This is a genomic window from Desulfobotulus sp. (assembly GCF_034006065.1).
GTDB lineage: Bacteria > Desulfobacterota > Desulfobacteria > Desulfobacterales > ASO4-4 > Desulfobotulus.
The window spans coordinates 56,928-102,168 of the sequence record NZ_JAVETM010000007.1 but is presented as its reverse complement, the minus strand read 5'-3'; the positions used below and the strand labels follow the sequence as shown (position 1 = coordinate 102,168).

35 protein-coding genes and 1 CRISPR repeat array (1 of these 36 running past the window's edge) are annotated in these 45,241 nt (G+C 55.5%); of the genes, 15 read left to right on the top strand and 20 right to left on the bottom strand.

Going from position 1 to position 45,241, the window contains the following annotated elements; all coding sequences use genetic code 11:
• Window positions 1-145: 145 nt before the first annotated feature.
• The 13 genes from RBR60_RS04955 to RBR60_RS04895 all read left to right on the top strand — a co-directional run bounded on the left by RBR60_RS04955 (window position 146) and on the right by RBR60_RS04895 (window position 12,146).
• Window positions 146-748, top strand: a complete 603-nt coding sequence (locus RBR60_RS04955; RefSeq protein WP_320354774.1) for a 5' nucleotidase, NT5C type — start codon at window positions 146-148, stop codon at window positions 746-748.
• A 2-nt stretch (window positions 749-750) separates the two neighbouring features.
• Window positions 751-1,686 (top strand): tyrosine recombinase XerC, encoded by a 936-nt coding sequence (locus RBR60_RS04950; protein ID WP_320354773.1) that lies wholly within the window; start codon window positions 751-753, stop codon window positions 1,684-1,686.
• A gap of 2 nt (window positions 1,687-1,688) precedes the next feature.
• Window positions 1,689-2,228 carry an ATP-dependent protease subunit HslV gene (gene hslV / locus RBR60_RS04945; protein ID WP_320354772.1) on the top strand — a complete coding sequence of 180 codons (540 nt, stop codon included), beginning with the start codon at window positions 1,689-1,691 and terminating at the stop codon, window positions 2,226-2,228.
• The gene (gene hslU, locus RBR60_RS04940; protein ID WP_320354771.1) at window positions 2,225-3,619 is read left to right on the top strand and encodes an ATP-dependent protease ATPase subunit HslU; all 1,395 of its coding nucleotides are present in this window, start codon (window positions 2,225-2,227) and stop codon (window positions 3,617-3,619) included. The genes hslV and hslU overlap by 4 nt, the downstream gene beginning before the upstream one ends.
• 80 nt (window positions 3,620-3,699) lie before the next feature.
• Complete coding sequence (gene argB / locus RBR60_RS04935; RefSeq protein WP_320354770.1) at window positions 3,700-4,578, top strand: acetylglutamate kinase; 879 nt, start codon at window positions 3,700-3,702, stop codon at window positions 4,576-4,578.
• The gene (locus tag RBR60_RS04930; protein ID WP_320354769.1) at window positions 4,575-5,765 is read left to right on the top strand and encodes an acetylornithine transaminase; all 1,191 of its coding nucleotides are present in this window, start codon (window positions 4,575-4,577) and stop codon (window positions 5,763-5,765) included. Before argB ends, RBR60_RS04930 begins: the two co-directional genes overlap by 4 nt.
• A 31-nt stretch (window positions 5,766-5,796) precedes the next feature.
• Window positions 5,797-6,726, top strand: a complete 930-nt coding sequence (gene argF / locus RBR60_RS04925) for an ornithine carbamoyltransferase (RefSeq protein ID WP_320354768.1) — start codon at window positions 5,797-5,799, stop codon at window positions 6,724-6,726.
• A gap of 184 nt (window positions 6,727-6,910) precedes the next feature.
• On the top strand, window positions 6,911-8,110 hold the full coding sequence (locus RBR60_RS04920; RefSeq protein ID WP_320354767.1) for an argininosuccinate synthase: 1,200 nt from the start codon (window positions 6,911-6,913) through the stop codon (window positions 8,108-8,110).
• Window positions 8,111-8,209: 99 nt separating this feature from the next.
• Window positions 8,210-9,583, top strand: a complete 1,374-nt coding sequence (gene argH, locus RBR60_RS04915) for an argininosuccinate lyase (protein WP_320354766.1) — start codon at window positions 8,210-8,212, stop codon at window positions 9,581-9,583.
• A gap of 86 nt (window positions 9,584-9,669) precedes the next feature.
• On the top strand, window positions 9,670-10,926 hold the full coding sequence (locus RBR60_RS04910; protein ID WP_320354765.1) for an OFA family MFS transporter: 1,257 nt from the start codon (window positions 9,670-9,672) through the stop codon (window positions 10,924-10,926).
• A 16-nt stretch (window positions 10,927-10,942) separates the two neighbouring features.
• Window positions 10,943-11,410: a hypothetical protein gene (locus RBR60_RS04905; protein ID WP_320354764.1), complete on the top strand. Its 468-nt coding sequence runs from the start codon at window positions 10,943-10,945 to the stop codon at window positions 11,408-11,410.
• A complete protein-coding gene (gene folK, locus RBR60_RS04900; RefSeq protein ID WP_320354763.1) occupies window positions 11,407-11,919 on the top strand; it encodes a 2-amino-4-hydroxy-6-hydroxymethyldihydropteridine diphosphokinase in 513 nt (170 codons plus the stop codon). The genes RBR60_RS04905 and folK overlap by 4 nt, the downstream gene beginning before the upstream one ends.
• On the top strand, window positions 11,895-12,146 hold the full coding sequence (locus RBR60_RS04895; protein WP_320354762.1) for a YHS domain-containing protein: 252 nt from the start codon (window positions 11,895-11,897) through the stop codon (window positions 12,144-12,146). The genes folK and RBR60_RS04895 overlap by 25 nt, the downstream gene beginning before the upstream one ends.
• Window positions 12,147-12,332: 186 nt before the next feature.
• Window positions 12,333-16,371: a CRISPR direct-repeat array (repeat unit 32 nt; unit sequence GTTTCAATCCACGCCCCTGTGTGAGGGGCGGC).
• 226 nt (window positions 16,372-16,597) lie between these two features.
• On the opposite strand, the gene cas2 is transcribed toward RBR60_RS04895, so the two are convergent.
• The 20 genes from cas2 to RBR60_RS04795 all read right to left on the bottom strand — a co-directional run bounded on the left by cas2 (window position 16,598) and on the right by RBR60_RS04795 (window position 41,543).
• Window positions 16,598-16,888: a CRISPR-associated endonuclease Cas2 gene (cas2, locus tag RBR60_RS04890; protein WP_320354761.1), complete on the bottom strand. Its 291-nt coding sequence runs from the start codon at window positions 16,886-16,888 to the stop codon at window positions 16,598-16,600.
• A 4-nt stretch (window positions 16,889-16,892) separates the two neighbouring features.
• The gene (gene cas1c, locus RBR60_RS04885) at window positions 16,893-17,918 is read right to left on the bottom strand and encodes a type I-C CRISPR-associated endonuclease Cas1c (RefSeq protein ID WP_320354760.1); all 1,026 of its coding nucleotides are present in this window, start codon (window positions 17,916-17,918) and stop codon (window positions 16,893-16,895) included.
• Window positions 17,915-18,541, bottom strand: coding sequence for a CRISPR-associated protein Cas4 (gene cas4, locus RBR60_RS04880; RefSeq protein WP_320354759.1), 627 nt, complete (start codon window positions 18,539-18,541; stop codon window positions 17,915-17,917). Before cas4 ends, cas1c begins: the two co-directional genes overlap by 4 nt.
• A 1-nt stretch (window position 18,542) precedes the next feature.
• Entirely contained in the window at window positions 18,543-19,433 is an 891-nt protein-coding gene (gene cas7c / locus RBR60_RS04875) for a type I-C CRISPR-associated protein Cas7/Csd2 (RefSeq protein WP_320354758.1), read from the bottom strand.
• A gap of 1 nt (window position 19,434) precedes the next feature.
• A complete protein-coding gene (gene cas8c / locus RBR60_RS04870; RefSeq protein ID WP_320354757.1) occupies window positions 19,435-21,186 on the bottom strand; it encodes a type I-C CRISPR-associated protein Cas8c/Csd1 in 1,752 nt (583 codons plus the stop codon).
• Complete coding sequence (gene cas5c, locus RBR60_RS04865) at window positions 21,183-21,836, bottom strand: type I-C CRISPR-associated protein Cas5c (RefSeq protein ID WP_320354756.1); 654 nt, start codon at window positions 21,834-21,836, stop codon at window positions 21,183-21,185. The genes cas8c and cas5c overlap by 4 nt, the downstream gene beginning before the upstream one ends.
• 268 nt (window positions 21,837-22,104) lie before the next feature.
• The gene (locus RBR60_RS04860; protein WP_320354755.1) at window positions 22,105-22,275 is read right to left on the bottom strand and encodes a hypothetical protein; all 171 of its coding nucleotides are present in this window, start codon (window positions 22,273-22,275) and stop codon (window positions 22,105-22,107) included.
• Between the two features lie 214 nt (window positions 22,276-22,489).
• Window positions 22,490-24,637: a CRISPR-associated helicase Cas3' gene (cas3, locus tag RBR60_RS04855; RefSeq protein ID WP_320354754.1), complete on the bottom strand. Its 2,148-nt coding sequence runs from the start codon at window positions 24,635-24,637 to the stop codon at window positions 22,490-22,492.
• Between the two features lie 279 nt (window positions 24,638-24,916).
• Window positions 24,917-25,909 (bottom strand): helix-turn-helix transcriptional regulator, encoded by a 993-nt coding sequence (locus RBR60_RS04850; RefSeq protein WP_320354753.1) that lies wholly within the window; start codon window positions 25,907-25,909, stop codon window positions 24,917-24,919.
• Between the two features lie 286 nt (window positions 25,910-26,195).
• Window positions 26,196-29,354, bottom strand: a complete 3,159-nt coding sequence (locus tag RBR60_RS04845; protein WP_320354752.1) for a hypothetical protein — start codon at window positions 29,352-29,354, stop codon at window positions 26,196-26,198.
• Between the two features lie 171 nt (window positions 29,355-29,525).
• Complete coding sequence (locus RBR60_RS04840; protein WP_320354751.1) at window positions 29,526-30,581, bottom strand: radical SAM protein; 1,056 nt, start codon at window positions 30,579-30,581, stop codon at window positions 29,526-29,528.
• Window positions 30,582-30,658: 77 nt separating this feature from the next.
• Entirely contained in the window at window positions 30,659-31,399 is a 741-nt protein-coding gene (locus RBR60_RS04835; protein ID WP_320354750.1) for a histone deacetylase family protein, read from the bottom strand.
• A 197-nt stretch (window positions 31,400-31,596) separates the two neighbouring features.
• Entirely contained in the window at window positions 31,597-33,906 is a 2,310-nt protein-coding gene (gene topA, locus RBR60_RS04830; protein ID WP_320354749.1) for a type I DNA topoisomerase, read from the bottom strand.
• 10 nt (window positions 33,907-33,916) lie between these two features.
• Window positions 33,917-35,032, bottom strand: a complete 1,116-nt coding sequence (dprA, locus tag RBR60_RS04825) for a DNA-processing protein DprA (RefSeq protein WP_320354748.1) — start codon at window positions 35,030-35,032, stop codon at window positions 33,917-33,919.
• Window positions 35,032-35,721 (bottom strand): tol-pal system protein YbgF, encoded by a 690-nt coding sequence (ybgF, locus tag RBR60_RS04820; RefSeq protein ID WP_320354747.1) that lies wholly within the window; start codon window positions 35,719-35,721, stop codon window positions 35,032-35,034. The genes dprA and ybgF overlap by 1 nt, the downstream gene beginning before the upstream one ends.
• 63 nt (window positions 35,722-35,784) lie before the next feature.
• On the bottom strand, window positions 35,785-36,843 hold the full coding sequence (gene secF / locus RBR60_RS04815) for a protein translocase subunit SecF (protein ID WP_320354746.1): 1,059 nt from the start codon (window positions 36,841-36,843) through the stop codon (window positions 35,785-35,787).
• A gap of 17 nt (window positions 36,844-36,860) precedes the next feature.
• Window positions 36,861-38,438 carry a protein translocase subunit SecD gene (gene secD, locus RBR60_RS04810; RefSeq protein ID WP_320354745.1) on the bottom strand — a complete coding sequence of 526 codons (1,578 nt, stop codon included), beginning with the start codon at window positions 38,436-38,438 and terminating at the stop codon, window positions 36,861-36,863.
• A 116-nt stretch (window positions 38,439-38,554) separates the two neighbouring features.
• Window positions 38,555-38,881 (bottom strand): preprotein translocase subunit YajC, encoded by a 327-nt coding sequence (yajC, locus tag RBR60_RS04805; RefSeq protein WP_320354744.1) that lies wholly within the window; start codon window positions 38,879-38,881, stop codon window positions 38,555-38,557.
• A gap of 206 nt (window positions 38,882-39,087) precedes the next feature.
• Window positions 39,088-39,843: a hypothetical protein gene (locus tag RBR60_RS04800; RefSeq protein ID WP_320354743.1), complete on the bottom strand. Its 756-nt coding sequence runs from the start codon at window positions 39,841-39,843 to the stop codon at window positions 39,088-39,090.
• Between the two features lie 236 nt (window positions 39,844-40,079).
• Window positions 40,080-41,543, bottom strand: a complete 1,464-nt coding sequence (locus RBR60_RS04795; RefSeq protein WP_320354742.1) for an Rne/Rng family ribonuclease — start codon at window positions 41,541-41,543, stop codon at window positions 40,080-40,082.
• Window positions 41,544-42,171: 628 nt separating this feature from the next.
• Between RBR60_RS04795 and leuS the strand changes: the two genes are divergently transcribed.
• Complete coding sequence (gene leuS, locus RBR60_RS04790) at window positions 42,172-44,760, top strand: leucine--tRNA ligase (protein ID WP_320354775.1); 2,589 nt, start codon at window positions 42,172-42,174, stop codon at window positions 44,758-44,760.
• A 132-nt stretch (window positions 44,761-44,892) separates the two neighbouring features.
• On the top strand, window positions 44,893-45,241 hold the 5' portion of the coding sequence (gene lptE, locus RBR60_RS04785; protein ID WP_320354741.1) for an LPS assembly lipoprotein LptE. The gene runs 188 nt beyond the window's last position; 349 of the gene's 537 nt are visible here — the first part of the coding sequence; it begins with the start codon at window positions 44,893-44,895; its stop codon lies beyond the right edge, outside the window.

The window sequence follows — 45,241 nt, the reverse complement described above, 5'->3', positions numbered from 1 at the left end:
TAGAGAAATGGGATCTCTGATTTCCCGATTCGGTCAGCATTCTGTTTTAAAATGATGTATCTGCGTCCTCTTTATTGACAGTCTTTCTTCCTCTGGGCTAGATTGACGGCTTGATTTTTTTAAAGGGCCTTAAAAGAGGAAAGCCATGATGGAGAAGGGCGCAAAAACGGGGAAAAATTTTCTGGAAAACGGGGCCTTTGCCTTTGATTTTGACGGCGTGGTGGCGGACACCATGAGCCTTTTTTCGGCCATTGGCAGGGAAGAATTCGGTCTTCATGACCTGTATCCGGAAAAGATCACAGACTATGATTTCTCCCGCTGCCTGGATGTGGATCTCGATACCCTGCTCCAGATTATCACCAAGGTGGTGGGGCCGGACTACAATCACCGTCTGGAACCCCTTCCCGGCGCGGATAGCGTCCTGCCAAGACTTCTCGAAACCGCAGGCTCCCTTCTCTTTGTGACCGCAAGACCGGATGCGGCTCCGGTGCAGGATTGGCTGGAAAAGCGTCTTGGTCTTGGCAGAGACTGCTTTGAGGTGGTGGCCACGGGCAGTTTTGATAACAAGGCTGAGGTGCTGGAAAGCCGGGGGAAAACCCTTTTTGTGGAAGACCGTCTGGAAACCTGCTTCTATCTAAAGGATGCGGGCATAGAGCCTCTCCTTTTCACCCAGCCCTGGAACCGCAGGCCCCATCCTTTCCATGAGGTGCGCTCCTGGGCGGACATCGCCGGGTATTTCGGGATCTGACCATGGAGGAAAAATCCTTACGGGAGCTTCTCTCCCTTTTTCTCGAAAGCCTGGGTGCGGAGCGGAATGCAAGCGCTCACACCCTGGCCGCCTATGGCCGGGATATTGCGGATTTTCTCGATGTGGTGGAAAAAAAAAGAAAAACGGTTCTTGGTGCTTCCGATGTGACCCCAGACATGGTACGGCTCTGGCTTGCGGATCTTTTCCGCAGAAAAATGGCCCGAAGCACCATCGGCCGCAGGCTTTCGGCCTTACGGAGTTTTTCGGCCTGGCTGATGCGTCAGGAACTGCGGGGAAGCGACCCTACCCTGGGCGTGCGTACGCCAAAAAAGGAAAAGCATCTGCCCCGCTGGCTCACCGTGGATGAGGCCTTTCGCCTTCTGGATGCGGTACCCGCCTCAGACTGGCAGGATCTGCGTAACCGGGCTCTCCTTGAAACCCTGTACAGCACGGGGCTTCGGGTGTCGGAGCTGGCGGGTCTGGATGTTCAGGATATTGATGCAGAGCGGGAGCTGGTGCGGGTGCGGGCGGGTAAGGGCGAAAAGGACAGGCTGGTCCCCATCGGGCTTCCGGCCTTACAGGCCATTGCCGCCTACCGGGAGGCCCTTTCCGGCCTTACGGCCTTTCGTCTTCTGGAGGGAAGGGGAGAGGATGCCCTTTTCCGGAACACCCGCATGGCAAGGCTCGGGGTGCGCAGCATCCGGACGATTCTGGATACCGAGGCCAGGAGGGCGGGCCTTCCCACGCGGGTATCGCCCCATGACCTGCGTCACAGTTTTGCCACCCACCTTCTGGACGGAGGCGCGGATCTGCGGTCTGTGCAGGAGCTTTTGGGTCATGAGAGCCTTTCCACCACCCAGCGCTACACCCACATGACCCTGGACAGGATGATGGCCGTGTATGACAAGGCCCATCCCCGAAGCAAGACAGAGGAATAAGAATGGAAAACTTTCACGGCACCACCATTGTGGCGGTTCGCAGAAACGGGCAGACCGTTGTGGCGGGGGACGGACAGGTTACCCTGGGCAGCGCGGTGGTCAAGCACGGGGCGCGCAAGGTGAGGCGTATTTATAAAGATCGCATTGTGGTGGGCTTTGCCGGTGCCACGGCGGATGCCCTGACCCTTTCCGAAAAGCTTGAGGCCAAACTGGAGGCCTTTGGCGGCAACCTCACCCGGGCGGCTGTGGAGCTGGCCCGGGACTGGCGTACGGATCGCATGCTCCGCCGCCTGGAAGCCATGATGATCGCCGCCTCTTCGGAAAGTATCTATCTTCTTTCCGGCACAGGAGACATCATTGAGCCGGACAGCGGGGTCATTGCCATTGGCTCCGGTTCCGTGGCCGCCCAGGCCGCAGCGGAAGCCCTTTTCCGTCACACGGAAAAGACGGCAAGGGAGATTGCGGAAAATGCCATGGAAATTGCCGCCGGGCTTTGCGTCTATACCAACGCCCAGTTCACCATAGAGGAGATTTCCGGATGAATGAGATTGCCCGGATTGAGGAAAAAAGCCCAGGCGGCGATCACCTGACCCCCGCCCGCATTGTGGAAGCCCTGGATGCCTACATCATCGGCCAGCGCGCAGCCAAGCGTTCCGTGGCCATTGCCCTGAGAAACCGCTGGCGGCGGCAGCAGGTGCCCGAGCATCTTCGGGATGAGATTGCGCCCAAGAACATCATCCTCATCGGCCCGACCGGTGTGGGCAAGACGGAGATTTCAAGGCGGCTTGCCAAACTGGCGGAAGCGCCCTTCATCAAGGTCGAGGCCTCGAAGTTCACGGAAGTGGGCTATGTGGGACGGGACGTGGAATCCATGATCCGGGATCTCACGGAGATCGGTGTGGCCATGGTGAAGGAAAAGGAGCAGGCTGCTGTGGCGGAAAAGGCCTTGAACCTTGCCGAAGAGAGGATTCTCGATGCCCTGCTGCCGCCGGGCCGCAGCTCAAGTCCTGTGCTGGATGGCAGCATTGATCTTGTGGGTACGGGGGATGCGGGCAGCACCCGGGAAAAGCTTCGCACCCTTCTGCGCAAGGGCAAGCTCGATGGCCGGGACGTGGAGATCGAAATCACGGAAAAGCCCAAGGGCATGGTCATGGACATGTTCTCTGGCACGGGCATGGAAGAGGTGGGCAACAATTTTAAGGAAATGATGGCCGCCTTCATTCCCAGACAGACCCGCCGCAGAAAGATGACGGTCAAGGAAGCCCTGGAAACCATGGCTACGGAAGAGGGCCAGCGTCTGGTGGACATGGACAAGGTGGGTCGGGAAGCCGTGGCCCTGGTGGAAAATTCCGGCATTGTCTTTCTCGATGAGATCGACAAGGTGGCGGCCCGCAGCGGCGGCAAGGGGCCGGATGTGTCCAGGGAAGGGGTACAGCGGGATCTTCTGCCCATTGTGGAAGGCAGCACGGTGAACACGAAATACGGGCCTGTGAAAACGGATCATATCCTTTTCATCGCCGCAGGCGCTTTCCATATCTGTCGGCCCTCGGATCTCATTCCGGAGCTTCAGGGTCGTTTTCCCATCCGTGTCACTCTGGACAGCCTTGAAAAGGCGGATTTTGTCCGTATCCTCACCGAGCCCCAGAACCGTCTTCCCCTGCAGTATGCGGCCCTTCTGGAGACGGAGGGCATCCGCCTGGAATTTACGGAAGACGCCATTGCCGAGCTGGCGGCCATAGCCGAGGAGGTGAACCGCCGTACGGAAAACATCGGCGCCCGCAGGCTGCACACCCTGATGGAAAAGCTTCTGGAAGATCCCCTTTTTGACGGGCCTTCCATGGCGGAAAAAAACCTTTGCGTGGACGCGGTCTATGTGCGGGAAAAGCTTTCCGAGCTGAAGGCAGACGAGGATCTGAGCCGTTTTATTCTCTGAGGCACATTGAAAAAATCACCGGTATTCCTGCAGGAACAGGGAGCCGGTTTTGCCAGGGCACTCTTTTTGGAAAAACGCGGATGAAACCACAGAACGTAGCAGACATTCTCATTGAAGCCCTGCCCTATATCCGGCAGTTTGCGGGCAGCACCATTGTGGTAAAATACGGCGGTCACGCCATGGTGGATGAACAGCTCAAGATGGATTTTGCAAGGGACATCACCCTGTTGAAATACATCGGCATCCATCCTGTGGTGGTGCATGGCGGCGGCCCCCAGATCAACGAGGTCATGGACCGCATGGGCATCAAGCCCCAGTTTGTGCGCGGCATGCGCCTTACGGACGCTGAAACCATGGACGTGGTGGAAATGGTGCTGGGCGGCAAGGTCAATAAATCCATTGTGGCCCAGATTGCCCAGGCGGGCGGCAGGGCCGTGGGCATCACGGGCAAGGATGCCGGGCTGGTGCAGGCCCGGAAGATGACCATTGTGAAGGAAGGGGTGGGAGATGCCCCCCCTGAAATCATCGACCCCGGCCTTGTGGGCGAGGTCACCCGCGTGAACCCCGAGATTCTCCGCACCCTCACGGACAAGGGTTTCATTCCCGTGGTGGCTCCCGTAGGGGTGGGCGAAAACGGGGAGACCTACAACATCAACGCCGATGTGGTGGCCTGCCGCATTGCTGCGGCCCTCAACGCCTTCCGCCTCATCCTGCTGACGGACGTGGATGGCGTGCTGGATCGGGACAAAAAGCTGATCCACTCCATCGACACAAAGGAAGTCCGCCGCATGATCAGTGATGAAAGCATTGTGGGCGGCATGATCCCCAAGCTGGAATACGCCCTTTCCGCCCTGTCCGGCGGTGTGGGCAAATGCCATATCATCAATGGGACGCGGCGGCATTCGCTGCTGCTGGAACTTTTCACGGATCAGGGAATCGGAACGGAAGTCCTTTTATGAGCGAAAATCTGCAGACACGGGCCGACGCGGTGATGGCCCACACCTATGCACGCTACCCCTTAACCCTTGTGAAGGGGGAAGGCGTCCGGCTCTGGGACGAAGCGGGCCGGGAATATACGGATTTTGTCAGCGGCATTGCCGTGTGCAGTCTGGGCCACAGCCATCCGGCCCTGACCGAGGCCCTCAGCCGTCAGGCGGCCCTTTTGGTGCATGTCTCCAACCTTTTTTACACCGAACCCCAGGTGAAGCTTGCCGAATGGCTGGTGAGAAAAAGCTTTGCGGATAAGGTCTTTTTCTGCAATTCCGGCGCGGAAGCCAATGAGGCGGCCATCAAGCTGGCCCGGAAATACGGGCATGGGCATAAGGGCCCGGACTGTCATCACATCGTTGCCATGGAAAAATCCTTCCATGGCCGCACCATGGCCACCCTCACGGCCACGGGTCAGGAGAAGATCCGGGAAGGCTTTTCGCCCGTGCTTGAAGGTTTTTCCCATGTACCCTACGGCGACCTTGCCGCCCTGGAGCAGGCCGTAACGGAAAACACCTGTGCGGTGATGCTGGAGCCCGTTCAGGGTGAAGGCGGTATCCGGGTGCCGGAAGCGGGGTATCTGGAAGGGGTGCGCCGTCTTTGTGATGAAAAGGGCATTCTCCTGATCTTTGATGAGATCCAGACGGGGATCGGACGCACAGGAAAACTTTTCGCCTATGAGCATTCCGGTGTGGCACCGGACATCATGACCCTGGCCAAGGCCCTTGGCAACGGACTTCCCATTGGTGCCATGCTGGCAAAGGATGGGGTGATGGCGAGTTTTACCCCCGGCTCCCATGCCAGCACCTTTGGCGGCACGCCCCTTGCCACCGCAGGGGCCCTTGCCGTGATGGAAACCCTGGAAAAGGAAGGGCTGGTGGAGCGCTGTGCCGCGCTGGGCCAGTATTTTAAAGAGAAACTGGAAGGGCTTCTCTGCCATCCGGTGGCAAAGGAAGTGCGGGGACTGGGGCTTCTCATCGGCATTGAGCTTGCCTGCGACGGCGTGCCCCTGGTGAAGGCCATGATGGAAAAGGGCTTTATCATCAACTGCGTGCAGGGCAATACCCTGCGCTTTGTCCCGCCCTTTATCATTGAAAAAGAAGATATTGATGCCATGATTGCGGCCCTGGACGGGCTTCTTTCGGAAATTCATATTTAGCCGTGTTTTTTGGAAGGGAGGAAGAGAGCTGGTGAAAAAGGATCTGCTGCACCTCGGAGAGCTGAGCCGGGAGGATTTTCGTCTGCTGATGGACCGGGCTTTGGAAATGAAGGCCCGGCGGCGTCAGGGCATTGTGGACCGACCCTTTGCGGGCAAGGTCATGGGCATGGTGTTTGACAAGGCCTCCACCCGCACCCGTGTGTCCTTTGAGTCGGCCTGGGCGCGTCTGGGCGGGCACCCCATGTTCCTGTCCACCGGCGCTACCCAGATGAGCCGCTCCGAACCGGTTCGGGATACGGCACGGGTGCTTTCCCGCTATCTCGACGTGCTGGTCATCCGCACCTATGCCCAGGAGCTCATCGAGGAATTTGCCGCATGGTCTTCCATTCCCGTGATCAACGCCCTGAGCGACCGCTTCCATCCCTGCCAGATTTTAAGCGACCTGCTCACCGTGGTGGAGATGCGGGGCGGCTTTGACAATCTTGCCAGCCTGAAGTTCGCCTGGGTGGGGGACGGCAACAACGTGGCCCACTCCTGGATCAACGCTGCGGGCGTTCTCGGTTTTCCCCTGGTGCTGGCCTGCCCCGAAGGCTATGACCCGGATGCGGATATCCTGGCCCTTGCGGAATCCCGGTCTCCGGGCAGGGTGAAGGTGGTGCGCAGTCCGGAAGAAGCCATGGAAAAGGCCGATGTGGTTTATACGGATGTCTGGGCCAGCATGGGCCAGGAAGAAGAGCAGAAAAAGCGGGAAAAGGATTTTGCGGGCTTCTGTGTGGATGAAAAACGCATGGGTCTTGCCGCAAAGGATGCGCTGGTGCTGCACTGCCTGCCCGCCCACAGGGGGGAAGAAATTACGGACGGGGTGATGGAGTCCCATCCTGAACTCTGGGATCAGGCGGAAAACAAGATGCACATGCATGCGGCCCTTCTCGACTGCCTTGTGAACAGAAAAACGTCTTAAAAAAGGGGCTTCACGCAGGGATACCGGGTGTGAAGCCTTTTTTTGATTGAAAAATCAGCGGATGCAGTCATAAAAAGATTTCATGCTCCGTTTTTATTGATTGTATGACCTGATTGTATGACCTGCATGATTCCGGAAGCCGCATTCCGGACCTTATTCCTGTGATGGGGGGAGAAAATCTTACATGAGTGATGTGAAAAAAGTGGTGCTTGCCTATTCCGGCGGGCTGGATACCTCCGTGATCCTGAAATGGCTCATTGAAGTCTATGGCTGTGAGGTCATCAGTTTTTCCGCGGATATCGGTCAGGAGGAAGAGCTGGATTTCATCCGGCCCAAGGCCCTGAAAACCGGGGCTTCCAAGGTGTATATCGACGATCTCCGGGAAGAGTTTGTCCGGGACTATGTTTTCCCCGCCTTCCGGGCCAACGCCATTTATGAGGGCCAGTACCTTCTGGGCACCTCCCTCGCCCGGCCCCTCATTGCCAAGCGTCAGATGGAAATTGCCAAGATTGAGGGCGCGGATGCCGTCAGCCACGGGGCCACGGGCAAGGGCAACGATCAGGTGCGCTTTGAGCTGAGCTATTTTTCCATTGATCCCCACATCCGCATCATTGCTCCCTGGCGGGAATGGGATCTCACCTCCCGCACGGCCCTCATGGCCTTTGCGGAAAAGCACGGCATCGAGGTGCCCACTTCCCCCAAAAAGCCCTACAGCACGGACCGTAACCTTCTGCACATCAGCTACGAGGGCGGAGTGCTGGAAGATCCCTGGGCCGAAGCCACGGACGACATGTACACCATGAGCATTGCTCCGGAAAAGGCTCCGGATCTTCCGGAGATCGTTGAAATCACCTTCCGCGCCGGGAACCCCGTGGCCGTGAACGGTGAGGAGATGAGCCCGGCCCTGATGCTGAAGACCCTGAACACCCTGGGCGGACGCAATGGTATCGGTCGCATCGACCTTGTGGAAAACCGCTTTGTGGGCATGAAGTCCAGAGGGGTGTACGAGACCCCCGGCGGCACGGTGCTGCGTCAGGCCCACATGGCCATGGAATCCATCACGCTCGACCGGGAAGTGGCCCACCTGCGGGACAGCCTCATCCCCAAATACGCGGAACTGGTGTACAACGGCTTCTGGTTTTCGCCTGAAATGCGGCTTCTCCAGCACATGATTGATGAAACCCAGACCGTGGTGAACGGTGTCGTTCGGATGAAGCTCTACAAGGGCCAGTGCTATGTGCTGGGCAGAAAGTCCGATAACTCCATCTACTCTGAAGCCTTTGCCACCTTTGAGGATGACAAGGTCTATCGCCAGCGGGATGCCGAAGGCTTCATCCGGCTCAATGCCCTGCGGCTCCGTATCCAGAGGCTGATGAAGTCCTGATGGGACGGGTACCAGAAAAAAAATGAATTTTTCACGAAGGGCGGTCTGACTCAGGCCGCCCTTACCGTCATCAGAGGAAAAAGATAAGAGGAAAAGACCATGGCAGAAAAACCCTGGGACGGACGTTTCGCCATTCCCACAGACAAAAGTGTGGAGCGCTTCACCTCCTCCATCGCCATCGACTCCCGCATGTTCCGGGAGGACATTCAGGGCTCCATCGCCCATTCCCGTATGCTGGCCTCCGTGGGCATCCTCAGCGATGCGGAGGCGGATGCCATTGAAAAGGGTTTGAGGGAGATTGAAACAGAGATCGAGGCGGGCCGTTTTGCCTATGACGACAGCCTCGAAGACATCCACATGCACATCGAGACCGCCCTTACGGAAAAGATCGGGGATGCGGCAAGAAAACTGCACACAGCCCGCAGCCGCAACGATCAGGTGGCGCTGGACATCCGTCTCTGGCTGAGGCGGGAAACCCTGGAGATCCTTGATGGCCTGCGTCGCCTGCGCAGCGTTCTGGTGGATCTGGCCGAGGCCCACCTCCATGTGCCCATGCCCGGTTACACCCATACCCAGCGCGCCCAGCCCGTACTCTTTTCCCATCACATGATGGCCTATTATGAGATGTTCACCCGGGATGCCAGACGTTTCGAGGATGCCCTGACCCGCATCAATGTCATGCCCCTCGGGGCTGCGGCTCTGGCGGGAACCCCCCACCCCATCGACCGGGAGCTTGTCCGCAGGCTTCTCGATTTTCCGGAAATGGCGGCGAACAGCATGGATGCGGTGGCAGACCGGGATTTCATCGCAGAATTTCTTTCCGCAGCCTCCATCTCTATGGTGCATTTCTCACGAATTTCCGAAGAGCTGATTCTCTGGTCCACCTCGGAGTTTGCCTTTATCCAGCTTTCCGATGCCTTCACCACGGGTTCTTCCATCATGCCCCAGAAGAAAAACCCGGACATTCCTGAGCTGGTGCGGGGCAAGACGGGCCGGGTGCTGGGCCATCTTGTGAACATCCTCACCCTCATGAAATCCCTGCCCATGACCTACAACCGGGACATGCAGGAGGACAAGTTTCCGCTCTTTGACGGTGTGGACACCTTAAAGGATGTGCTGGACATTTATATCCGCATGCTGCCCACCATGAAGGTGCAGGAAGAGCGTCTGAAAAAGGCCTGCGAAACGGGCTTTCTCAACGCAACGGACATGGCGGACTATCTCGTGGAAAGGGGGCTTCCCTTCCGCAAGGCCCACAGCGTGGTGGGAAAGGCCGTGGCCTATGCCCTTTCCCGCGGCAAGGAGCTGCAGGATCTTTCCCTCAAAGAGTTGCAGGAGTTTTCCGGGCTGGTGGAAGGGGATATTTTTGAGGCCCTTTCCGTGGAAAGCATGATCAACCGCAGGCGTTCCGCAGGAGGCACGGCCACGGAGAACGTGAAAGCGGCCATCCGGAATGCGCGGACAGTTTTATAGAACCGTTTTTTGTCTGTAAGAATTTTTCTCTCAGGAGCTGGGGGGATCCTGCCTGAAGGGGAAAAATATATGCCAAAGGGGGCATTGTGGTCGTATCGCCTGAAGAAGCACAACTTCCCAACCGCTGGCTGGTGGTGGCGGGATCTCTGCTCATGCAGCTCAGCCTGGGAGCCATTTATACCTGGAGCCTTTTTAATCAGCCTCTGGTGGAGGCCTTTGGATGGACACCCGGTGACACGGTGTTCACCTTTTCCCTCACCCTGGCTTTCTTTTCCCTGGCCGTGATTGTGGCGGGCAGGGTGCAGGACAAGGTGGGGCCCCGTAAGGTGGCCATTGCCGGTGGCATTCTTACGGGTCTGGGGGTAAGTCTTGCCAGTTTTGCCACCAACATTTATTTTCTTTACGCAAGTTATGGGGTGATTGCGGGTATTGGCATTGGTGCGGCCTATGTTACGCCGCTGGCCACCTGCTCCAAATGGTTTCCGGAAAAAAGGGGGCTGATCACAGGGCTGATTCTTGCGGCCCTTGGTCTCGGAGGAATGCTGTTCAAACCCGTGATTCTTTTTTTCATCGGGGAATTCGGGGTCTCCCGCTCCTTTTTGTACCTGGGGCTGATTTACGGCGTGCTGCTTGTGGCAGGCGCTATGGTCCTGGTGGCGCCGCCACCGGGATACAGGCCTAAGGGCTGGAATCCTTCCCCCGCATCCTGGGGCGGTGGTGCTTCCCTTTCCTCGAAAGATTTTACCCCCCTTGAAGCCATGCGCACCCCGCAGTTTTACATGCTGGTGATCTGGATGTTTTTCGGGGTTTCCGCAGGTCTCATGATCATCAGTGTGGCGGCCAATATCGGAACGACTCTGGTGGGGTTGAGCCCTGGCGCTGCGGGCAATGCGGTGGTTACGATCTCGCTTTTCAATGCCTTTGGCCGTCTGGGCTGGGGATGGATTTCGGATCAGTTTGGCAGGAAGATTTCCATGCTGGGCATTTTTGTCCTGCTCAGTCTTGCCATGTTCTACATGGCCCTCATGCCCATGGGCTATGTGGGCTTTCTTGTGGCCACCTGTGCCGTGGGTTTCAGCTTCGGAGGCCTTGCCGCCATGCTGCCCACCCTGACGGCGGAGTGGTTCGGGCTTGTGCATGTGGGCAACAACTACGGGGCCATTTTTATCTTTTACGGCCTTGCCGCCCTGACAGCCCCAAGGCTTGCCATTGCCATTGGTTTTGAAAAAGCCCTGCTGGTGGCGGGATCCGCCTGCGTGGCAGGGGCGTTGGTGGCAATTTTTGCCAGAGCGCCCAGGGGCAATGTGGGGATTCCCATGCACAAAAGAAGATCGGTGTCATGAGGCCGGGGAGGATGGAATGGGGCATGCGGAAAATGCGGGGGACACCATGATCCGGAAAGGAAGGGGATCTCTGGGCTTTTGGGGGAAAGGGGGAGTCCGGTTCAGCCTTCTGCTCTGCCTTTTCTGGGTGGCGGCCTGTGGTCTCAAGGCCCCTCCCATACCTCCGGGAAAAAGTCTGCCTGCCATGCCCCATGCCCTTGCCGTGCGGCCCACGGCCTCAGGCTTTCTTCTTTCATGGGAAGTTGAGGGGGATGCGCCCGCAGGTTTTCGGGTGTTTCGTGCGCCCCTTTCAGGTGCGGACTGTGACCATTGCCCCCCGGCTTATACCCTGCGTGCGGTGCTGGGGCCTGAGGCAAGAAGCTTTGAGGACAGAGCCGACCCGGAGCGGGCTTTTCTCTATGAGGTGCGGGGTTTTCTTGCGGGCGGCGCAGAAGGGCCGGGAGCCCGTGTGAACACCGGAACGGTTGAAGGAAAGGGACTGTGAACCGGGCCTGGATTTCCCTTGGAGCCAATCTCGGTGATCCCGAAGCCAGTCTGATCCGCGCGCTTGACGGTCTTTCCCGCTGTCCGGGTGTGGTTGTGGATGCGGTTTCTTCTTTTTACAGAACAGCCCCTACGGATTACGCGGATCAGCCGGATTTTGTGAATGCCGCAGCAAGGATTCTCACCTCCCATGATCCCGAAACCCTTTTTGGCCATCTTCTGCGTCTCCAGAAGGAGGCGGGACAGGGGCCGAAGACCCGTCGTTTTGGTCCAAGGCTTCTGGATCTCGATCTTCTTTTGTATGAGAATCTTGTTTTCACCTCTCTCCGTCTGATTCTCCCCCATCCCCGGATGCATCTGCGGCGTTTTGTCCTTATTCCCCTTTGTGATATGAATCCTGAATTGCGGCATCCTCTGCTGCACGAAACCATGGCGGATCTTTTGACAAGACTTCCGGAAAACTCCCAGAGGGTGGAAAGGATACCATGCCCGGCATCATTGCAACCCTGATTCTTATTTATATTCTCTGGCGCTTGATTGTGGGTTCTTCTGAGGAAAAATCCGACAGGGAAATCCACGAAGAGTTGGTGCAGGACCCTGTCTGTGGTCTGTATCTGCCGGAGAGCGAGGCGGTGAAGGCAAAGGTGGATGGGCAGGAGATCTGTTTTTGCAGTGAAGCATGCAGAAAAACATTCATTGAGGCCGAGAAGGAAAAAAAAGGCGCGGATCCAGAATAAGGGGAAGAATCTGGAATGGATATTCGCATCTCCGGGCCGGGGAGATGCGGGGGAATCACGTTTTGTTCCCATCCATGAAATTTATGCATAGTTGGTACGTCCATCTCCCATCCCTTCCAAGGCAGCGCCAAGTGCTTGCCTCCCTTCAATACGCCATGGTGACCGTGACGGCGGTAATCAAATATTTTTTCAATCCACGCCCCTGTGTGAGGGGCGGCGAATATACATCCGTCACTCATAATCCGCTGAAAGTTTCAATCCACGCCCCTGTGTGAGGGGCGGCAGCCTTATGTCTGGGATCGCGCTCAAAGATAACGGTTTCAATCCACGCCCCTGTGTGAGGGGCGGCCTGGAGCGGATGTCTGAGGCGGACAGGTATGAGGTTTCAATCCACGCCCCTGTGTGAGGGGCGGCACATGGATTTTCTTCTTTCCTGTTATGGAATAAGTTTCAATCCACGCCCCTGTGTGAGGGGCGGCGACGCGCTGGAAAATGGCGCTCCTGACTCTCCGGTTTCAATCCACGCCCCTGTGTGAGGGGCGGCCAATCCCTCAGCCCTCGGGGCGGCAGGGTAGGAGGTTTCAATCCACGCCCCTGTGTGAGGGGCGGCGACGCGCTGGAAAATGGCGCTCCTGACTCTCCGGTTTCAATCCACGCCCCTGTGTGAGGGGCGGCCTGAGACTGTGGATCGGGATATGCTTAATGGCTTGTTTCAATCCACGCCCCTGTGTGAGGGGCGGCCCGGCAGCAGCAAAAGCCGGGAGCACCCCAGCCGTTTCAATCCACGCCCCTGTGTGAGGGGCGGCGAAGATCGCTCGCAATGTACGAGGGGGGACACCTGTTTCAATCCACGCCCCTGTGTGAGGGGCGGCCTCTCCGGAGCAGCTCTGGTTTGTAGCAACCGGAGGTTTCAATCCACGCCCCTGTGTGAGGGGCGGCCTCTGTCATGAGTACCGGGACGTCCACGGGCAGTGGTTTCAATCCACGCCCCTGTGTGAGGGGCGGCCAGTGTTGTCTGGCCAAATTTTACCGTTGTGAAGAGTTTCAATCCACGCCCCTGTGTGAGGGGCGGCAACGCAAAAGCCCGGTCAGAGTCCGGGAAAGGAGTTTCAATCCACGCCCCTGTGTGAGGGGCGGCCAATCCCTCAGCCCTCGGGGCGGCAGGGTAGGAGGTTTCAATCCACGCCCCTGTGTGAGGGGCGGCCAGCCAGAAGGCCTTGCTTAGCCTAGTCATCGCTGTTTCAATCCACGCCCCTGTGTGAGGGGCGGCCTCCGGGATCAGTTTAGCCCTGACCGCTGTGATGTTTCAATCCACGCCCCTGTGTGAGGGGCGGCCATGGCACAGGCGGTGATGGCGGAGGCGTATCGGTTTCAATCCACGCCCCTGTGTGAGGGGCGGCCCCCCTCACGGATCACGTTATTGTATTACCCCCTGTTTCAATCCACGCCCCTGTGTGAGGGGCGGCCTTACGCGAGAAGAACGACAGTCATGGCTGGCTGTTTCAATCCACGCCCCTGTGTGAGGGGCGGCCCTATATTTTATTCCAATATATTATGTCATGAGGTTTCAATCCACGCCCCTGTGTGAGGGGCGGCACGACCGGCTCCAAAACCTCAAGGAGGTGATCCATGTTTCAATCCACGCCCCTGTGTGAGGGGCGGCGGAACATGGGGGCCAGCCTGTCTTTTGCTACCTCGGTTTCAATCCACGCCCCTGTGTGAGGGGCGGCCTGCTGCCGAAAAACCCATGATATAACCTCAGGCAGTTTCAATCCACGCCCCTGTGTGAGGGGCGGCCGATGCCACCCACATGGTCGAGGGCTTCCGCCCGTTTCAATCCACGCCCCTGTGTGAGGGGCGGCGGCTACAAAAGGGTCTCCTACATGACTGCGGACGTTTCAATCCACGCCCCTGTGTGAGGGGCGGCCTTTATGCAGGTGAAAGAAAAAAGATGTTAAAAGTTTCAATCCACGCCCCTGTGTGAGGGGCGGCCCACAGCGCGGGTGCTCCGACTCGGCGGCCCTTGGTTTCAATCCACGCCCCTGTGTGAGGGGCGGCCCCGCACTCTGGAGCGGGGGCAGGAGGCTTTCCGTTTCAATCCACGCCCCTGTGTGAGGGGCGGCCTGAGTGCGACGGGGATGGGGACGTCCTTTTGGAGTTTCAATCCACGCCCCTGTGTGAGGGGCGGCATCGGTCATTATGAGACGGCCCAGGCGGGCGGGAGTTTCAATCCACGCCCCTGTGTGAGGGGCGGCACATGCCGCCTCTGGCCACCCGTTGCGAGCTCTCCGTTTCAATCCACGCCCCTGTGTGAGGGGCGGCGCAGATGCTGGATGATGACTTGCAGCAGGTCTCTGTTTCAATCCACGCCCCTGTGTGAGGGGCGGCCAGGACGCCCCAAAATAAAGGGGCGTTTCGGCTTGTTTCAATCCACGCCCCTGTGTGAGGGGCGGCCTCGGGGTATTTGATGCGGATACGCCAGCGGGAGTTTCAATCCACGCCCCTGTGTGAGGGGCGGCCATACTCAGTTACAACGATTGCCCGGCTGTACGAGTTTCAATCCACGCCCCTGTGTGAGGGGCGGCCGACGCCAAGACCATGCAGACTTATACACATACGGTTTCAATCCACGCCCCTGTGTGAGGGGCGGCATTTATGCAGCGACTTCTGGAGCGCTATTCCGTGTTTCAATCCACGCCCCTGTGTGAGGGGCGGCGTATATCCGGGCCAGGGAATCTGCGACTACTACGGTTTCAATCCACGCCCCTGTGTGAGGGGCGGCCCGCCTTTGTTCTCTCATCCAAAATATTATCGAGTTTCAATCCACGCCCCTGTGTGAGGGGCGGCCCGCCTTTGTTCTCTCATCCAAAATATTATCGAGTTTCAATCCACGCCCCTGTGTGAGGGGCGGCTTGTTCCCGTCTGCCCCCTGCTGCTCACGCCTTTGTTTCAATCCACGCCCCTGTGTGAGGGGCGGCGCCCGCCACCCTGACCCTGCCCACCACTGTTCCGGGTTTCAATCCACGCCCCTGTGTGAGGGGCGGCGATAATGTTGGAACCTTACGCGTCCGCACGCGAGTTTCAATCCACGCCCCTGTGTGAGGGGCGGCATCTGCTGACCGTCCGTTTCCTTAAAATCATGGGAGTTTCAATCCACGCCCCTGTGTGAGGGGCGGCATGCCATAGCCTCAGGCACAAGAAGCAAAATGGTTTCAATCCACGCCCCTGTGTGAGGGGCGGCTTTTTTGAAGGGATTTTTCCCTAGAGGAATCCCGGTTTCAATCCACGCCCCTGTGTGAGGGGCGGCGTATGAGTAGAGTTCACAGGATATTTCTTTTGTGTTTCAATCCACGCCCCTGTGTGAGGGGCGGCAGACGTTTGTAGGCCGTAGATTTGCTTCTGGCAAGTTTCAATCCACGCCCCTGTGTGAGGGGCGGCGAAGGTCACCCCAGTATCACCCCAGTATCAGGTGTTTCAATCCACGCCCCTGTGTGAGGGGCGGCGAAAAACCTCTTTATGTCTGCGGCGGCACGGGCGTTTCAATCCACGCCCCTGTGTGAGGGGCGGCCCTTTATGTAGGTGAAAGGAAAAAGATGTTAAAAGTTTCAATCCACGCCCCTGTGTGAGGGGCGGCGAAGGTCACCCCAGTATCACCCCAGTATCAGGTGTTTCAATCCACGCCCCTGTGTGAGGGGCGGCGGAACCTCATCAGTGTAAATGACTTGTTTTTACGGTTTCAATCCACGCCCCTGTGTGAGGGGCGGCATTAGCAATACACGTTTTATAAAAGTCTTCGTCTGTTTCAATCCACGCCCCTGTGTGAGGGGCGGCCTATCTGCTAATGCCGGGTTTTTTTCCACGAGAGTTTCAATCCACGCCCCTGTGTGAGGGGCGGCCTGATGTTGCTGATTTTCCCCACGAATATTCCTGTTTCAATCCACGCCCCTGTGTGAGGGGCGGCATTTTCTGTCCGCTTTGCATATGGTGTAGAACCTGTTTCAATCCACGCCCCTGTGTGAGGGGCGGCTACACTTGCACGGCCAGCAGCAGGGGCCGCACCGGTTTCAATCCACGCCCCTGTGTGAGGGGCGGCCTTTTTCTTGATGGTGCCGCAGATACAGGTTTGAGTTTCAATCCACGCCCCTGTGTGAGGGGCGGCAACGGCTCCTGTCAATACTTGTCTTCTATATTTTGTTTCAATCCACGCCCCTGTGTGAGGGGCGGCTGTAATACTATAAACCTAAATTAAAACAAGAAGTTCAGGTAATTTGTCCGCGAACCTCCTTTCCCAACAGTTTAAAAGCGCAGTCCAAACGGCTTGATTTTCTATTTTTCCCTGTTTTTATAGCCTTATTTTGTAACGCGAACCTCTTTCAAATATCCGCCCTAAGTCTCCAGAAGTACAGCTTTTTTTGAGGCAAGAACTTTAGACCGCTACCCTCTCGCAAACCTCAGAAAATCAGAGGTCCATTCATATCCAGACTGGGCTTGGCTCCAACATGCTCCACCTTGGGTTTCCAGTTCTTTCCCATGTAGTAAAAGCGCAGACTGTCTTCTATCGGTTCGATTTCTTTCAGCAGCAGATTTTTCAGTTTTACCCAGAGGGTTGGATCGACGGAGCACTCGAACACGGAATACTGGACACGCTGCCCGTAATCTTCAAGGGTTTTTGCCACACGACGGAGACGTCTTCTGCCAGCGGCATCTCCGGTTTTCACATCGTAGCTTACCAGCACCATCATGGGGTCACCTCCAGAGAAAGGGAGGATAGCCATCCAGATCCCCCCGCAGGTGCCGGGCTAGCAGCCTTGCCTGAATGAAGGGAACAAGTCCTTTGGGGATGGCTTCTTCTGTAAAGGGGTGGGTCAGGGTTTCCTGCTTCATCTTCTGCCACGCGGCCAGCACCCGTTTTCTGGCTTCCTCTTCCAGAGTAACGGCTCCACTGTCAGGATTTGTCAGAAAATCGGAGGCCCTGACCTGTTCCCGGTTGATCAGGGAAACGGCCAGACGATCACAGAAAACAGGACGAAGTTCCTCCATCATGTCCAGAGCGAGACTGGGCCGACCGGGCCTGTCTTTATGAAGAAAGCCTACGGCGGCATCCAGCCCCACGGTTTCCAGCGCACTCCTCACATCATGGACAAGCAGGGTGTAGAAGAGGGAAAGGAGAGCGTTGACGGCATCTTTGGGTGGTCTGCGGTTTCTGCCTGAAAAAGCAAAGGCCGGGTCATTTTTCCGGATCAGATCCGGGAAGGCGGAGAAATAGGCTCGGGCAGCGTCACCTTCCACACCACGGGCCGTATCACACTCCTTTACGGAAGTCAGGGTGCGTATGCGGCCGGAAAGAAGTTTTTCCGTTTCACGGAGGGCAGGGGTTTCCCCATGATCCCGGATGCACCGCAGGAGCGCCTGACGGCAGTTGTAGAGCTTGCCTGTCACAAAGGCCGCAGCAAGGGTTCCGGATTGATCCGCCACATCCGCAGTACGGTACTGTGCCCGACGCAGCAGCACATTGCCATGCAGGGGGCCATGCACCCTGGCAAGAAAACGGCCCGTATCTGTGAGAAAGGTTACTGCCACATTGCGCTCCGCACAGAAACCCATCAGCCAGGGACTCATGCCCACTGTACCAAAGCACACAATGCCGGAAATTCCGTGTATGGGAATTTTCACGTCCGGCCCTTCTTCCAGCCGGATATGGATGGTTTCCCTTTCCTTGGAAAGGTAGGCCCCCGGTTTGGTGATATAAAGGATGTTTTGCAGAGGTTTCATATGAGATCCTCGGAAAGCCGTTTTTGCAGCCAGAGTTTTGCAGATTTGGCTTTGGGCTGACAGATGTCAAAAAGGGAGCAGCGGTCACAGCGGTCTTTCCGGTACCTGGCCTTTGGCAGTACGCCGCTTTCCATCATGGCATGGTATTCCATGGCCGTCTGACGGGTAAGCTCCCTCAGGGAAGCATCAAAAGGAACGGTTTCCCGCCTTCTCGGACTTGCGTAGAAAAGAAACCCTTCCGGTATGTCTGTATGCAGCATTTCTTCCAGACAGATGGCCTGGGCGCAGAGCTGCACCCGATCCGCCTCAATCAGCTTGGGTTTTCCACGTTTGTATTCCACAGGTACAGGCTGCCAGATTCCTTTTCCTATCTTGTGAAATTCCACGCAATCCGCCACGCCAAAAAGACCGAGGGTAAGGCTTTTCAACGGCATGGCGTAGCAGAGGCGTACCCCGGATTTTTCCTGTTCTCCGCCTTCATCTACCCGCTCATGCAGTACACGGCCTTCGGCGGTGAAGCGATTTTCCTCCCATTCCCGATCCACATGGATAAGCCCGCACTGGCGGGGACAATAGATCATGTGCTGCATACCGGAGACGGGAAGAAAATCGGCTTCAAGCATGTTACAGTTTCTCCTCTATCTGGATGCCTTCCGGGAGATTTTCCTGATCGATCTCAATAGCGTACTGGGAAAAGGAACGGGCCGGGCCGGATGCGTCTGAACGATTGACGGTAATGCGGTCAAAGAGGCTGTGGGCAGGGGCATTGCCAAGCTTGGAAGCATGACGAAACACCACAAGCTTGCGGGCTGCCATTTTTCCCCGTGCTGCGGAGCGGTCGTGGTCGAACATCTGGCAGAGGGATTGCCAGAGAAGATCCAGATCCTTTTCAGAAAATCCTGTCCCTTTGGTTTCATCAGAAGCCAGATGGGGAGAAACGAATCCTTCAACACGGTAGAGGGCATAGGGCACAATGTATTTGCGTCCCATGGTTCTTTCCTTTTCCAGATCCTTTTCATTGGTGACGGCCATGCGGGTGATGCTGATTTCCTGGGGCATGATGGGTTCCACACTTCTGGCAAAACCCAGCTGTACAGGCCCGCGAACCTGACCACAGTTGACGTCTGTTGTCATTACGGCTCCAAAGGCCCGAATGTCATAGAAGTTGTTGCACATCCAGCGGGTGAGGTTGCGGGCATCTTCTTCTTTTTTTGGCAGTTTCTTGGGTTCAGGTTTGAGCTTCAGGGCTTCATAGCCCTGCAAGTGATTGCGGTTCAGAACGGCCTTTTCCGTCACATAGATGTGATAGGCCTTTCCTTCTTCCTTCTCAATATCCGGAGTTGCAAGCTCAATGAAATTCCGGATTTTTCTTTTCAGACAGACATCCGTTACAAGGCCAAAGCCGGTTTCCGGATCAATGCGGGGCATGTTGCCTGCATCGGGATCGCCATTGGGATTGCCGTTTTCCACGTCAAAGAAAAGAACGAATTCATAGCGGTTCTGAAGAGCGGTCATTTTATGCCTCCACGGTTTCAGGGGTTGATTTTTTAGTAAAAAACGCTTTTTTCTGGTGGTAGTAGCCAAGGGTAAAAAGCCCTTGATCTTCAATGGAGAGAATGGCGGGGTAGGTATCCAGCATGGCCACAATGTCTGTGATCATTTTATCCCTTGTGATGGAAAGACCTGTGCTTGAAGGATCTTTCCGTAGTTTTGAGAGGTGGTTCTGGGCGTTTTTCAGCAGCACATGGAAGGTTCTCTGGGGGGTGGCGGATGCAGAGCTGAAAAATTTATCCCGGATAGTGGCGTTGGTACCGGGTACGGCCTCTTCCTGAAGTTTTTCCAGAATGGCAAAGAGTCTGCCCAGAACATACCCTGTCTGTGTGTTCTCCGGATCAAGCATGATGGGAATCTCCATTTTTTGGTTGCGCATAAGGATGGCCTTGATCAGACCTGAACGTATGCGGCCGATTTTACCTTCCGAACGGATACGTCCCATGACTGCGGCAAGGAGGGAGCGAGGATAGGAGTTGCCTGTGAAAATGGCCTGCATGAGCTGGCCGGAAAGAATGGGGGAAAGATTTTTGGTATCTTCCCTGACGGCCAGAGCCTTCAGGATTCTTCTCGGTGATATGAAGTCTGGTTCATTGTCGTATTGTTTGACAATTTCCATCTGTCTGTAATGGAGACCGATGGTATCCGTAAGCTGCCGGACAGTGGCGACATGGAAAAAACGGACGGAAATGCGGGCTGCGTTGGGGGAAAGCCCCAGGATGAAAAAGAGATTGTCTTCCTGATCCAGCTCTTTGGGGCGGTGGCCTGAGGCCGTAGCTTTGAGAACTGCATGGAGTTTTTGTTCCAGCTCTTTTTTGTCCTGTTCCGTACTCTGGCTTTGATAGCCTTCGTCATGGATGAGGTCAGGATCGACCATAAAAGAAAAGAGGTCTTCAACGGGTGAGGTCTTTTCGGCCCAGAAGATGGTGGTGGCATCACCGATCTGAATCTTTCTCCGGTTGCTGCGATCCAGCAGGTAATTAAGGGCTGTGGTGTAGGCGAAGGTCGCTGTGTTCCCTATGGGCGCATTGAGATTTTGTTCTTTTCCAAAAGAGGTGAAGGAGGGGAGATTAAAGGACACCAAGGCGGCACCGGATGTCTGCGCTCCTGGGATTCCTTTGATAGCTGGATGTAGGCGGCTGATGGGTTCTATTTCCCCAGACACGAGACAATGCCCTGATTTTGTATCGTTATCCTGTTCCAGATACTTTTTCCATGCTTTAATGATGGCGGGGCGTTGGTGAAGAAAGAGGTTATCTCCTTCCAAGCGGAATACAAGGTTGGAACCGGTCATTTCATCCCAGAACCGCAAAGAGTTCGCTGCTTCTGGATTCCAGGTCTCCAGGAAGAGGCTTAGCGCCTTAACTCCTGTATCTTCATTTTTATCGGTGACCAGGTGGAAAAGAGTTTTGAAGGCCTCAAAGCGGGCTTTGGCCTGTTCCGGTTTATTTTTTTCATCGGCACCCAGCACGTAGGTTGTGTTGTCCCAGCAGAAATTGGCAGCTACTCCGGAAGATCGTTTGACTGCTTGGGGAACAATCAGCTGCCTTGGTTTTCCATCGACACGAAGATCAATAGGGTCTCCAGTCAGTTGTCCTTCCTTTGAAAGGGTAAGACAAAAATGGATGCCCTGATTTGAAAATCCTGGAAGTGGGATGTCAGATTCTGGCTCTTGCACCATCCTGTCGTAAAAAGACGTTAAGGATTGCAGGATCATGAACGCACCTCCGCAGATTGCCATGGCGGTACATGGATGATGCCCTGCTTCATGACTGCCCGGAAAAATCGTGGGGTCATGCCGTCGGGATAGTCGATGTCGTGCAGCATCCAGCCCAGATCCCTTTCCGGCTCCTTGGAAAAAAAGGAGGGCAGGATTTCCTCTGCCGGAAGAACCCGTGCGGGGAATTCCCGGCACCCCAGATAGGGCTGGTGAAAATGCTGGCCCTTTTCCAGTCGTCTTCTGAAAATATCGGCGTGTTTGCCGGGGTTGACATCTTCTTTGCCGGTAAATTCAAAATGGGCTTCAATGATATAGTCCACATTCCTTAAAACCAGGGCGGCTCTCTGCTGACGGTTTTCTTCGGCGGCCATGAAGAGGGGGCTGCCATCCTTCATGGCTTTTTTTGCCGTGCCTGTGGGAATCTTTGCGCTAACTTCATTTCTCCGGATGTTGTCAAAACGGATGGGATTCAGAACATGAATCCGGTCAATTTCCCAGCGTATGGAAGGTTTCCAATAAACAGCTTCCAGAATTCCGCGGGCAGCAGAAGGGGTAATGGCATCATAGCTCACCCTTTCTGCCTTCATCTCCGGACGTGTGAAACATCCGTAATCCCCTTGCACCCGTATGCGACAGCCATAGGACATGGGGCCTCCTTTTGTGGTTAGTTGAAAGTCTATATACGTTATTTAAAATTATTGTCTTATTTTGCAGTTTAAAGTTATTGTTGGTTCTTGTCATATGGTATTTTGATATATCTTAAAAAATGTGTAAAAAATTGATGTTTTTTTGTTGGGTTGAAATATAAGTTATGGTTTGGATGTTTTGTCTATTCGTATTGTTTTTATTTAATAGTATGCCGTTTGTATTGATACTGAGTCAGCGTTATTTGAAGACTCAGTATCGGGATATTTTTTAAAATATTTTATAAGACAATATAGGCATTTTTTTTTGCTGAGATATATCTGGATTATTTGGAATGATGGTTTTTGTCCGTTTGTATAAACGGATAGATTGTTCTTCTTCATCGGTTTCAGTCTTTGTGACTATTCGTGCCTGTACCGTCAGTTCTTTTGTTATTATCATTTTGGCTCCTTTTAAAATGGTTTTTATTTAGAATCTAACTAATATGAATATTAGTTGCGCTCAGAATAATAAACACAAATCCAACCCTGTCAAGATTTGGAAAAAACGGTGGAGACGACTTGTCTTTTAGAAACTTACCAATATATTTCAATCCACATCCCCACCGTTTTTTCAGACTAAGCTTCAAGAATTTTTACGTCAATAGGTATATCCATCAAATAATGAATAAATTGTGATCTGCTTCGGTGATCTCAAGTCCCAGGTCTTTTGAGTACCAGGGATCAAGGCCCGTCAGGGCCGGATAGGTACCGTTGATCATCATGATTCCCCCTTTCTCACCAAGTTGGCGAAATTCATGGGGATAAACCTGAACGGTATAGGCCTGAAGCTTGCGTAAAAGGGCCGAAGGGTGAGGATGCCATGTCAGATCCTCAATGAGTTTCTGGGCATATTCGTCCCATGGAACAAGAACAGGCTGCATGACGTTTTCAATGAGGCGGAATTTTTCTGCTACTGTACGAAAGGGAAAAAGTAAACTTTTTCGACCTTCTTCAAAAGAAGGCATGATGTCTTTTTCATCCAGAGTCGGGGAAAGCCAGTAGGCTTCCTTAAAATAATGGTGCATGGCCTGGGGTGAAAACGGATCGTCTGCAAACTGACGCAGTGCGGACTCTGCTGCGGCAATGTTTCTCCGGAACATTTTTGGGCTTTTCCCATCCTGGGGCCGAAAAACCTGAACCTGCCCGAGGCCCTCCATTTCTCCGTTTCTGTTGCAGCGCCCTGCTGCCTGACAGATGGAATCCAGCCCTGCCATTTCCCGGAAAACCATGGGAAAGGAAACATCCACGCCTGCTTCCACAAGCTGGGTGGCGATAACCCGACAGACTTCTTTGTTGTGAAGGCAGCGGCGGATGGCCTGAAGGGTTTTTTTTCTGTGTGCCGGACACATACGGGCACTGAGATGGAAGAGATTTTCCCCTTCTTCAAGGAGGGAAAAGATGTCTGCCGCACGCTTTCGGGTGTTCACAATGCACAAGGCCTGCTCTGTTGTTGTTATGGCATCGGCCATATTCTGATCGGACTGATCTCCCAGCAGCGTGAGTTTTGTTCTGCGGAAAGCGTCATGGAAATGGAAAGGATCGGGGATAATTTCCCGGATGTATTCTGGATTCAGACCTTTTTCAAAGTGGGGGCCTTTTTCCAGGGCAGGTTGGGTGGCGGTACATAAGACAACGGAAGCCCTGTAGTTTTCCGTGAGTTCTTTTAAAGCGGCAAGACAGGGTTCAAGGTAGGCTGGTGGAAGCATCTGGGCCTCATCCAGAATGATCACACTGCCTGCAATGTTGTGGAGCTTACGGCATCGGGAAGGTTTGTTGGCAAAGAGGGATTCAAAAAACTGGACGTTGGTGGTGACGATGACAGGCGCATCCCAGTTTTCCGATGCAAGCCTGTGGGCCAACAGACGCTGGGCATCCTCTTCTTCCGGGTCTGGTGCAAAATTGCTGTGATGCTCAATGATTGCCTTTTCACCCAGAACATCCCTGAACACGTCGGCGTTCTGCTCAATGATGCTTGTAAATGGGATGACATAAATGATGCGTTTGAGCTGATGCAGTCCTGCATGTTTCAGGGCAAAGGCCATGGAAGCCAGTGTCTTCCCGCCTCCCGTGGGCACGGTGAGGGAAAAGAGTCCCGGAGGCTGATTCGTGGCCCCAAGGCAGGCCTTAAGAATTTCAGTCCGTTTTTCATTGATGGGAGAATTGGCCTGAAACCCCTGCATGTGCCGGGTAAGGGCATGTTCCAGATCCCTAAGGGGCGGTGTCCCGGAACGGGCATGGAATTTTTCCGGATTTAAAAAGCGTTCCGTGTCCAGAAAATCCGCATCTACGAGGCAGGAAAAAAGCATACGGGTAAAAAAAGCCGCCTGAAATCCATTCTGAATCCGGATGGGGGGTTTAAGAGCGGGAAGTTGGGGCGTTTGGGGCAGACAAGGTCGGATGTCTGCGGCGGTTTTGAGTCTTTCCTCAAGATCCCTGTGCGTTCCGGAGATACCGTCCGGCATTCCGCCGTGGTGTCCCAGGATGGTATAGGCGATGAGTTTGCCGTATCCTTTGATGGTTTCATGTATCCATCTGGCTCCGGGGCCGCTGTGATCCACAGCTTCTTTTGAGCCTTCGAGTCTTTTCTGAAAAGGCGGCTGATATTTTCCAAGATCATGGCCCATGCCTGAGGTATGGCCCCAGTCTCCGGCTTTAAAACTGTCCGCAAATTCACGGGCCATGAGGGCAACGCCCGTCAGGTGGTCATCCAGAGTCTGCCAGGAGTCTTTTGGAAGATCAGCGTGTGAGTGCGCGTAGAACATGGAACCTCCTTTTTCAGGTTGTTTTTTGATAATTTGGTGATTCATACCACACCCACTGCATCACAGGATGATGCACTCCCATATTTTTTTGTTGATTTTTCTTTTTTCAGCCATGCCCGTTAACTCAGGAAAAAGGCTGGATCCGCATGGAGAAATCCTGCGTCTGTTCGAGGGAAAAACAAGCCTTCCCAGGGAAGGCCAGCCTTCACCCCTGGCCCCTCTCTTGTTATCATGCTGTTTTTTTATGCTTTTTTATCTGCGACTCCATGCCTGTTTCCCTCAGGCCTCAGCCGCCTCATCGCAGGGGACTTTAACTTCGTAATGTTCCAAGGTTTTTTTTAAGGCTGCCACCACCTCCATCTTCAGGCTTTCAGGGGCTTCCACCTTCACGCCTGGTCCGTGGCGCAGAATTTCCCGCACAAGTTCTGTGGAGCTGCTGTAGGGCAGAGATAAAAGCAGGGTGTCGCCATCCCAGCGGGTGATCTGGTTTTTGTGCCAGGTTTCATCCTTCACCCATCGGGCGTTGGGTTGGAAAAATCGCAGAAAGGCGGTGTTTTCTGCCTTTCCTGCAAAAATTCCGAAACCACTGCCCACATGATCCCGGATTTTCTGGGGTTCAAGGATGCGGGCGGAAAGATCCGGCATTCCCATAATCGTGATGCGATCCATGGAAAAGGTCCGTAGCTCGTTTCGCAGTTCGCAGAAGGCCACAAGATACCAGTTGATCTGGTACTGCACGAGCTTTTGGGGGTGGATACGGCGGGTTTCCATCCTGTTGTCTCCCCGTGCGTGGTAACGGATGTCCAGCACGCGGGCCTGGAGCAGGGCGCGGCATACGGCGGAAAAAACCGGCCTTTCCAGGCGGCGCTGGTAGACGGGCATCACCTGGATGCGTTTTGCGATGAGGGCAGGATCGTGGCCGAGTTTTTTTAAAGCCTTGTCCAGTTTTTCCCGCACAGGCACGAGAAAGGGAGCCATGGCGGCCTTTTCTTCGGTGTCCGTTACTTCCTGAAGGAGGCGCAGGGCATAAAGTTCGGTCTGACTGAGCCAGAATCCGGGCAGGGAAAAGGATTGGGCCTTGGGATTGTAGCGATAGCCCTGGGTGGTTTTGTCGTAGAGAATGGGGGCCTCGAAAAAATCCCGCATATACTGGATGTCCCGCTTGAGGGTGGCGGAAGATTTTTCCGTTTCCTCTTCCATGCGGGAAAGGGGAATGCTTTTTCCTGTCTGAAGAAGGGCGTCGATGCGGTAGATGCGTTCAAGCTGGTTCATGGAGGTCTCCTGAAAAAGGGAAATCTGCCGTCATGGCGGATGCGGGCCTGCATGCCCTGGAAAAGAAAGGCGGACGTTTTTTAACCTTTCATGGCCTTTGAAAAAGGCGTGCGGCCTGGGGTTTTGTGGGGTCAGGGGTTGTATTTCTGTGTGTAGGCATATCACATTAAAGGGGCAGGACAAGGGAAAAAGGAAGGGGGAAGGACTCTGGAGGGGAAGGGCAAAAAGGGCAAAGGATTTTTGAAAGCGGTCCTTTGTCCTTTTTGCCCAGACATGCTCGGAAGGGTCAGTTCAGCCGGATTTCGAAAGAGGGGAGGCTGACTTCAAAATTGGCCTTGTTGCTGTTGGTGTAATAATCGTTCAGGCCCATAAAAAGGGGATTCAGCCTGGCAGCGGTCAGGATGAAGGAAGGGTCCGCATAAAAACGTAACAAAACGTTCTCATTGGCGGAAAAGGTGAATCGCCCTTCCTTGGCGGTGGTGTTGGTATACCTGTCCTGATTGGCGGGGTTGGAGTAAAAAAAAGACTTGCTGTAGGTGTCGGAAAAGAGTGTGGTGTTGTTGGCCTGCATTCCCCAGTTGATGGCAGCGCCATAGGAATCCGTGGAGGCGTTTTCATAGGCTTCCCGAACCTTGACCTGGAAAAGGAGGTTTCCTGATTGGGTATCCTGGTTGATGAGATTCATGGAAAGGAGGATTTTCAGGTTTGTGGGCGTGACGATGTTATTGAGTTCCTGGGTATAGTTGCTGCCGGTGCGCCTGCATGCGCCGCTCATCTTCACGCTGAGCTGCATGTCATTGAGATTGTAGTCCGTCTGTCTTGAAAGAAGGCAGCCGGGATTTTTTCTTATGTAGAAGACCGTACCTGTGTGGAAACGGGGTATTTCCCTTGCGATGATGGTGGCGTGTCCGTACAATAGCCCCTTGTCTGCGTTTGTGATTTCTGCGGTATTGGGATTTGTGTACTGAATTCGGGCGGGATCCTTGCGGGTGTAAGGAGCGCTGAGATCTGAAGGCGTATAGGGATAGACCACCACAAGGTTTTTGTCTTTCAGGCGGTGGAGGTTTTCTTCCACATGGGGCACGTAGATCTTGGCCACCTGGATGGTGCTGACGGGTTTCCACAGCCATTGGTACTTGGCGTCCATCTGCCATCCGATGTAGCGTCTGTCCGTATATCCCCTGGGCAGAGGGGCGGGGTATTCCCGGATGGTTTTTCCCCGGATTTTTGCGTACTGGATGGGGCTGGTCCGGAGCAGGGTTGGGTCCAGAAGTTCCGTTGCTTCCGAATCTGCGCTGCGCAGGGAGGCTGGAGCCTGGGTGTATTTGGCAAAACTGGCAGGATCGCCGATTACGCGGATGACAAAACCAGCCTGATGTTCCGGAAGAAAATTGCGGGCAAGGAGGTCTGCGGTGTAGAAGATTTTTCCGGTGTTGCTGGGAAACATGTCCTTTCGCGGCTGGGCGATGGTTCGGGTATCTGCGGAGGCCACCACCAGGCGCTCCACAAAGGTAAGGAACAGTTCGGTCTGATACTGAAGGCGGCGTGTGATGCTGTCGGCTCCGGTGTCCAGAAACTGCTTGGCCCGGGTGCCCTGGAGAGTGGCGGGGTCAGTGGTGAGGGGCGTTTTGTCTTCCCAGTTCAGGATATTGGCGTGAACGAGGGCACCCTTGAGCTGAATGGCCATGGTGTTGACGAAGCGGGTTTCCAGCAGTTGGTAAGCGTTTTCCAGTACCGCCTGCTTTCTCGACATGTCGGCCATGAGAATGCCCTGTTCCAGGGCCTGGGTGAGAAGCTCAAAGGCTCCCACACTGTTGACGGGTTCAAAGTACACCTGATGGAGGTGGCGGAGTTCCAGCGGCAGATCGTGGCGACGGAGGGTGTTCACAAGGGTGTTGACCTTATCCTCGGAAACGCCGCTTCCGTCCGTGGGGATGAAATCCTTCAGGTCATTGTAGGCGTTGTGAATGACAGCAATGTTTCTTTCAATGCTGGTAAAGGAGGTATGGGCCTGGGTCAGGGAAATCTGTTCTTTCATAACGCTTTCCAGGTCTTCAATATCCTCCCGGATGGTATCCAGCTTGTTGTCCAGATGATCGAGGGATGCGGAAATATCCGAAAGGCGGGTATGGATGCCTTCGAACCGGTCCCTTTCCGTTTCAATGCCAAGGGCGTTGAAGAGCATGGGCTGAATGAGACCAAGGGCGTAGCTGACGCCCCCAGACCCGATGCCGCTGAGAATGCCGTCAAACACCTTGTATCCAAAGGAGACATCCAGGATTTCATAATTGGCGTTGGTGGCGTCGGAGATGGGCTGGACCTCTCCGGAATCCATGTGCGCAACCAGGCGATCCAGGGTGAAATCAAAGCCGCCCTGCTCTTCGGCGATCTCAAGGAAAAGATAGGGAGAAAAATAGCGGCCGATGCCTCTGCCAAAAAGATCCATATCTTCGGGAATATCGAGATAACGCTTCACCACGCTGAGGGCTGAGGTATGGTCCGATCCGGTAAATCGCATGTAGCGGTCGATGAAAGAGCTGAGAATGTTCACCTGCACGGAAGCCATCAGGGTCAGGCTTTCCTCTTCCGTGCGTCCCTGATCCCTGAAAGGAAGATGGGCGGAGAGCCGTCCTGTAAAGGGGGTGTTTCCCGAAAAGCCGCCGGAGACCTCCATGCGGAAGGGGCCGAAGATCCGGAACTCTTCCGGACTGGTCCACAGGCCTGAGGCATCGGTTGTGGTGGTATAAACCTGGTCTTCTGTGATGAAGCGCACTTCGGCCTGGGTGAGGGGAACCCGTTCTGAGGTGAGGAACGCCTTGCCTTCCAGTCGCAGGTCATAGGCTTTGGGAATCTGGGAAGCCATTTCAAGGATCCAGGCCTCGAAATCCCCCGATTCCCGGATTTCCCCGCGAAGGTGGGCCAGAAGAATGGGATCCCTTTGTTCAGCGTCAAAGCCCGCAAGCTCTTTGGCCCAGGCGGAGAAGGGATCCTCGCAGGAGGTGCAGAGATAAAGCCTGCGTTTGGCCTGGGTTTTTGCTTGTTGCAGGGGGTAGTCCTCCTTTTCCACCAGATGGGCTGTGAGGGTGGTGAGAGGCGTGAGGTCACAATCTTCCCGTTCTTTGCACAGGGCGCTGAGATCCTTTCCGTCGAAGGCCCCTTTGGCCACAACCCTGTACCGGCTGCGTTGGGGAACGGCGAAGTGGTAGAAGCCTGTTCCGTCCGTTTCCGCAGAAGCCAGCAAGGTGTTTTCAGCGTCATAAACCTGCACCAGGGCCTGACGTAGGGGGGCATCGCCGACCACATAGCCGGAAAGGGCGTCCGGAGCTGGCAGGGAAACCGAGGACTCGCAGGCCGCAAGGCCAAGGCCTGCGATGAGGATGAGAAAGAGGCCTGCGATGCGCTGACGTGGATTCTTAAAAAAAGGGTGTAATGGGAGGTGTGCCATGGGATCTCCAGCATCTGCCGGGAAAAAATCCGGGTGCGCTCTGGGGGTGGAGGAAATCTTGGATGTAAGAACGGAAAATCTTCGTTCTTAAATCCCAAACCCAGGCAGATGTCAAGGCGGAGGTGAATATCTGCAAATGGGGTTTCACAGGCAGGGAGAAGGGAAATCTTTTTAAAGTCCCCGCATCTTGGCGCAGGCCTGGCAGGGGGAGGGTGGGGGATGTTCAGAAAAAAAAGTCGCAAGCATCCCCGGTGCTTCCATGAGTCTGCGCCTGCCTTCGCTGCAATTGTCGATGCCCGCATACACCTCTTCGTAAAAATCCTGACGAATCTGAAAGGCGGTGCGGAAATCCCGCCACGGTCTGCCCTGCCAGAGGGTATCAAAATCCTCTTCAAAAAGATTGCCCATCACTGCCGTGGGCGGATGGGGAGGGCTTGGGTTTTTCAGCGGAAGCTGGAGAAAGATGCAGGGGCTTAAGGAGCCATCGGCACCAATGGTGAAGCAGCGTAAGGGGGCATTGGCGCAGACTGGTTTTTCTTCGGGCTGCACGGAAGCCGGGGTGTAGGCCATGCTCCGGGTGATGGAGGTCCAGAGTGCGCGCAGAGACGCCCACCGCGCCCGTATGCCGGGGGTGGGGCACTGCTTTTCATGGTCCGGGGTTGGCAGGTAGGAGGCATTGATGGCCAGACAATCGTCGAGATCATAGCGGCGGGCGAGGGAGATGACTTCAGGAAGTTCGTGGAGGTTGGTGTCCTGCTGGAGAAAACTCAGGGTGAGTCGGATAGGTTTCTGCAGAGTCAGGGAGAGGGCGCGGAAACGGCGGATGCGTTCCATCAGGGCGTAAAGATCCGAAGGCGGGCGGAGCTGCCCGTGGGTTTCAGGCCTTGCACCGCTTACGGAAACGGTGAGATGGGAAAGCCCTGCTTCCAGGATGGCCCTTCCCCGTGTTTCATCGAGAAGGCAGCCATTGGTGGTGAGGGTGCATCGGGTGCCCGTTTCCTGGATTCTGCGGATGATTTCATGAATCTGGGGATGACAGAGGGGCTCTCCCCAGCCCTGGAGGAGCACAAGCTCGGATCGGGCTGCGAGGGGAAGGACGCGCGCAAGTTTTTCCATGGGAAAATGGGTATTTCTCCAGACCCCCGCAAAGGTGGTGCGCGGGCAGGTGGGGCATTGGAGGGTACAGAAGGTGCTGGGCTCCATTTGCAGGGCAAGGAAATCGGCCATGGAAAATTTTTCCTGATGGGTGACGGGTGTGCGGGGAATCAGGCGTTTCAGGACCTGATTCCCCCAGGCTGGGTTTTCTATCCCATGCCTTCCATGAGCGCCCTGGCGTTTTTTCCCAGAACCCTGTGATTGTAGCCGCCTTCTAGCAGGGCGAAAAGACCGGCGTTGCAGCGCCTGGAAGCCTCCCTGGCCCATTTTCCCATGAGAAAATAATCATCCGTTGTGAGAAGCCCGCCCCAGTCGTCTTTATGATGGTCAAAGCCTGCGGAGATGCCGATGAGGTTCGTTTCCAGGGAGGCAAGCCGTGAAGACACATCTTCCATGTAATCCTTGCGGTTTCTTGACATGGGATTGTGAAGGCTGACCCAGGGCAGGGGGCCGAGGATGTTGGTGGTGCCATCGCCAAAGTGCAGGTCAAAGTCCAATACATGGGCGGTTTCGATACGACCTTCCGCCTTCATGGCAAGGAGGGCCACGGCCATGTTGGAAAAATAGCAGAATCCCCAGAAGCTGTCTCTGGAGGCATGGTGTCCAGGTGGGCGGATGAGACCGAATACGGGTTCCGTGAAGCTCATCCGGGCGGAGAGGATGGCAGCCCCTGCGGCCAGGGCTGCGATTTCAAAGACGCCTTCGGCGCGAACCTCCTGCAGAAGTTCGGGTGTGTGGGCGCGGAGCAGTTCTTCCTCTGTGGCGGGTTCCGGTGCAATGAAGACGGCAAGATCTTCAATTTCCTGGACAATGGCCTGGATGCGTCCTGGTTCCGCTGCAGGATCACGGGAATAGACTTCATAAAAGGCGGGGTCAAAAACCACTTTCATGGGTGCCTCCCTGGGGGACTTACGGGTTAAGGAAAATTTTCCTAAAGACTTACCATGCAGGAAGCAGCCTTTGCATCCTTTTTATGATTTATGACCTTGGGGCTTAAATGAGGAAGGACTCCCTTGCTCCGATCTTCCATTCCCCAGAGATTCTGCGTTTTTCGGGGTGAGACCGGGGCAAGGGGGGGAAAGCAGGATCAACCCTTTTCCCCTTGGTTGTCCGCAAGAATACGGGTGAATCCGCAGCCTTCGGCCGGGCATTTGAGGTGCCCCCCCAGTTTTTTGCTGGTTTTTTCCACAAGAAAGGGATGTCCGCATTCCGGGCAGGCTTCGGGCACAGGTTTGTCCCAGAGGGCGTAATTGCAGTCCGGATAGCGGTTGCACCCGTAAAAGACCTTGCCCCTGCGGGATTTTCTCTCCACCAGTTCTCCGGTGCATCCTTCCTGGGGGCAGGCGACACCTGTGCCGCTCGCGCCGGAAGGGGCGGCGGCGTTCACGCTGCTGGTGTTTTTGCATTCCGGGTAACCGCTGCAGGCAAGAAAGGTACCGAAGCGTCCCTGCTTCACCACCATGGGCCGCTGGCATTTGTCGCAGACCTGGTTTTCGGCCAGGTCCAGCTCCGGCTGCTCCACCAGCCGTACCTGGCCCTTTTCATCCCGCTCGTAGTTTCTGGAAAAGTGACACTCCGGATAGGCGCTGCATGCGATGAAAGGGCCGTTTTTTCCCACCTTGACGTGGAGTTTTCCTTTCTGGCACTCAGGGCAGGTGAGGTCAGTGGGAATGCCGACCCCCTTGATGCTCTGCATCTGGCTTTTGGCGGATTCCAGTTTTTCATGGAAAGGCGTGTAAAAGGTTTCAAGAATTCTCAGGGCCGCCACTTCCGATGTTTCAATGCGGTCGAGGTCATTTTCAAGCTTTGCCGTGAACTCCACATCCAGAATATCGGGAAAATTGTCCACCAGCAGATCATTCACAATAAAGCCCAGTTCACTGGGGCGAAAGTAGCGGTTCACCATTTCCACATACCCCTTGTTGCGGATGGTGGAGAGAATGGTGGCATAGGTGCTGGGCCGTCCGATGCCGTTTTCCTCAAGCTCTTTCACAAGGGAGGCTTCGGAAAAACGGGGCGGCGGCTGGGTAAAGTGCTGTCTGGGGGTAAGCCCTTTACAGTCGAGAACTTCTCCTTCTTTGAGATCCGGGAGAATCTGCTTTTTTTCTTCCTTCTGGCCGCTGTCATCCGCAGCAATATAAAGGTGCATGAAACCGGGAAAGGCGATGGTGGAACCGGATACGGAAAAACCGTAGCTTCCGGCCCGGATGGTCACATTCACCTGGTTGATGCGGGCTTCACTCATCTGGGAGGCCACAAAACGTTTCCAGATCAGTTCATACAGGGCAAACTGGTCTTTATCGAGAAAACGGCGGACCATTTCCGGTGTGTGGGCAACGGAGGTGGGACGGATGGCTTCATGGGCGTCCTGGGCCTTGTTGCGATTCTGGAAAGCCCTGGGAGACGGTGCGGCAAAATCCTGGCCGAAATGGGCGCGGATATGATCAAGGGCCTCGTTGGCCGCTTCTGCGGCAATGCGGGTGGAGTCCGTACGCATATAGGTGATGAGACCCACGGGCTCGCCTGGCCCAAGGTCCAGGCCTTCATAAAGCTGCTGGGCCACAATCATGGTTTTTTGTGCGGAAAAACGCAGCTTACGGATGGCTTCCTGCTGGAGCTTGGAGGTGGTGAAGGGCGGCTGGGGATTTCTTTTGGTGGTTTTTTTGACCACCTTTTCCACGGTATAGGAGGCTCCCTCCAGGTCCTTCAGGATGGCCTCGGAGGTTTTCTCATCGGGGATCTCAAGTTTTTCCTCCCCCTTTCGGCTGAGTTTGGCCTCAAAGGAGGCCGGGCTTTCACCGGAAAGGAGTTCTGCCGTGATGCTCCAGTATTCCTGGGGCTCAAATGCCTGAATTTGGCGTTCCCGGTCACAGATGATGCGCACGGCGACCGACTGCACCCGGCCTGCGGAAAGTCCACCCTGCACCTTTTTCCAGAGAAGGGGAGAGATCTGGTAGCCCACGAGACGGTCGAGGATGCGGCGCGCCTGCTGGGCGTCGTAGCGGTGGGCATTGAGTTCCTTTGGGTTTTTCAGGGCTTCCTCAATACCGTTCTGGGTCAGCTCATGGAAGAGTACGCGGTGGAAGCGGCGGCCCTTTTTCTTGAGTACTTCCGCCGTATGAAAGGCAATGGCTTCGCCTTCGCGGTCCGGGTCAGGGGCCAGATAGATGTCGCTTGCATTTTCCGCAGCCGCTTTGAGGGACTTGATGATGTTCTGCTTGCCCTTGATGGTCTGGTACTGGGGAGTAAAACCGTTTTCAATGTCTATGCCCATCTCCCTGGGGGGGAGGTCGCGGATATGGCCGGAGGTGGCCGTGACATTATACCGGTCTCCGATATATTTTTTGAGGGTTCTTACTTTGGTGGGCGATTCGACAATGACAAGAGGTTTACTCACGGTGCATCCTTCATGATGTTGCGAAATATTTTCCAGGATACTGCACAATCCTTCCCTGGAGTTCAAGGGCAAAAAGTGTGGCGGACAGGGGGCCCGCTGCCATCCCGGTCCTGCGCGTCAATTCATCAATATGAATGGGATAGGCTTCCAGAGCTTTAAACACGGTTGATTCTGTCAAGGCAAGAGAATTTTGTGCGGGGCTTCGGGATTCTGAAGCGCGTTTTTGTTTTAAAATTCCTAATTCATTCAGAATATCTTCGGCTTTTTCCACCAGGCAGGCCCCTTCCCGGAGCAGGCGGTGGGTACCCGAACTCTTCATGGAACGGACGTTTCCGGGAAGGGCGAACACTTCCCGGCCCTGTTCGCCCGCAAGCCTTGCGGTGATGAGGGAGCCGCTGCGTTCTGCGGCCTCAATGACGGCTGTTCCCAGACAAAGACCTGAAATGATACGGTTGCGTGCCGGAAAATTGGGGCCATCCGGTGGGGTGTTCATGGAAAAGGGCGTGACCAGTGCGCCTGCGGTCTCAATGCGGCGGGCCAGCTCCCGGTTCTGGGTCGGATAGATGTGATGGAGGCCGGATCCCAGCACGGCGAGGGTCATCCCGCCTGCGGCCAGGGCTCCTTCATGGGCTGCGGCATCAATGCCCCGCGCAAGGCCGCTGACCACCAGCACACCGGATTTTGCCAGGTCGGATGCGATGGAAAAGGCATTCTCCTTGCCATAGACGGTGGCATTTCGCGATCCGATGATAGCTACGGCTATGGCGTCGGGAATAAGGGTTCCCCGGACGTAAAGCACGGGGGGCGGATCGGGAATGCGGGCCAGAAGCTCAGGATAGCCTTCCATCCCCAGGCCGAGGATACGGACGCCCGCCTGCCGGGCCTGGCGGATTTCTTCGAGAAAGGGGGCATCCGGCAGACGGGCTGCGCTCTGAATGGCTTCCGCAAGGCGGGGAGAAATGCCGGAAATACGGGCAAGCCCGGATGCGGGTGTGTTGAGAGCCCTATCTGCGCCACCGAAGGCGGCCATGAGCCTGGAAAAGCGTAAGGGACCGAGTCCGGGAACGGATTGCAGCTTCAGCCAGGTAAGGATGGCGGGATTCTGGGAAAAAGCTGCGATCGTCATCAGAAGAGGGTTTTCAGCCGGGCTTCGGCCTTGGCTGCGGCGTCGGTGAAGGGATAGTCCCGGATCAGCTGGCGCAGGACCGTTCTTCCGCCTTCCTTGTCGCCGATGCTGATGCGGGAAAAGGCGTTTTTGAGAAGGGCGTCCGGAACCTTGCCGCCCTTGGGATAGCGGTTCAGTACCTCTTCAAAGGCCTGGATGGCCGCGCGATAATCCTTGCGTGCATAGTGGCATTCCCCAAGCCAGTAAAGGGCATTGTCCGCAAGGGTATGTTCGGGATAGGTGTCCGCAAGCTGGCGGAACAGGGTTGCGGCCTTTTCGTATTCACGGTTCTGGAGGGTGGCGAAGGCCAGCTCATAAAGCTTGCCGGGATCCTGGGGGGAGACCTGTGAGGTCTGAGGTGTCTGGATTGTCTGGGGCGCGCTGAGAGGTTTTTCCGGTGTTCCGGGGGATGCTGGGCTGGCGCTGGTCCGGAGCATGCGTTCATGGCTGTCCACCATGAACTGCATCACAGAAAGCCTGTGGGAAAGATCGGCCAGAACCTCCTCGTTTCGGGCAATCTGCTTTTCCATGGTGGTGATGCGGATGGATTCGGCGTCCGGCTGGTGGGACGCGCAGGCGCAGAGCAAGCCCGCGAGAAAAAGAAATCCCGTCAGAATGCGCATACCCCGTAGGCCTGGCTGCATAGACATGAAAGACCTCCTGAGAAAACACCCGGTCGCAGGGCCAAGACCCCTTGACCGGGTGCATGGGCGTCAGGTCGCCTGCTTTTTCTGCCAGAGCAAGAGTATAGGGCAGGCAACAAAAATGGAGGAGTAGGTGCCGACAACGACGCCAACGAGCAGCGCCCTTGAAAAATCATGGATAATGCCGCCGCCCAGAAGGAAAAGGGTGACGAGGACAATGAGGGTGGTGCCTGAGGTGAGCAGGGTCCGGCTTAAGGTTTCATTGATGCTTTGGTTGAGAATGGCCGCAAAGCTCTTTTTGCCTCGGCCGGGAAGGTTCTCCCGGACCCGGTCAAAGATAATGATGGTGTCGTTGAGGGAATAGCCGATGATGGTGAGGATGGCCGCAATGATGGGCAGGTTGAATTCGATGTCCAGTACGGAAAAGAGACCGACTGTGATGATGACATCGTGGATCAGAGCAATGGCAGCTCCCATGGCGTAGGCAAGCTTCAGTTTCCAGAAGACCGCAAGGCTTAAGATCAGGGCCGCAAGGATGAGCATGGGAACGGGCAGGGTGATCTTAAACAGGTTTTCCATGATCTGGGGAAAAAGATAAACCACGCCGATGAACACGCCCGCCACAGCGCCGCTGAGTATCCACTTCATTTCAAAACGACCGGAAATATAGACCATGATGAAAAGAAGCGCGTAGAAGAGAGCGTAGAGGGCCTGGGACCGCAGATCCTTGCTGACCTGAGGGCCGACCATGTCCACGCTCAGGATTTCCGCAGCCAGACCCGTTGTTTCCTGAAGGCCCTTGGGAAGAGCTGCGAGAATGCCGGATTCGGCGTCAAAGGTCTGGATGGTCCGGATCTGAAGCAGGTGAGTCTGACCTTCCCGGGATTCCTGAATACTCGTATTGTCAAGCCCCATACGGTGGAGGGCACTTTTTACCTGACCCACGTCCACGGGCTGCTGGAAGGAAACCAGGATCTGGCTGCCTCCGGCGAAGTCAACGCCATACCTCGGTCCCTTGTGAAGGATAAGGGAAAAAAGGCTGAAAAGGATCATGGCTGCGGAAAGAATGAAGGCGGCCTTCCGCTTGCCGATAAAATCAAAATTGGTCTCGGGTTTGATGAGCTGCATGGAAAGCCATCTCCTTGTTAGATGCTGAGTTGGGTCACCGTGGTTTTGCGGGCATAGAGGGCGTCAAAGATCAGGCGCACCATGACAAGGGCTGTGAACATGCTGGAAATCACCCCAAGGCAGAGGGTGACGGCAAAACCCTTGACCGGTCCTGTACCGAACTGGAAGAGGACCAGAGCTGCGATGAGGGTGGTGACGTTGGCGTCCAGAATGGTGAGGGTTGCCCGGTCAAAACCCGCGTGGATGGCGGCCATGGGAGAACGTCCCAGGCGCAGCTCCTCTCGTATGCGTTCAAAGATGAGCACATTGGCGTCCACGGCCATACCCAGGGTCAGTACCATGCCTGCGATACCCGGCAGGGTGAGGGTGGCTCCAAAGGCGGCAAGGGCCGCGCCGATGAAGAGAATGTTCAGCACCAGGGCGACATCGGCAATGATACCCGCCCCTTTGTAGTAGATGGCCATAAAGAGCAGCACAAGCCCTCCGCCCACCACCATGGAGATAAGACCCTTTTGAATGGAATCCGCCCCCAGGGTGGGTCCTACGGTGCGCTCTTCAATGATCTTCACGGGAGCGGGAAGGGCACCGGCCCGGAGAACAATGGCAAGATCATGGGCGCTTTCCATGGAGAAATTGCCTGTGATGCGGGCGCTGCCACCGGAGATGCGATCCTGGATAACAGGAGCGGAGTACACATTGCCGTCGAGAACAATGGCCATGCGTTTGTGGATGTTTTCGCCTGTGATGCGATCAAACTGGCGTGCGCCCTGTTTGTCAAAATCAATGGAGACATAGGGCTCGTTGAAGCGGGAGTCAAACTGCACCCTGGCGTCTGTGAGGGCGGCACCGGTGAGGGCGGCCCGTCTTTTCACAAGGTAGGGAATGCGGCCGGTTTCCTGGCCTGCGGCGTCCCTGCGGATTTCATAGAGCAGTTCCGTTCCCGGCGGCATCTGGCCCTTGAGGGCGTCTTGCACGTCATAGCCGTCTTCAACGATTTTGAATTCAAGGAGGGCTGTTTTGCCGATGAGTTCCTTGGCGCGTTCCGGATCTTCAATGCCCGGAAGCTGGATGAGAATGCGCCTTTCCCCCTGCACGCGGATATCCGGCTCATTGACGCCGAACTGGTCAATGCGGTTGCGGATGGTTTCAAGGGCCTGGTCGGTGGCCATTTTGCGGAGTCTTGCCCGTTCTTCGGGCGGAATGGAGAAGCGGAATTCCACTTCCTGATCCACGGTTACCCGGCGCATATCCATGTGAGGGAATTCTTTTTGCTGAAAGGCCGTGAAGGCATCGGCGTCTGCGGCGTCGGTGAGGCGCACGGCGATGGCGCCATCGGGAAGTCTGCGGACCGAACTGTAGCGGATGCGCTCCCTTCGCATCTGATCGCGCAGTTCATAGGTGCGGCGTTCCAGCGTGCTTTCCAGCGCTTCTTCCACCTGGACATCCAGCACAAGGTGCATGCCGCCCTGGAGGTCCAGTCCCAGATTGATGGTTTTATATGGCCACAGGCCGGGATTCAATGTCGGGAGTATGTAAATGGTGGCCAGGATCAGCGCCACACAAACGGCATAGAATCTCCAGGAACGTATCTTCAAGGCCCAAATCCTTTCCGGTGGCAGGAAAAATTGGGGCGGCACCGCGATACCGCTGCGATGCCACCGTATAGGTTTTCAGTACTGTTCACGAGCAGAAACGACCTTGTGACAAAGCACTATTCTTTTTCTGAGCTGCCTCTGCCCGCCAGTCCGGCCACATTGGCGCGCACCATCTTGACGCGGACCTTTTCTGCGATCTCAAGGGTGATGGTGGTGTCATCCAGGCCGGTGACAACCCCATAAAGGCCGCCTGAGGTGATGACGCGGTCCCCTTTTTTCAGGTTGGTGATCAGCTCTCTGTGTTCTTTGGCTTTTTTCTGCTGGGGGCGGATGAGAAGGAAGTAAAAGATGACAAACATCAAAATCAGCGGGACAAGGGACATAAAGCCACCGCCCTGTCCTTGGGCTCCGGCTTCTCCCATTGCGTGGGCAATTCCGATCACGGATTCCTCCTTAAGGTAAAACGTTCTTTTTCATTTTAAATGTCTGGCCTTTATGGGCCGCGTGTACGGGAGCTGCCCCAGGGCAGTGAAAACCCACGCATGCAGCCATTCCGGCAACGAATCAGCTCACAGCATATAAAAGAAATCTGGGGGCGCGTCAATTGAGACAGACCCCGGAGCAGGGATTTTCGGAACGAAACGAGCTGTCAGTGGGCGGAAATCCAGAGGTTTTCACCATCAAAACGGATACGGTTCACATTCTCTTCGGTGATGGCGTCGAGAAGCCCTTTGATCTCTTCCATATTGTAAATTATAATTTTTTCAAAGGGATGAATGATGTGGATATTGTCCGCAAAAAGTTTTTCCTTCATGCTGTAGATACGCACCATGCGCTCGGAAAATTTGAGAACCCTGCCTACGCCGGAGCTGTAGCCTTCCTCATCGGGCCTGTCTGCGTCCGGTGGAAGCATAATGCCCCGTGAGGCCAGGGATTCCCTGAGAAGACGGAAATGGATTTTCCAGATGTTGTCTCCGGGACGGACCACATGGATGCCATAGTCCTTTGCAGCACTTCTGACACCAGCGCCGGTAAGGGGACGGATGACAATTTCACCTTTGCTGAGCGCATCCTTTTCCTCATAATCCCGCATGTCGAGGGTCTCGTCCCCCACGCGGATGCTCTCATCGGAGGTGACCACCATGTCCACGCTCTCCTGGATGCCGTACCGCTGCTTTCGCTCCGCCATGGTCTCGGTGTGACCGTCCGCGTCAAGGGTACTGAAATCAATGACAGGCCCCTGTTCTATGGCTGCCCGCGTGGGAGGGGCCTCTTCGGCCTTGTCCACAGGCGGAGGAGCGGGGCGTGTGGCAAGATAGATAAGCGCCAGGGCCACGGTCATGAAAAGCATGAGCAGGGAAAGACGCATGCGCTGGGACATCCGGGGAAAAAGGCGTTGAAGCATGTGCATCTCCTTAAAGCAGGAATTTTTCAGGTCTTGTATTCACCGCATGACGGAAGGGATCTCAACACCATCATAAACAGGGCTTGGGCCAAAAGTCCACAAGTCTGCGTATTTTTTTCCCCTCTCCAGTCAGGTATTCTGGATCCTGAAAGCTTTTATCCTGATATATGGGTCCCGTTTTTCCGAACTTCCCAGATAAGGTTGTGTGCGGAGGCGAGGATATTTCACCACCGAACTCAGGGCGAGCACAGGATTTCAGAATTCCCCGGAATCATGGTCGCATCCGCCTCAATGAGAATGCTCAGGCAGCGACGCTGTTCAATTTCCAGCAATTCCGAGCGTTTGCGGTTGAGCACATAAAGGGCCACATCCGGCGGCAGCAGGGCCCGTATGGTCTTGATATCCGGCTTTAAGGTTTCAAGGCGGAGTTTTCTTAAAAAGGTCAGGGCCAGGCTGTCGGTGGAAAAGGTGAGGCCCCGGCCCGAGCAGTGGGGGCAGGGCACGAGGCTGCCAAAGCTGATGGAGGGCCGCAGGCGCTGGCGATTCATCTCAAGGAGTCCGAACTGGGAGATCTTGCCCACTTTGGTGCGGGCCTTGTCCTTTTTCAGCTCGTCCTTAAGGATTTTTTCCACGGAAGCCCTGTGCTTGGCATCCCGCATATCAATAAAATCAATGACAAAAAGCCCGCCAAGATCCCGGATTCGGAGCTGGCGGGCGATTTCTTCGGCGGCTTCCAGATTGGTCTGGAAGGCTGTCTCCTCAATGGAGCCCTTCTGGGTGGCTTTCCCGGAATTGACATCAATGGAGACCAGGGCTTCGGTCTGATCAATGATGATGGATCCTCCGGACTTCAGAGGAACCCTGGATTCAAAGATGGTGCCGATCTGTTCTTCCAGCTGGTATTTGGTGAAAATGGGTTTTTCACCCCGGTAATGCTTGATGCATTTTCCCTGCTTGGGGGCTATCAGTTCAACGAACTTTTTGATTTCCTTGTAGGCTTCCGCATTGTCAATGAGCACTTCCGTGACTTCCGGCGTGAGGGAATCCCGGATGGCGCGCAAAGCCAGGTTCTGTTCCCTGTAGAGAAGGGATGGACTTTCCGTTTCCATGGCTTTCTGGTTGATATTTTTCCAAAGCCGCATGAGGTAGTTCACATCCTTGGTCAGCATGGCCTTGGTGCAGCTTTTGCCTGCGGTTCGGATGATGGCACCAAAGCCTTCGGGAAGGGTGAGCTTGTCCAGCAGGTCTTTTAAGCGCTTGCGTTCTTCTTCTTCCTCGATTTTCCGGGAGATGCCCTTGTTGGTGGAGCCGGGCATGAGAACCAGGTGGCGTCCGGGCAGGGAAATGAAGGTGGTGAGCATGGCTCCCTTTTTCATGACCGGGTCCTTGGTCACCTGAACGATCACTTCCTGACCTTTTTTGATGAGGTTTTTGATATGGTGTTTGCCGGAGGGACATTCCTGGAAATAGTCGGTGTGGATTTCCTGGAACTGGAGAAAGCCGTTTCTTTCCGCTCCGTAATCCACAAAGGCGGCCTGGAGGCTCGGTTCCACATGGCTGACCGTGGCTTTGTAGATGTTGCCCTGGGTGATTTCCCGGGCTGTGGTCTCAAGGACAAAATCTTCAAGCCGGTTGTCAACGATGGTGGCAATGCGACATTCTTCGGCGTCTACGGCGTTAATCAGAATTTTCATGCTCATAAAGTAATAATTCGTCCCGTTGGTTGAAAGGGGGGAGGAATGAAGCCTTTCCAGTTGGGTTGTTGGTAAGCGTGTGGCCGATGATCCCCTGGCCCTGGCTTCCTGGTAAGAGTCCCCGGTTTCCGGATGGCAGAAAAAAGATTCGGGTCAGACGTGGAAGGAGCCTGCCTGTGTCCGGGAAAACCTTACTGCTGGCACCGTTTGCGCACACAGGGCTTGGGGGCAGCATATTTTCAGGGGGTGGAAAAGTGGCGGGCGTATCCTTTATGGATAGACAGGCTGGATCGGAACACTTTTGTTTGCTTGTATGCAATTGTTTTTTCTGCGTCAATGCTTTTTTCTGTTTTCCGGATATTTTTCCCTGCGGTTCTGGCAGGAAAGGGAAAGTGAGCAGACGGAAAAGATTCCTCTGGGCTTGCAGCCCAAAGGGGATGGAGCCGGGCCTTGCCGAGGGCCAAGGTGCGCTTTTTCTTTCCTTTCCGTGGAAAAAGACGCGCTGGCACCGAGGCTCCATCTTGCCATTTTGCCCTGTTTGTGGCATGCACAGCCTTTGTTGTTTTTCTTACGGTAAGCAGATTTTTTCAGCGGCACTGCCGCCCCCCATACAGAAGCGGAGGATAGACCCATGTTGTCTGAAAACTACAGTCCCCTTGAGATCGAAGAAAAATGGCAGCAGCAGTGGGAAGCCGAAGGGGTTTTCCGGGTCCATGAAGACAGGGCAAAGCCCAAATACTATCTTCTTGAAATGTTCCCCTATCCTTCGGGCAAGATTCACATGGGCCATGTGCGCAACTACACCATCGGTGATGTGGTGGCCCGGTACAAGCGCATGCGGGGGTTCAACGTACTCCATCCCATGGGATGGGATGCCTTTGGCATGCCCGCGGAAAATGCCGCCATTCAGAACAAGACCCATCCTGCGGCCTGGACCTATGAGAACATTGCCGCCATGCGCAGACAATTGAAGCGTCTCGGGTTCAGCTATGACTGGGACCGGGAGCTTGCGACCTGCACGCCGGAATACTATCGCTGGGAGCAGTGGCTTTTTATCCGCATGTTTGAAAAGGGCATGGTGTACCGCAAGGAATCCTTTGTCAACTGGTGCGATCCCTGCCAGACCGTTCTGGCCAATGAGCAGGTGGAAGACGGGGCCTGCTGGCGCTGCGGCAAGGAAGTCCGCCAGAAGAAGCTCTGGCAGTGGTATTTCCGCATCACGGATTTTGCCCAGGATCTTCTGGATCACTGCGATCTGCTTCCCGGATGGCCGGAAAAGGTCACCACCATGCAGAAAAACTGGATTGGTAAATCCACAGGGGCCCGCATCCGTTTTGGCCTTGAAGGCCTTGAAGGCGGCATTGACGTTTTTACCACAAGGCCGGATACGGTCTGCGGAGCAAGCTTTGTCTGCCTTGCGCCGGAGCATCCCCTGGTGACAGCCCTTTCCGCAGGCACGCCCCAGGCCGGGGAGGTGACGGCTTTTCTTGAAAAAATGGCCCGTCAGGAGCGGACGGCCAGGGCCATAGAAACAGCGGAAAAGGAAGGGGTTTTCATCGGAGCCTTTGCCACAAATCCTGTGAGTGGAAAGTCGGTTCCCATTTATGCGGGCAATTTTGTTCTTATGGAGTACGGCACCGGTGCGGTCATGGGGGTTCCTGCCCACGATCAGCGGGATTTTGACTTTGCGGCCCGCTATGCCCTGGATCGGCCCGTGGTGATCCAGCCCGAAGGGGAAAAGCTCGAATCTATCTCCATGACTGCGGCCTGGACAGGGCCGGGCAGGCTTGTGAATTCCGGTATTTTTGATGGCATGGACAGTGAGGGGGCAAAGGCGGCCATTGCGGACTGGCTGGAAGCCCGCAACGCGGGGGAAAAGGCCGAGCGTTTCCGTCTCCGGGACTGGGGGATTTCCCGCCAGCGCTACTGGGGCAGCCCCATTCCCATGATCCACTGCGAGGCCTGCGGCATTGTGCCGGTTCCGGAAAAGGATCTCCCCGTACGACTTCCCGAGGATGCGGCCCTTCTGGAAAACGGAGGCTCCCCCTTGGGTGCCCTTGCCTCCTTTTATGAGGTGGACTGCCCCAGATGCGGGAAAAAGGCCAGGCGGGATACGGACACCATGGATACCTTTGTGGAGTCGAGCTGGTATTTCCTCCGTTATTGCAGCCCCGCATGCGACACCGCCATTTTTGATACCGAGGCCGTGCGCTACTGGATGCCCGTGGATCAGTACATCGGCGGGGTGGAACATGCGGTGATGCACCTCCTTTATTCCCGCTACTTCACCCGCGTTCTGGAAGCCGAAGGGCTGGTCAGTTTCAAGGAACCCTTCACCAACCTTCTCACCCAGGGCATGGTCTGCAAGGAAACCACCACCTGTCCTGTCCACGGCTTTCTCTATCCCGAAGAGGTGGACTTTGGTCAGGAAAAGCCCTTCTGTCTCAAGTGCCAGAGTCCTGTCACCGTGGGCCGTGTGGAAAAAATGAGCAAGTCCAAGCGCAACGTGGTGGACCCCGCCATGCTGCTGGATCGTTATGGTGCGGACACCACAAGGCTTTTCTGTCTTTTTGCCGCACCGCCGGAGCGGGATCTCGAATGGAGTGACACGGGTGTCGAAGGGGCGTATCGCTTTTTGAACCGGGTATGGCGTCTGGTGCTTCGGTACAAGGATGTGGCTTCCGGTGTTCAGCCCTTTGACGGGGAGCTTTCCGATCTTTCCCAGGCAGACCGGGATATTTTCCGCAAAACCCATCAGACCCTGAAAAGGGTGGCCGAAGACATTGATCGTTTCCACTTTAATACGGCCATCAGCGCGGTGATGGAGCTTGTGAATGCAGTCTTTTCCTCCGGGGAAAAGGGGGAGGGGATAGAAAATGCCGGTGTGGCCCGTCATCTTCTGGAATCCGTGTGTTTCATGCTGTCTCCGGTTGCGCCCCACATGATGGAGGAAATCTGGGCTGGCCTTGGCGGTTCGGGCCGTCTTGTGGAAAAGGGCTGGCCTTTGTGGCGGGAAGACGCCCTTCAGGAGGAAAATGTCCTCATTGTGGTTCAGGTAAACGGCAAGCTCCGGGACCGGGTGACCCTGCCTGCGGATGCGGATGAGGAAACCATTAAGGCCCAGGCCCTTGCCTCCGAGGGGGCTGTCCGCTTCATGGAGGGCAAGTCTGTGAAGAAGGTGATTGTGGTGAGGGGCAAACTCGTTAACATTGTGGTGGCATAGGTTTTGATCGGTTGATGACCTTTGCCCTGAAGGTCTGTGAAACGGGGCGGTTTCTGCCGCCCCGGCTCTGGCAAGGTGTGCGACACATGGCAAGTCGTTTTTTGCCGAAGGCTTGGGGGGAAGAAGGTGAGTATGTCCAGAGGTCAGGATACAAGAGGCAATGGACGTATGGGTGTGTGGGGGGTGATGCTTTGCGCCCTGCTTCTGTCCGGATGCGGATATGGATTCAGTGGTTCGGGGGGATTTCCCGGTGGCGTGCAACGAATCTTTGTCGCCCAGGTGACAGACAAGGTGGGGGAGGCAGGGCTGGGTACGCGTCTGACGGACGACCTGGTCTATGTCCTGATGCGCAGTCCCCAGGGGAAACTGGCGGACAGCGCCCAGAATGCGGATGCTTTCCTTGAGGGGGAAGTCCGTTCCCTCTCCCAGACGGCCCTTGCCCGCACCGCAAGTGACAAGGACATTGAAAGGCGGATTTCCC

Bases quoted from the DNA above. Each gene is read 5' to 3' on its own strand.
- RBR60_RS04905 (WP_320354764.1), top strand. From the start codon at position 10,943: ATGGGGCATGCGGAAAATGCGGGGGACACCATGATCCGGAAAGGAAGG.
- dprA (WP_320354748.1), bottom strand. From the start codon at position 35,032: ATGACGATCGCAGCTTTTTCCCAGAATCCCGCCATCCTTACCTGGCTG.
- hslU (WP_320354771.1), top strand. From the start codon at position 2,225: ATGAATGAGATTGCCCGGATTGAGGAAAAAAGCCCAGGCGGCGATCAC.
- RBR60_RS04795 (WP_320354742.1), bottom strand. From the start codon at position 41,543: ATGAGCATGAAAATTCTGATTAACGCCGTAGACGCCGAAGAATGTCGC.
- RBR60_RS04950 (WP_320354773.1), top strand. From the start codon at position 751: ATGGAGGAAAAATCCTTACGGGAGCTTCTCTCCCTTTTTCTCGAAAGC.
- cas5c (WP_320354756.1), bottom strand. From the start codon at position 21,836: ATGTCCTATGGCTGTCGCATACGGGTGCAAGGGGATTACGGATGTTTC.
- RBR60_RS04860 (WP_320354755.1), bottom strand. From the start codon at position 22,275: ATGATAATAACAAAAGAACTGACGGTACAGGCACGAATAGTCACAAAG.
- cas8c (WP_320354757.1), bottom strand. From the start codon at position 21,186: ATGATCCTGCAATCCTTAACGTCTTTTTACGACAGGATGGTGCAAGAG.
- secF (WP_320354746.1), bottom strand. From the start codon at position 36,843: ATGCAGCTCATCAAACCCGAGACCAATTTTGATTTTATCGGCAAGCGG.
- argH (WP_320354766.1), top strand. From the start codon at position 8,210: ATGGCAGAAAAACCCTGGGACGGACGTTTCGCCATTCCCACAGACAAA.
- RBR60_RS04835 (WP_320354750.1), bottom strand. From the start codon at position 31,399: ATGAAAGTGGTTTTTGACCCCGCCTTTTATGAAGTCTATTCCCGTGAT.
- RBR60_RS04800 (WP_320354743.1), bottom strand. From the start codon at position 39,843: ATGCTTCAACGCCTTTTTCCCCGGATGTCCCAGCGCATGCGTCTTTCC.
- hslV (WP_320354772.1), top strand. From the start codon at position 1,689: ATGGAAAACTTTCACGGCACCACCATTGTGGCGGTTCGCAGAAACGGG.
- cas4 (WP_320354759.1), bottom strand. From the start codon at position 18,541: ATGCTTGAAGCCGATTTTCTTCCCGTCTCCGGTATGCAGCACATGATC.
- RBR60_RS04850 (WP_320354753.1), bottom strand. From the start codon at position 25,909: ATGAACCAGCTTGAACGCATCTACCGCATCGACGCCCTTCTTCAGACA.
- RBR60_RS04920 (WP_320354767.1), top strand. From the start codon at position 6,911: ATGAGTGATGTGAAAAAAGTGGTGCTTGCCTATTCCGGCGGGCTGGAT.
- cas7c (WP_320354758.1), bottom strand. From the start codon at position 19,433: ATGACCGCTCTTCAGAACCGCTATGAATTCGTTCTTTTCTTTGACGTG.
- RBR60_RS04930 (WP_320354769.1), top strand. From the start codon at position 4,575: ATGAGCGAAAATCTGCAGACACGGGCCGACGCGGTGATGGCCCACACC.
- cas3 (WP_320354754.1), bottom strand. From the start codon at position 24,637: ATGTTCTACGCGCACTCACACGCTGATCTTCCAAAAGACTCCTGGCAG.
- cas2 (WP_320354761.1), bottom strand. From the start codon at position 16,888: ATGATGGTGCTGGTAAGCTACGATGTGAAAACCGGAGATGCCGCTGGC.
- RBR60_RS04955 (WP_320354774.1), top strand. From the start codon at position 146: ATGATGGAGAAGGGCGCAAAAACGGGGAAAAATTTTCTGGAAAACGGG.
- RBR60_RS04895 (WP_320354762.1), top strand. From the start codon at position 11,895: ATGCCCGGCATCATTGCAACCCTGATTCTTATTTATATTCTCTGGCGC.
- ybgF (WP_320354747.1), bottom strand. From the start codon at position 35,721: ATGTCTATGCAGCCAGGCCTACGGGGTATGCGCATTCTGACGGGATTT.
- argB (WP_320354770.1), top strand. From the start codon at position 3,700: ATGAAACCACAGAACGTAGCAGACATTCTCATTGAAGCCCTGCCCTAT.
- cas1c (WP_320354760.1), bottom strand. From the start codon at position 17,918: ATGAAACCTCTGCAAAACATCCTTTATATCACCAAACCGGGGGCCTAC.
- RBR60_RS04845 (WP_320354752.1), bottom strand. From the start codon at position 29,354: ATGGCACACCTCCCATTACACCCTTTTTTTAAGAATCCACGTCAGCGC.
- RBR60_RS04840 (WP_320354751.1), bottom strand. From the start codon at position 30,581: ATGGCCGATTTCCTTGCCCTGCAAATGGAGCCCAGCACCTTCTGTACC.